At 65.2% G+C, this 55,121-nt stretch carries 61 protein-coding genes (2 of these 61 only partly in view); 1 reads left to right on the top strand and 60 read right to left on the bottom strand.

Annotated features, from left to right (window positions below; translation table 11 throughout):
* The 45 genes from DFI_RS19050 to DFI_RS18835 all read right to left on the bottom strand — a co-directional run.
* Positions 1-450 carry the beginning of a lytic transglycosylase domain-containing protein gene (locus DFI_RS19050; protein WP_051307703.1) on the bottom strand. The gene continues 549 nt to the left of window position 1, outside the view, so the window shows 450 of its 999 coding nt (coding positions 1-450); the start codon lies at positions 448-450; the stop codon falls past the left edge of the window.
* A complete protein-coding gene (locus DFI_RS19045) occupies positions 447-671 on the bottom strand; it encodes a hypothetical protein (RefSeq protein ID WP_027462742.1) in 225 nt (74 codons plus the stop codon). Before DFI_RS19045 ends, DFI_RS19050 begins: the two co-directional genes overlap by 4 nt.
* 99 nt (positions 672-770) lie before the next feature.
* Entirely contained in the window at positions 771-1,028 is a 258-nt protein-coding gene (locus DFI_RS19040) for a hypothetical protein (protein WP_027462741.1), read from the bottom strand.
* A 187-nt stretch (positions 1,029-1,215) separates the two neighbouring features.
* Positions 1,216-1,572 (bottom strand): hypothetical protein, encoded by a 357-nt coding sequence (locus DFI_RS19035; RefSeq protein ID WP_027462740.1) that lies wholly within the window; start codon positions 1,570-1,572, stop codon positions 1,216-1,218.
* 100 nt (positions 1,573-1,672) lie between these two features.
* A complete protein-coding gene (locus tag DFI_RS19030; protein WP_027462739.1) occupies positions 1,673-2,002 on the bottom strand; it encodes a hypothetical protein in 330 nt (109 codons plus the stop codon).
* 46 nt (positions 2,003-2,048) lie between these two features.
* Positions 2,049-2,378 carry a hypothetical protein gene (locus tag DFI_RS19025; protein ID WP_027462738.1) on the bottom strand — a complete coding sequence of 110 codons (330 nt, stop codon included), beginning with the start codon at positions 2,376-2,378 and terminating at the stop codon, positions 2,049-2,051.
* Between the two features lie 102 nt (positions 2,379-2,480).
* Positions 2,481-4,892, bottom strand: a complete 2,412-nt coding sequence (locus tag DFI_RS19020; protein WP_027462737.1) for a hypothetical protein — start codon at positions 4,890-4,892, stop codon at positions 2,481-2,483.
* A gap of 145 nt (positions 4,893-5,037) precedes the next feature.
* Positions 5,038-5,631, bottom strand: a complete 594-nt coding sequence (locus tag DFI_RS19015; RefSeq protein ID WP_027462736.1) for a hypothetical protein — start codon at positions 5,629-5,631, stop codon at positions 5,038-5,040.
* The gene (locus DFI_RS19010) at positions 5,628-7,043 is read right to left on the bottom strand and encodes a hypothetical protein (protein WP_027462735.1); all 1,416 of its coding nucleotides are present in this window, start codon (positions 7,041-7,043) and stop codon (positions 5,628-5,630) included. Before DFI_RS19010 ends, DFI_RS19015 begins: the two co-directional genes overlap by 4 nt.
* A gap of 95 nt (positions 7,044-7,138) precedes the next feature.
* Positions 7,139-7,483 carry a hypothetical protein gene (locus DFI_RS19005; protein WP_027462734.1) on the bottom strand — a complete coding sequence of 115 codons (345 nt, stop codon included), beginning with the start codon at positions 7,481-7,483 and terminating at the stop codon, positions 7,139-7,141.
* A 73-nt stretch (positions 7,484-7,556) separates the two neighbouring features.
* Entirely contained in the window at positions 7,557-8,447 is an 891-nt protein-coding gene (locus DFI_RS19000) for a fimbrial biogenesis chaperone (RefSeq protein ID WP_027462733.1), read from the bottom strand.
* 43 nt (positions 8,448-8,490) lie between these two features.
* Entirely contained in the window at positions 8,491-9,057 is a 567-nt protein-coding gene (locus DFI_RS18995) for a hypothetical protein (protein ID WP_027462732.1), read from the bottom strand.
* Between the two features lie 23 nt (positions 9,058-9,080).
* Positions 9,081-11,921 (bottom strand): type IV secretory system conjugative DNA transfer family protein, encoded by a 2,841-nt coding sequence (locus tag DFI_RS18990; RefSeq protein ID WP_081425813.1) that lies wholly within the window; start codon positions 11,919-11,921, stop codon positions 9,081-9,083.
* A gap of 77 nt (positions 11,922-11,998) precedes the next feature.
* Complete coding sequence (locus DFI_RS18985; protein WP_027462730.1) at positions 11,999-16,552, bottom strand: hypothetical protein; 4,554 nt, start codon at positions 16,550-16,552, stop codon at positions 11,999-12,001.
* A gap of 28 nt (positions 16,553-16,580) precedes the next feature.
* Complete coding sequence (locus DFI_RS18980; protein WP_027462729.1) at positions 16,581-17,570, bottom strand: hypothetical protein; 990 nt, start codon at positions 17,568-17,570, stop codon at positions 16,581-16,583.
* A gap of 11 nt (positions 17,571-17,581) precedes the next feature.
* On the bottom strand, positions 17,582-20,116 hold the full coding sequence (locus DFI_RS18975; protein ID WP_027462728.1) for a VirB4 family type IV secretion system protein: 2,535 nt from the start codon (positions 20,114-20,116) through the stop codon (positions 17,582-17,584).
* 394 nt (positions 20,117-20,510) lie between these two features.
* A complete protein-coding gene (locus DFI_RS18970; protein ID WP_027462727.1) occupies positions 20,511-21,956 on the bottom strand; it encodes a hypothetical protein in 1,446 nt (481 codons plus the stop codon).
* 83 nt (positions 21,957-22,039) lie between these two features.
* The gene (locus tag DFI_RS18965; RefSeq protein WP_027462726.1) at positions 22,040-23,251 is read right to left on the bottom strand and encodes a hypothetical protein; all 1,212 of its coding nucleotides are present in this window, start codon (positions 23,249-23,251) and stop codon (positions 22,040-22,042) included.
* 87 nt (positions 23,252-23,338) lie between these two features.
* Positions 23,339-23,842, bottom strand: coding sequence for a hypothetical protein (locus DFI_RS18960; protein ID WP_027462725.1), 504 nt, complete (start codon positions 23,840-23,842; stop codon positions 23,339-23,341).
* Between the two features lie 80 nt (positions 23,843-23,922).
* Positions 23,923-24,291 (bottom strand): hypothetical protein, encoded by a 369-nt coding sequence (locus DFI_RS18955; protein ID WP_027462724.1) that lies wholly within the window; start codon positions 24,289-24,291, stop codon positions 23,923-23,925.
* Between the two features lie 73 nt (positions 24,292-24,364).
* A complete protein-coding gene (locus DFI_RS18950; RefSeq protein ID WP_027462723.1) occupies positions 24,365-24,745 on the bottom strand; it encodes a hypothetical protein in 381 nt (126 codons plus the stop codon).
* A gap of 83 nt (positions 24,746-24,828) precedes the next feature.
* Positions 24,829-25,293, bottom strand: coding sequence for a hypothetical protein (locus tag DFI_RS18945; RefSeq protein WP_155864531.1), 465 nt, complete (start codon positions 25,291-25,293; stop codon positions 24,829-24,831).
* 274 nt (positions 25,294-25,567) lie between these two features.
* Positions 25,568-26,185, bottom strand: a complete 618-nt coding sequence (locus DFI_RS18940; protein ID WP_027462721.1) for a hypothetical protein — start codon at positions 26,183-26,185, stop codon at positions 25,568-25,570.
* Between the two features lie 69 nt (positions 26,186-26,254).
* Positions 26,255-26,788, bottom strand: coding sequence for a hypothetical protein (locus DFI_RS18935; RefSeq protein ID WP_027462720.1), 534 nt, complete (start codon positions 26,786-26,788; stop codon positions 26,255-26,257).
* Positions 26,789-26,869: 81 nt separating this feature from the next.
* On the bottom strand, positions 26,870-27,418 hold the full coding sequence (locus tag DFI_RS18930) for a hypothetical protein (protein WP_027462719.1): 549 nt from the start codon (positions 27,416-27,418) through the stop codon (positions 26,870-26,872).
* Between the two features lie 83 nt (positions 27,419-27,501).
* Positions 27,502-28,161, bottom strand: a complete 660-nt coding sequence (locus tag DFI_RS18925) for a hypothetical protein (RefSeq protein WP_027462718.1) — start codon at positions 28,159-28,161, stop codon at positions 27,502-27,504.
* A 75-nt stretch (positions 28,162-28,236) separates the two neighbouring features.
* Positions 28,237-28,500, bottom strand: coding sequence for a hypothetical protein (locus DFI_RS18920; RefSeq protein ID WP_027462717.1), 264 nt, complete (start codon positions 28,498-28,500; stop codon positions 28,237-28,239).
* Between the two features lie 62 nt (positions 28,501-28,562).
* Positions 28,563-29,786 (bottom strand): NADAR family protein, encoded by a 1,224-nt coding sequence (locus DFI_RS18915; RefSeq protein WP_051307701.1) that lies wholly within the window; start codon positions 29,784-29,786, stop codon positions 28,563-28,565.
* Positions 29,787-30,486: 700 nt separating this feature from the next.
* Positions 30,487-30,708: a hypothetical protein gene (locus tag DFI_RS18910; protein ID WP_027462715.1), complete on the bottom strand. Its 222-nt coding sequence runs from the start codon at positions 30,706-30,708 to the stop codon at positions 30,487-30,489.
* Between the two features lie 139 nt (positions 30,709-30,847).
* Positions 30,848-31,066, bottom strand: coding sequence for a hypothetical protein (locus tag DFI_RS20435; protein ID WP_155864530.1), 219 nt, complete (start codon positions 31,064-31,066; stop codon positions 30,848-30,850).
* Between the two features lie 148 nt (positions 31,067-31,214).
* Positions 31,215-31,400 (bottom strand): hypothetical protein, encoded by a 186-nt coding sequence (locus DFI_RS18905; RefSeq protein WP_027462714.1) that lies wholly within the window; start codon positions 31,398-31,400, stop codon positions 31,215-31,217.
* Between the two features lie 101 nt (positions 31,401-31,501).
* Positions 31,502-31,693 (bottom strand): hypothetical protein, encoded by a 192-nt coding sequence (locus DFI_RS18900; protein ID WP_027462713.1) that lies wholly within the window; start codon positions 31,691-31,693, stop codon positions 31,502-31,504.
* Between the two features lie 113 nt (positions 31,694-31,806).
* A complete protein-coding gene (locus DFI_RS18895; protein ID WP_027462712.1) occupies positions 31,807-32,226 on the bottom strand; it encodes a hypothetical protein in 420 nt (139 codons plus the stop codon).
* 614 nt (positions 32,227-32,840) lie between these two features.
* Complete coding sequence (locus DFI_RS18890) at positions 32,841-33,320, bottom strand: hypothetical protein (RefSeq protein ID WP_027462711.1); 480 nt, start codon at positions 33,318-33,320, stop codon at positions 32,841-32,843.
* Between the two features lie 113 nt (positions 33,321-33,433).
* Positions 33,434-34,045, bottom strand: a complete 612-nt coding sequence (locus DFI_RS18885; protein ID WP_027462710.1) for a hypothetical protein — start codon at positions 34,043-34,045, stop codon at positions 33,434-33,436.
* Between the two features lie 155 nt (positions 34,046-34,200).
* Complete coding sequence (locus DFI_RS18880; RefSeq protein WP_155864529.1) at positions 34,201-34,398, bottom strand: hypothetical protein; 198 nt, start codon at positions 34,396-34,398, stop codon at positions 34,201-34,203.
* Entirely contained in the window at positions 34,395-34,781 is a 387-nt protein-coding gene (locus DFI_RS18875) for a hypothetical protein (RefSeq protein WP_043777858.1), read from the bottom strand. Before DFI_RS18875 ends, DFI_RS18880 begins: the two co-directional genes overlap by 4 nt.
* Position 34,782: 1 nt before the next feature.
* Positions 34,783-35,016, bottom strand: coding sequence for a hypothetical protein (locus DFI_RS18870; protein WP_027462707.1), 234 nt, complete (start codon positions 35,014-35,016; stop codon positions 34,783-34,785).
* 51 nt (positions 35,017-35,067) lie between these two features.
* A complete protein-coding gene (locus DFI_RS18865) occupies positions 35,068-36,225 on the bottom strand; it encodes a hypothetical protein (RefSeq protein WP_027462706.1) in 1,158 nt (385 codons plus the stop codon).
* Positions 36,226-36,312: 87 nt separating this feature from the next.
* Positions 36,313-36,762: a hypothetical protein gene (locus tag DFI_RS18860; RefSeq protein ID WP_027462705.1), complete on the bottom strand. Its 450-nt coding sequence runs from the start codon at positions 36,760-36,762 to the stop codon at positions 36,313-36,315.
* Between the two features lie 255 nt (positions 36,763-37,017).
* Positions 37,018-37,890, bottom strand: coding sequence for a hypothetical protein (locus DFI_RS18855; protein ID WP_027462704.1), 873 nt, complete (start codon positions 37,888-37,890; stop codon positions 37,018-37,020).
* A 634-nt stretch (positions 37,891-38,524) separates the two neighbouring features.
* Positions 38,525-39,952, bottom strand: a complete 1,428-nt coding sequence (locus tag DFI_RS18850; protein ID WP_027462703.1) for a replication initiator protein A — start codon at positions 39,950-39,952, stop codon at positions 38,525-38,527.
* A gap of 80 nt (positions 39,953-40,032) precedes the next feature.
* Complete coding sequence (locus DFI_RS18845; protein WP_027462702.1) at positions 40,033-41,184, bottom strand: bifunctional DNA primase/polymerase; 1,152 nt, start codon at positions 41,182-41,184, stop codon at positions 40,033-40,035.
* Positions 41,181-41,996 carry a GspE/PulE/PilB domain-containing protein gene (locus DFI_RS18840; RefSeq protein WP_027462701.1) on the bottom strand — a complete coding sequence of 272 codons (816 nt, stop codon included), beginning with the start codon at positions 41,994-41,996 and terminating at the stop codon, positions 41,181-41,183. The genes DFI_RS18845 and DFI_RS18840 overlap by 4 nt, the downstream gene beginning before the upstream one ends.
* Positions 41,993-43,042 carry a hypothetical protein gene (locus DFI_RS18835; RefSeq protein ID WP_118376049.1) on the bottom strand — a complete coding sequence of 350 codons (1,050 nt, stop codon included), beginning with the start codon at positions 43,040-43,042 and terminating at the stop codon, positions 41,993-41,995. The genes DFI_RS18840 and DFI_RS18835 overlap by 4 nt, the downstream gene beginning before the upstream one ends.
* 223 nt (positions 43,043-43,265) lie before the next feature.
* Between DFI_RS18835 and DFI_RS18830 the strand changes: the two genes are divergently transcribed.
* Positions 43,266-43,781, top strand: coding sequence for a hypothetical protein (locus tag DFI_RS18830; protein ID WP_155864528.1), 516 nt, complete (start codon positions 43,266-43,268; stop codon positions 43,779-43,781).
* A 464-nt stretch (positions 43,782-44,245) separates the two neighbouring features.
* Here DFI_RS18830 and DFI_RS18825 read toward each other — a convergent pair whose 3' ends face one another.
* From DFI_RS18825 to topA, 15 genes are all read right to left on the bottom strand, one after another.
* Positions 44,246-45,859, bottom strand: a complete 1,614-nt coding sequence (locus tag DFI_RS18825) for a hypothetical protein (RefSeq protein ID WP_027462698.1) — start codon at positions 45,857-45,859, stop codon at positions 44,246-44,248.
* Between the two features lie 149 nt (positions 45,860-46,008).
* Positions 46,009-46,350 carry a hypothetical protein gene (locus tag DFI_RS18820; RefSeq protein WP_027462697.1) on the bottom strand — a complete coding sequence of 114 codons (342 nt, stop codon included), beginning with the start codon at positions 46,348-46,350 and terminating at the stop codon, positions 46,009-46,011.
* A gap of 1 nt (position 46,351) precedes the next feature.
* Positions 46,352-46,819, bottom strand: a complete 468-nt coding sequence (locus tag DFI_RS18815) for a hypothetical protein (RefSeq protein ID WP_027462696.1) — start codon at positions 46,817-46,819, stop codon at positions 46,352-46,354.
* A complete protein-coding gene (locus DFI_RS18810) occupies positions 46,816-47,262 on the bottom strand; it encodes a hypothetical protein (protein ID WP_155864527.1) in 447 nt (148 codons plus the stop codon). Before DFI_RS18810 ends, DFI_RS18815 begins: the two co-directional genes overlap by 4 nt.
* A 101-nt stretch (positions 47,263-47,363) precedes the next feature.
* On the bottom strand, positions 47,364-47,909 hold the full coding sequence (locus DFI_RS18805) for a hypothetical protein (protein WP_027462694.1): 546 nt from the start codon (positions 47,907-47,909) through the stop codon (positions 47,364-47,366).
* A gap of 759 nt (positions 47,910-48,668) precedes the next feature.
* Positions 48,669-49,502, bottom strand: coding sequence for a DUF2268 domain-containing putative Zn-dependent protease (locus DFI_RS20430; protein WP_155864526.1), 834 nt, complete (start codon positions 49,500-49,502; stop codon positions 48,669-48,671).
* A 286-nt stretch (positions 49,503-49,788) separates the two neighbouring features.
* Positions 49,789-49,944 carry a hypothetical protein gene (locus DFI_RS20425; RefSeq protein WP_155864525.1) on the bottom strand — a complete coding sequence of 52 codons (156 nt, stop codon included), beginning with the start codon at positions 49,942-49,944 and terminating at the stop codon, positions 49,789-49,791.
* Positions 49,945-50,057: 113 nt separating this feature from the next.
* Complete coding sequence (locus DFI_RS18790) at positions 50,058-50,450, bottom strand: hypothetical protein (RefSeq protein WP_027462691.1); 393 nt, start codon at positions 50,448-50,450, stop codon at positions 50,058-50,060.
* A gap of 157 nt (positions 50,451-50,607) precedes the next feature.
* Positions 50,608-51,177: a hypothetical protein gene (locus DFI_RS18785; RefSeq protein WP_027462690.1), complete on the bottom strand. Its 570-nt coding sequence runs from the start codon at positions 51,175-51,177 to the stop codon at positions 50,608-50,610.
* Positions 51,120-51,647 carry a hypothetical protein gene (locus DFI_RS18780; RefSeq protein WP_027462689.1) on the bottom strand — a complete coding sequence of 176 codons (528 nt, stop codon included), beginning with the start codon at positions 51,645-51,647 and terminating at the stop codon, positions 51,120-51,122. The genes DFI_RS18785 and DFI_RS18780 overlap by 58 nt, the downstream gene beginning before the upstream one ends.
* Before the next feature lie 75 nt (positions 51,648-51,722).
* Entirely contained in the window at positions 51,723-52,889 is a 1,167-nt protein-coding gene (locus DFI_RS18775; protein ID WP_027462688.1) for an S-layer homology domain-containing protein, read from the bottom strand.
* Positions 52,886-53,572 (bottom strand): DsbA family protein, encoded by a 687-nt coding sequence (locus DFI_RS18770; RefSeq protein ID WP_051307698.1) that lies wholly within the window; start codon positions 53,570-53,572, stop codon positions 52,886-52,888. The genes DFI_RS18775 and DFI_RS18770 overlap by 4 nt, the downstream gene beginning before the upstream one ends.
* Positions 53,569-54,120, bottom strand: coding sequence for a hypothetical protein (locus DFI_RS20420; protein WP_027462687.1), 552 nt, complete (start codon positions 54,118-54,120; stop codon positions 53,569-53,571). The genes DFI_RS18770 and DFI_RS20420 overlap by 4 nt, the downstream gene beginning before the upstream one ends.
* A 2-nt stretch (positions 54,121-54,122) precedes the next feature.
* Positions 54,123-54,779, bottom strand: a complete 657-nt coding sequence (locus DFI_RS18765) for a hypothetical protein (RefSeq protein WP_027462686.1) — start codon at positions 54,777-54,779, stop codon at positions 54,123-54,125.
* 64 nt (positions 54,780-54,843) lie between these two features.
* A protein-coding gene (topA, locus tag DFI_RS18760) for a type I DNA topoisomerase (protein ID WP_051307696.1) crosses the window boundary here: on the bottom strand, positions 54,844-55,121 show its 3' portion. It continues 1,777 nt past the right edge of the window; 278 of the gene's 2,055 nt are visible here — the last part of the coding sequence; its start codon lies beyond the right edge, outside the window — the gene reads right to left on this strand; it ends in the stop codon at positions 54,844-54,846.

Genomic DNA, 55,121 nt, shown 5'->3' with positions numbered 1-55,121 from the left:
AAGGGCCGACGCCCGGGTGAGCACCTTATCGACGTGGGCGACCGTCTCGGCGAACGGTGGAATGCCTCCGTACTTCCTGACATTGCCGGCACCTGCGTTGTAGGCGGCGAGGGCCAGGTCCCAACGGCCGAACGTCTTGAACTGCGCCCGGAGGTACGTGGCGGAGGCGTTGAGGTTCTGCGCGATGTTGAGGGGGTTGGTGACGCGCAGGTCACGCGCGGTATCCGGCATCAGCTGACCGAGCCCCACGGCGCCCTTCGGACTGACCGTCGCTGGGCAGAAGTGGGATTCGGTGCCGATCATGGCCACGAAGATCGACGGAGGCACGCCCTGGTTGACGGCGACGTCAAAGGCCTGACGTTCCAGGCCGTACTGCGGCGCAGGGCACACGGCCGCAGCGCTGCCTGAGGTGAGCAGCGCCGCGGTCAGGAAGCGGCTGCGGGAGCTCATGCCGCCTCGGCCTGCTCACGGCGGCCAGCCTTGGCGAGCTTGAGCATCTCCTGCTGGTTGAGCACGATCCGCAGCGCCATTTCGCTGATGTAGATGAGCCGGTTGAGGATGGCCATCAGCGCGACGACAGTGACGGCCGCGCCCCACTGTCCGAGGATGAAGATGAGCACTGCGCCAATCAGCAGCAGGGCGTACAGGGCTGTCCACGAGGTGTTTTTCATCGGTCTCTCCTGGCGTTCACGGTAGGGGGCGCATGGGTGGATTTCCTGGACGTGCCGGTGCTCCAGCGCCTCAGAACCCCGGCGTCTGCGGTGGGGGACTCAGCGCTTTCCGGCCGGGTCCAAAATCAGCGCCTCGAACGTCCTGGTCTGCAGGAAGTCCGGGTGGTCCTGGGCGGCCACGAGCGCTTCTTCCAGCTGCAGCACATGACTGTGCAGGCGGTCAGCGACCCGCACCAGGCACTGGAGGATGGCGACGAGCGCGATGACGCACAGCGTGACGCCGCTCTGGCCGACGATCAGCATGACCGCGGCAAACAGCAGCAGGAACAGTGAGATGGCATGCCAGGGCGTGTGCATACCTTGCACCGTAGGCCACAGGTGGGTGGATGGCCGCAGCCAGCCTCAGGACGGCCAGCGGAGTGCAGGCTGGCCCGGATGCCACGGCGACCGGGCGGCCGGCACTCAACGCCAGACAGGGCCGCGTGGGGCCCAATGAAATCCCCCGGGCGCAGTGACCTGCAACCCGGGGGAGTGCGGAGCGGTATCAGTGGCCCCGCGCTTTGTCCTTCGCTTTCGCGCGGCGTTCCTGCTCACGCTGAATTTCCTCGTGCGTCATGATCGTGAGCGGCAGCGGATCGCCGTCGTTGGTCAGGTACATGTGGTTACCGACGATGATCCACTCCGCCATGTGCTGGAAGTAGTTGCGGGGGATCACCTCGGTCAGCCACTCAGCGAGGCGCAGGAAAACGTACCAGTAGAGGAGACCGGCGACGACCAGAAAGGGAACACCGCCGAGGAAGGTCTGCAACAGAAAGAGGACGGGCATTTCCAGGCCGGCGGCGAGCATGATCGAGGCAGGGGTAATGCCCATGATCGTCGTGCCGGTCTTGAACTTCTCCATGGGGACGCTGCGTACTGGCATGTGGGGGGTTCCTTGTGGGGGAAGGAGTGAGGGGCCGGGGCGTTCGCCCACGACCCCCTCAGGACCTCTGACGTGGTGCTTAGACCGTGCAGCCGGTGTTGGGCACCAGACCGAAGCTCTTGGCGATCTTCATGCTCTGCATGATGATGAAGTAGCCCAGGAAGCCCGTCAGGGACAGCGCCATACCGCCGCGCATCTTCAGCCACATCATCCCGATGCCGGCGATGAACATCACCATGGCGATCATGCGGACGAACATGGATTCCTGCAGGCCTTTGATGGTGTCGCACACAGCGGTGGTGGCCTTGCTCAGACCGGCGTCCACGTCGCTGATCGCGCCGGCGCTGCCGAAGGTGGCCATGACGGTCACGATGACCAGGACGGGCAGAACTTTCTTGATGTGGTTCATTGGAGTCTCCGAAGTAGAGGGGAGCGGCGGTGGCTGGTGCCGGTGCTCAGACCGTGCAGCCGGTGTCGGGGACCAGACCGAAGCTCTTGGCGATCTTCATGCTCTGCATGATGATGAAGTAGCCCAGGAAGCCCGTCAGGGACAGCGCCATACCGCCGCGCATCTTCAGCCACATCATCCCGATGCCGGCGATGAACATCACCATGGCGATCATGCGGACGAACATGGATTCCTGCAGGCCTTTGATGGTGTCGCACACGGCGGTGGTGGCCTTGCTCAGACCGGCGTCCACATCGCCGATCGCGCCGGCGTTGCCGAAAGCGGCCATGATGGAAACGACGACCAGGACGGGCAGAACTTTCTTGATGTGGTTCATTTGATCCTCCTAAATGCAGTATGCGGGGCTGTTCAGTAAATCGATTTTTCCGACGGGTCTTCATCGTTATTGAGTCACCGGGACTCACTCTTGTTCACCTTTTCATTTGTTTTCCTCCAGGGTCATTGGGCCGTAGACGATGACGAAAGGAGTTCCCGGCGTCAGTTCAGCGACGGTGACGAACGTGTTCTGGGTTGGGGGGAGCTGGAAGATGCTCGCGGCGCTGCCGCCGACGCTCTCCCAGATCGTGGGTGCCTGACGTTCCACGGTGTTGGACCCGTTGGCGTTGGTGGTGGTGCGGGTGGCCTGAATCTTGGCTTCGACGTAGTTGCGGATGCCTGTCACCGACGAACGAATCAGGTCGTTGGCGAGGGTCGGCGCGACGTCGCGGTAACGCGCCTTGACGCCGGGGCTCCCGTCCGTGTTGTACGCCAGGCCGCTGACGGCGATCTCCGTGCCGTCGCGCAGGCGGGCTTTGGTAAATGCGATGTTGATGCGCTTCGTCGCGCTGATGGTGACGGTGCCGAGCCAGATGGTCCCGTCCTGGGTCCGGGCGTACACCGGGGCCGGCTTGTCGCCCTGGGTGGTCAGGATGCCCGTTTCGATGGTGGCGTTCATGCGCTGACCCATGTGGTACGGGCTGGGTTTCGCACTGGCGAGGCTGCCGGCGGCGCTCGGGCTCCCCGCGCAGAAGTTGATGGGTTCGCCGTTGTCGTAGATGCTGCCGGGCGCGACGTAATCCACCGAGGTGGACAGGTTGCTCGCCTCGTCGATGCATGGCTTGCCGTTGGCGTCGAGCTTCACGCCTCTGGGCACGGGGCGGACCTGCGCCTGCGGGACGGTGGTGGTGTCGGAAGCGCCGTACGGCAGGGCGTTGGCACCTCCGGCCGCCTGAGCCGCCTGAGCCTGCGCAGCGGGAGCGGTGCGACTGAGCGTGGTGGGCGTGGCCGTGCGGCGGTACACCACGGCCGCCACCTGCGTTCCCGCTCCGCTGTTGGCGCTGCTCCCCCCAGCACTGCCGCCCGGGCCGCCTGCACCGATCGTCGCGGTGGGCGCGGCGGCCGGACGACGGTAGGCGTAGTTGGTGGGCTGCGACTGCGTGGCGGCGGCACCCTGGCGGCTCTGCGGGACCTGGACGTTGATGGCCCCGTTCGGCGTGCCGGGCGTCTGCGCGGTGGGGGCGGGACGGCTGCTGTTGCTGACCGGCACGACATACGCGCTGGTCGGCGCCGCTGCACCGTCACCGGTCTGGGCGGTGCGAACCGTGGAAGCTGCCGGCGCGGTGTAGGTGGGAGGCGTGGACGGACCGCGGGTCGAGGCCGGACTGATCTGCACACTCCCAGCCGAGCCTGAAGGCACGGAACTCGCGGAAACGGGCGTGCTGTAGGGTTCCGAACTCCCGGCCGAGGTGGAGGAGTCCGAGTAGCTGCCGGTCGAGGCGGCCGGCGCCGAATAGCTGCCGGACGGTTCGCTGCTCGTGGCGGGATCGGCATAGCTCACCGTTTCCCCGCCACTGACCGGCGTGGTGGCGGCGACGCTGGAGCTGGTGCTGGGCGATTCAGAGTAGGCGACCCCGGCAGGGTCCTGAACCCCCGCTTCGTCGGGGTTGGGCTGAATGGTGGGACTGTCCTCGGTGGGGGTCTGGGTCAGGGGCGTGGCTTCCTGGACCAGGTCGTCCGTCTGGACTTCGTCGTCCGCTCCTGCTGCGCTGTCGACGTCACTTGGTGGCAGGCTGGAGATCACGGCGCCGTTGGCGTCCCGCACGATCACGGTGCCGTCCGCAGTGGTTTCAGTTGTGCGGCCGGACGGATCCTGCACGATCTTGCGCCCGTCTTCAGTCGTGGTCGTGATGATCCCGTCGCGGGTCTTGACGATTCGGTCGCCGTTGGGTTTCACAGTGACCTGCGTTCCGTCCGGCGAGGTGGTGGTGGTGCTGCCGTCCGCGTTCCTGGTGGTGGTGCTGCCGTCGGTGTTCTTGATGGTCTCGCCAGCCTCGGCAGGCTGCGTCGTCGTGGCCGCTTCGCCTCCGCTCTGCGTCACCGCGAAGAACGAGCCGACCAGCACGGCGCCGATGATGCCGGTGATCAGGGTCTTGTTGGGGACCCGCTCACCGTGCTGGTTCGTGGTCATGAAGTACTGGTCAGCCTTGTCGCGGACCAGGTTGGCGCGTTCGGCGTTCTTCTCCGCCTCGCGCATCAACTTGTCGTCTTCGGCAATCTTCGCGTCGAAAACCATGCTGCGGACCCGGACAGCGAGTTGCTTGTCCAGCGTCTTGAGCTTCTGGACCAGCTCCTCGAACTCCGGGCTGCCGGGATCCTCGGGCAGGACCAGGTCCAGCGCGGCCAGCTGCGGCTCGATGATCTGGCGCTGGGTGGGGTCGTACTCCAGGTGCTGCTCAGCGTCGAGGGAGTCGGCGAACGGGTTGTGGTCGCCTGCCGGTCCACGCGCCGTGGCGTCCGCCTTGTTGCGCCCCAGACGGCTCCGGAGACTATCGAAGGGGTTGGTTGGCTTCATGGTTTCAGTGTCCTTTGCGGGTGGGTGAACGGAAGGGTGGCGGCGGCTCTGACTCGCAACTCCAGTGTCTCGACGGGTGGGTGGTTGCGGGAAAAGGAACAGGCCGACCCATTGCCGGGACGGCCTGGGGAAGGCGGGAAGCCGGCTAACGCCCGCCGGTGAGCTTGCTGCGCATCAACGCGATGTGATCGTGAAGCGCGCTGGTCGGCTGGGGCAGTTTGTAGACCTTGACCCCGCGGCGGTCGTAGGTGATGTAGTGCTGGCTCGTGGCGATCAGGGTGATCTGCTGCTGGTCGCCGGGGTTCCCGCGCACTGCCGCCTGGTTGACGCGGGGAATGTCGTAGGAGACGTTGATGCTCAGCATGTTGACCGGGACGTGCAGGGCGGCGCGGCCCAGGGCCGTAATCAGTTCACGGGGCAGGCCGAAGGCCAGGACACTGACCTTCTTCGGCTCGTTCATCACGACATTGACCGCCTCGATCATGCTGGTGGAGTAGGGCTTGGCCGCAGCGGCCTGCTCCTGCATGATCGCGGCCATCTGCGCACGCTGAGCGGGGGTCATGTTGGGGCTGTAGTACAGCCCGTCGGGGCCCTTGACAAACTTGCTCGTGTCGGGGCTGCCATCTGCGCGGCGGGGCACGCCCGGGGGGATGCCCTGCAGCTGGCTGGCGGGGAGATTCTGGGCCTGAACGGCAGCGCTCAGGGCCAGGGCGGTCAGGATCGCGTGGGTGGTTTTCATTCGCTGTCAACCCTCAGGGTCGGATTGCCGGTGACGTTCGGCACCGTCCGGCTCTCAGACACGGTGGTGGCGCCGTAGTGGTACCGCCAGGTGGTGTAGGTGGTCAGGCCCCCGTACCCGGGCACGCTGTTCACCCCGAGGCGGGGCGTGGTGCACTTCGTGGCAGTGACGTTGCTGGGCACCATCGTCAGCGGGAAGGTGGCGTAGAGGCTGGTGGTCTTGCCCGGCGGGAGGATGCTGATGTACGTGAAGTACGACTTGACGTAGTAGGGCACCGGGCGCGGGTCGATGAAGGTGTCGAACTTCTGCCAGGTCTGGAAGAACGTCGCGGCGCCCTGGATTTCCTGCTCCTGGAGGAAGCCGGCCGGCAGTTCACGCTTCAGGTCGTCCAGTTTGGCGAGCACGTCCGGCGTGCCGCTCGGGAGGCCGCTGTAGACGTACCCGGGGAACAGGGCGTTCTTCTTTCCGATCTCCAGGACCTGCTGGGCGTTGCCGGTCGACGTGCTGTAGAACGGCGCCATCGTCGTGCCTGAGCGGTCGCCCTTGAGCGCGGCCACACCGTCCCAGTGGATCGCGGTGGGCATGTTCTTGCCGAGACTCAGCAGCACTTCCTTCTGGTAGTTCTTGTACGCGTTGTTGTTGATGTTGTTGCAGGCGTTGTCCATCCGCTCGGCCAGCTTGGACCAGTCCGTCCACGCGGGCAGTGGGTTGAACGCGAAGCTGTTGTTGGACACGCACCCGATCGCCGAGCACCACGTGTGTCCCGGTTCGTAGGTCTGGAAGGGTTCCGGCACGACGGTCGGGAGGCCGAGGATCGCCTGGATGCCCTCGTCGGGGTACAGGTCCGGGAACATGCCCACGCAGTAGTTGTTGGACTTCACGCGCGGAACCATGTGATTTTCGGCGTTGATGCGGTCGTGGTTGCTGGGCATGCCGTAGGGATCGAGCAGCGGCGCGAGGTTCACCTGCTTCTTCTCCTCGTCTACGCTCAGCCACCCGGTGCCGAGCAGGCCGTGGGCGATGCTCGCGGACGCCTCGCCGATGAACGGCAGCGTGCAGGAGGGGAAGTACAGGTCGGTTGGGCTTCCGGTGGCCGACAGGTCGTTGTTGAGGTTCACCGTCTGCGCCCAGTGGATGCTGTCCTGGTACTTCTTCCAGTTGAACATCACGTCCGCGGCATAGTTCGTCACCATCTTGTCCGGCAGGTAAGGCACGGAGTACTCCCGCTCACGGGTGCGGGTGAACTTGCCGTCCTTCATCACGCCGTCGGCCAGCTCGACGAAGCTGATGACGCGATTGACCGAGTCGGTCTGGAGGGAGCTGCTCTCGATCAGGTTGAGCAGCGCGTCTGCCGACGCCGCACTGTGCAGCGAGAGTGCGGCCATGACCAGGGACAGTTTCAGATGCTTCATGTGGGACCTCGCGTGTGGGATTTCCCGTCCAGGTGCGGTCTCGCAGGGCAGTGAAGGGCCGTGTCTCAGAGCGCCGTGCCGGGTTCCGGGGGAGTCTATGGCCGTGGAGGGTTTTTCCATTTTTCTGCGTAGTAGGTCACCGAGTAGTTCCAGTGCGCCCGCCAGCGGTTGATCGTGGTGACGTACTCCCCGCCGACAAAGCGTTTAATCCACAGCGCCGCGGCAGGCATGAAGATGATCAGCAGCAGTCCCGCGAGCATCGCGGCCATCAGGCCGAGGAAGTAGTAGGTGGTCAGGAACAGCGCCGTCGACAGTCCGATGCCGGTCACGATGACGGCGGGCGGCAGTTCCTCCATCAGGCGCGCGTCGTCCGCGGCAGCGGGGGCTTTCGCGCTGGGCCGGTGGGCTTCGGCGAGTTTCTGGGGCAGGGTCTGGTCCATGGGTGCCTCCGACCTGAATGTCAGGTGGGACAGTGAGAGGCGTTCTCCCCACTGTCCCACCCGGGGCGCGTGCTTACTTGGCGCTGGTGGTCAGCGAGTAGTAGGTGTTTGCGGCCGCGTCGAAGGCCAGCCAGTTGAGGGTGACGGTCGCGCCGGGATCGAGGGTGCTGGGCGCGGGAATGTTGACGGTCTGCGTGGTGCCCGGCGCGACCGTCACGGCCTGGTCGAAGGTGGTGGCGAGCGCTCGTCCGCCTTCGCTGAGGTACAGGTCCTTGCTGGACAGGGTGACGGGGCGCGGGCCCTGGTTCGTGACGTTCACGCTCACCCAGTTGTTCGCGTCGCCGCGGTTCAGCGCACCGCTGAACTGAATCCAGGTGGGCTGCGGGCGGTTGATGGAGGCCGTGGTCGGCACGGTCAGGCTGCTGCGGTCGAGGCTGGGGGGCGTGAAGACAGGCATCTGCGCAGCGGGGGCCTGGTACACGGGCATGGTGACCGGCGCGGCAGGAGCGGCGGTGATGGGCTGGGCGAAGTCCGTGCGGGGGAGGTCCTGGATCTTGATGCGCTTCATGCCGTTGCCGCCGGAGGTGAAGTTCAGGACGAAGCTGGCGTACTTGCCGTTGTCGAGCTGCACCATCACCTGCGCGCTGCCGCTGGCCACCTTGGCGGTCATGACCGCGACGTTGCCCAGAGGCTCGGGAATGTCGAGCATGGGCGACTGGGGCGTGATGATCGCGCCGATGTCGCTGGGGAAGTCGAAGATCACCATGTCGCCTTTCCCCACTGTGATCAGCCCGGGCCGGGTCATCAGGTCTTCGAGGTTGTAGACGCGGGTGATGTTGCCGCCCAGGTACGGGGAGGTGCTGGCAGCCGCCTGTGCACCGGCCTGGGCAGCGTGGGTGGTGGCGAGCAGGGCGGTGGCGCCGACGGCGATGCGGAACAGGCGGGACAGGTGGGTTCTGTTCATGTTTTCAGTCTCCTTACGGGTGAGTGGTTTTTGTGGGGACCGGTCAGTTGAGGCGAATCTTGAGGTTCAGCCAGGTCCACTCCCGCACCATCCACACGGGATCGACTTTCTTGTGCGCGTCGATAAAGGCCTGCGCCCACGTGATGAACGTCGCGGCGCTGCCCGACGGTTCACGGTTGACACGCCCGAAATCGACCAGACCGAATCCGGTGTACGCGACGCCGTCGAGGATGATGAACGGGTTTCCCGGGCGCTCCTCGAGGTAGGTGTGGGTGCGCATCAGGGCCAGGCGCATGGTGAGGCTCTCCCGTTCCATCAGGGACGCTTTGGACGTGATCAGGATCACGTCGGCTCCCTTGTTGATCTGGGCCTGCCGCACCGCTTCCGCCACGTCCGCGCGCTTGAGTGAATTCACGCGCAGCACGATCTGTCGGCTCTGACGAATCAGGTCCGGGAGCATGGCCTGGTAGCTCTTGGAGGGCGTGGGCGTGACGGGACTGGCCTGCCGCAGGGTGGGGGCGGGCGGCGACGCCGGCGGACGGACCGGGGCGGGTTGCGCGGCCGCAGCGGTGACGAGCAGGGCCAGGAGCAGGGACGTGGCTTGGTGCATGGGGCGTTCTCCTTCGAGGCGGGTCAGCCGCTGACCGCGGACAGGAAGTCGTCGTTGGGGTCGCTGGGTGCTTCAGGCGCGGCAGGTTCCTCGGTGGCCACCTCGGTGGTTGTCGGGGCCGCCTCGGGCATCTCGGCACTCACGGCGGCGGCCGCCGCTGCGCTGGCCGGCTGGGTGGCGGGTGGCGGGGCCGCAGGGGCGGGAGCGTCAGGCACAGCCGGTTGGTTCAGCAGGCGGGTGAGGTTGTCCTCCACGCTCACGGCGTCACCGGCAGGGCGCGCCGGTGTGGCCGGGTCATCATGCGGCGCCTCGTCCTGGGAGTCCTTGCTGCGCTTGCCTTTGCCGGTCACCCGGCTCAGGGCGTCATTGATGGCCTTGGGGTCGCTGAGGGGAATTTCGACGTAGGGCTTTCCGTCGATCTCGCGCCGGGGCAGGTCCGGGACGACGCCGTACAGCTCCTCGGCGACGCTGGTCGGGATGGTCAGGGTCTCATGCGTGTAGATGGCTTCACCGTGGTCGGTCGGTCCGCCCGGGTAGCCGCGCACCTGGTCCTTGTGCGTGCGCGCCCAGTACAGGGCCGGCCCGCGAATCACGAAGTCCTGCAGGCTGCTTCTGAGGTGACGACCGGCGGTGTCCAGGCCCGCCTGGGTGATGGTCAGCTCCTTCTCGTTGGCGGACGGATTCAGCCACCCGCAGCCGATGAAGTAGTCCAGGTCGCGTTGCTGCTGCAGCTGCTCTGGCAGGCTGTGCCGCTGGATCATGATCTTGACCTTGTTGTCGTTCTCCTGAATGCGGGCGAGCGCGCCTTCTTCGAGCATCATGCCCAGCCAGTCCTGCCAGTACTCCGGCGCGGCCTTGATGGGTTCCGGGCCCATGCCCGGCGCGTACTGCACGCCCATGGAGTCGATCAGCGCCGCGCCTTCCCGTTCGATGTCCGCGGCGGTCATCTTGCCCATCGTGTCCCGCCACAGGTGGTACAGCTGGTTCCGGACGCGGAACTCCTTGCCGTCAGGCGTGGCCAGAACGAGGTCCGGGCTGTCAATGGCGGGAGTGACGACCAGCATCGGGTTCTGGCCTTTCGGGAACACCACGGCGATGTTGCGGGGGTAGCGTTTGATCTCCTCGGGACTGAGCAGCGGGAGCTTATCGACTTTCTGGCTGGTGCCCTTGCGGGCTTCGGTGCTCCAGGGCGAGCCGAACATGGCGTGCTGGGAGCGGCTGACCGTTTCGACGTCGACGGTGTACTCGCCGATCTCGTCACTGAGTTTCTTGGCGTCGTCCTGCGTGGTGCCGCGAATGAAGAACAGGCGGGTGCCGATGTTCCCGGTGGTCATCGACAGCCAGTACTGCTCGCCGTAGACCATGGCGCCCTGCTCGGTGTTCTGCACGCCGAGCATCATCGAGACGTTCTTGCTGCGCCACTGCGCGAGCTGCTTGTCCAGGTTCGGCAGCCGTCCCAGGCCGGGCAGCTCGTCGAGGTAGTACGTGGCAGGAACGGGCAGCGCGCCGCCCGGGCTCGCGTCGGCCACGTCCATCAGCGCCTTGTCGATGCGGCGCTTGATCAGCTGGAGCAGAATTTCGCCTTCACCGCTCTGCAGGTACTTCGATTCGATACCGATGATCAGCAGCCCGCCTTCGCGGAAGATCTTCTCCAGGTCGATGATCTCGTCCGGGTTGTTGCCGCCGGTCGTGGCGCGGCTGACGTTGTCGTTGTAGAAGATCTGAAGTTTGTTCATGACCCCGGCCAGGGTGTCGGAGATCTGATCGACGCGCTTGTCAAACATGGCCTTCAGGGCCTGCTTGATCTCGATGTTCTGCTGGCGTTTGTACCAGGACTCGATTTCCGAGGCGTTCATCTGTCCGAGGCGCTGCAGCTCCTTCATGGTCGGGGTGGGGCTCTGGGCGATGGCGAGGATCATTGCAGCCAGCGCGCGCCGCTCGTTGTCCTTGTAGTGGGCCCCGGTTTCGTCCTTGTACTCCGGCGGCGCGATCACGGCGCGGGCGAGTTTGAGCGCCTCGTCGAGCGTGTCGATCCCGGAGAGCAGGGGCAGGCGCATGGAGGTCTCGTTGAAGGGAGCGAAGACGTACACGGGCCGGCCGCGTTTCTTCCAGTACAGCGCCAGGTCCGCGAATCCGGAATCCATTTGCGGCCACTTCAGGTCGTACACGATGCTGGTGTTGCCGTTCACGGCGTCAAGCACGATGTTCTGCCGGAAGATGCCGCGCGTTTTGCCGGATCCGGACGCGCCGACGATCATCACGTGCTCGTTGCGGTCCCGTTTGCGGAGCATGCCCAGGTGCGTCTGTTTCCAGTGGAAGCCGTCGGTGGTCCACGGCACGAAATGGCCGATGTAGAGGCTGCGGGGGTTGGTGCGGTCCTGACGGGCTTCGAGCTTCTTGAGTTTGCCGGTCACCTTCGCCACCACCGCCTCGTGGATGCGGTGGTCGTCGAGCCCGGCCCACTTGCCCTGTCCGGGGTCCTTGCGCACGAGCGAGGACGGCACCTTGCGCCACGCGAAGGCGGACATCAGGAACAGGAACATCAGGACGTAGTTCTTGTTGTCCGGGTCAACACGGAGCTTCAGGGTTTCGTTGAACCATGGGGAGCACTTCTGGTCAAATCCGCACTTCACGGAGGTGCTCAGAGGGGTGGAGGTGCCCAGGACTTTCGCCCAGGTGGACGTCTGGCCTTTGTGGATGCGGGGGGCTTTCTGGAGGTCCTTGCCGATGGCGATCAAGGCCTTGTTCATTTCGTAGCCGTAGTACCCGACGTAGCCGAACGCTCCGACGGTAACGGCTCCCGCGATCAGCATGTGCTGAAGTCGCGTCAGGTTGGACGGTTGTGGCGCGCGTAGGTTGGCCATGGTTTCAGTGTCTTCACGCTCGGGTGGTCCAGAAGAAGGCCGCCCCGGAGGGCGGCCTGTGAGCGGTGAGGGGTGGTTTAGCGGGTCCGGTCGTTCCGGTCCGCTTTGCGGGGACGGTCGGTGTCGACCTCTGCGGCTGAGGGGCTGGGGGTGTCCTCGGTGTAGTTGAGGCCAGCCTGGAGGTTCGAGACGTCGAGGTGGTGCGGTTGCGCCTCAACTTCCTGGTGCATGACCTGTGGGGTGGGCGAGGCGGCGGAGCGGCTCGGGACGGCAACGGGGACCGGGTCCGCTTCGGGGGTGAAGCTGGGCACCGGAGTGCGCTCTTCGCGTTCCTCGGGTGCGGCCACGGCTTCCGCAGTCGGGACCGACTGGGCGACGTCCGGGGTGGCCTCGTGGCGCTGGTCGCCCGCAGCGGCGCTGGCCCGGTTTGCCTGGTACTCCTGGTGCGCCAGGGCCTTTTCCTCTTCCAGGATGCGGTGAACGCTGTCCCGGTCCAGGTTGGGCTGGGGCAGGTCGGGGTTGTTCGCCGCGGCCTGCGCGTGCTGTTGGGCGAGTTCCGCGGTCCGCTGCTCGATCCGCGCCTCGTTCATGCTCTGGTGGCTGGGGAGCGTGCCGGTAAAGGCCATGTGGTCACGCACCTGCGCCGGAGTGACTGGCTGGGGAGCGTACACCTCGCCCTTTTCGGCAGCCCGGATGGCCCGGCGGTTCTCAGAGGTGTTGTGGGCGTGGGTGACGGCCAGCACGGCCTCCTGATCCGCCTGAAGCTGGCTGGGGAGGCCGCCGCCTCGCCGGAGCTGCTGGTAGTCCGCGCCGAACCGTGCCGCTTCAGCCTGGTCGCGGTTGGGACGGGTTGCGGCGCCCTGGGACGCGGCGTTGCGGCGCTGCTGGGTGTCGCGCACGGCCATGCCGATGATCCGGGTGGCTGTGAGGGGCTTGCCGGCGTCGCGCTGCTGCTGCGCCTTGGCTCGGGACGCCTGCAGGGCGGCGGTGTACCTGCCGACGTGGGGCTTCGGAGCGGGGGGCCGCTCCCCGCGCACCGCGGCTTCACCGGCCTTGTTGAGGCGCAGCGGACCGGCCTGCTTGGCGCTCGGAGAAGGAGCGCGTCCGCCTTTGTTCGAGCGGGCACGTTCAGCGCGCGGCGAACGGGCGCTCTGCGCTGGGGGCGTGGCCGGCCGGGTGGCGGTGACCCGCTCGGCACGCTGGCCCTGAGCCGAGTCGGCCACAACCCGCTGACCGCTCTGGGCGGTGACCGGCACGGCCTGGCTGGAGGGCACGGGCATGACGGGGACGCGCTTGTCCTGGTCAGCGCTCTCGCTGCTGATGGACGCGGCGGGGGCCTGCGCAGGGACGGAGCGGTCCGGGTGGCCGACCTGAGCGTCCGCAGGGTGGGGGGTCTGGTCGGACCCGAGCGGTGCGCCGCGGTCATCCGGCCCGTTCTGGGGGTCTTGATCGGCAGTGACCGGGCCGGTTGCGCCCGGGGTGGATGTGGCTTGCTTGGCGTCGTCCGGCGCTACGGCACCGTCGTCACTCTGGGCGCGTTCCTCAGCGGCAGGGTCCGCCTGTTCGCTCCGCTGCTCACTGGCGTGGTCCTGATCAGCTGCTTCCGATGGTGCGGAGGACGTCTGGGGCGTGTGGAGGTGCACCAGGTGGTCGTCCTCGTCGGCGGGCTGAGCGCCTGCACCGGCACGGTATTCCTGCGCGGAGAGCTGGCCCTGTCCAGCGAGGTGCGCGTGCGCCTCCTCACGGGTCATGGAGGTGCGCTCGCCGACGTCCAGCTGAGCCTGCGCCGCTTTGTGATCGGCCATGACCTGATCGATTCGGGCCTTGTCAGCGCTGATCTGACTGGGCAGTTGTCCGGTGCTGGCAAGGTGGTGGCGGGCTTGTTCGGGCGTGATGAGGTTGGGGGTGTGGCTGGGGTCCTTGGCGGCCTGGGCCAGCTCCGCGCGGTTGTGGGCAATCGCGGCGGCCCGGACGCTGGCAGCGTCGGCCTGCCGCTGACTCGGCAGCGCACCTTCCCGGCGCATGGCGGCTTTCTCTGCCGCCAGGGCTGCTGGTGTGATGGCTGCGCCGCGCGCGGCGAGGCGCTGACCGGCCGCTGCCGTGTCCCGCACGCCCTGAGTGCCGTGCTTCAGGCCCTGGGTGACGATTCCACCGGCGAGGCTCTGACTGGCGGTGAGGCCGAGTTTCTCGCGCGTGGCCAGTCCGATGATGCCGGTCGCGGTGGTGCTCATGCGTGCAGCGGCGGCCCGGTCCTGCTGGGCGCGCTGGTCTTTGAGGGCCTGGGTGTACTTCCCGGCCGCGACGCTGCCGGGGTCGCCGGCGGCCTTGAGTCCAGCCGCGTTGAGTGCGGCCGCGCCGGCAACGCCGGTCGCCGTGGCCGCCGCAGCTGCCGGAGTGGCGAGGTCGGCATTGGGCTGCTGGTCGCTGGCGCTGGCGTCCGCGGCGTCGAGCGTGACGGTCTCGCCGGTCACCTCGGTGACGCTGGCCGTGTTCTCCTGGGCGGCGGTCACCTGGCTGCCGTCACTGACGGCTTCACTCAGGGGCGCAGCGTCGCTCTCGGCGGCCTGGGCCGGGTCAGTCCCGCCTTGCTCTGCCGGAGGCGCGAGAACGTCACCGGTCACGTCGCCGGCGGCAGAGGTGGCGACGTCCTGTGCGGCGCCCGGATCGTCCACGGCGCTGGGTTCGGTGGTGTCCGGCGTGGGCGTGGTGAGGCCGATGTCCTGACCGCCGCTGCTGGCCGTGTCGAGTGCCGCCCCGGTCTGCTCGGCGGCGGCCGTGGCCGGTCCGGTCAGCCCGTCGGGGTCCGCCGCGCCGTTCTGGTGGGTGACGGTGATGGCGCTGGAGTTCTCACCGCCTGCCGCAGTGACGGTCCCGTCAGCGGCGTCCTGCCCTGCACCCTGCCCCGCGGCGCCGGCCAGCCCGACACCGGCTGCGCCGGGCAGGGCATCGCTGGTGCTGGACTGGGTGGTGGTGCCTGCGGCCTGGTTGGTGGCCTGCTCGGAGGGCGCGGGCGTCGCGTTGTTGCTGGCCGTGCTGTTGACGGCCGCTGCGCCGCCGGCACCGCCGGGCAACATCGGGGTTGGGGCAGGGGATGGCAGGGCAAACGCCCCCCCATCCCCTAACTTAGGGTTTTTGGAACCACCGTCCAGTGCGTCCGCGCCCTTGGCAGCGGCGCCAGCGCCGGCCTGGTTGAGCCCGTTGGCGAGGCTGCGCCCGCCCTGCACAGCCATTCCCGCGCCTGCCATGGTGTACCCGACCGCGCGCTGGCCGCCGGAGATCGCGCCGGCCACACCGGCCGTGGCGATGGCGCCGACGTTGTTGTGGTCGGCGCTGACCGTGCCGCCCTGGAAGATCTGGCTGAGCAGGCTGGGCACGTGACGCATCAGCGCCACGCCGATGCCGATGCACATCATCATGGTCATGATCATCACGATCATCGCCACGGTGATCCGGAAGACGGAGGCACCGAATTCCTTGGCGATGGGAGTGATCTGATCGAGGGTCTCGCACTTCAGGTTCGTCATGGCGTTGACGACCGTCTGACTGCCGACCGGTGCGGCCTTGCCGGCCGCCTGCGCCTGAGCGGCGCACGTGGCGCTCTTGGCGATGTAGTCCTTGACGACCGTACCCGCCTGCGTGTTCGCGGTGGCCATCTGGGTCTTGATGGTCTCGGTCGGCTGGGCGATGGCGAGGTTCGCAGCAACGGCCATGACGACTGGCACGATGGCGACCGTCGCGAGTGACACCAGGACTGTATTGAAGATCGTGGTCAGCGGCCTGGAGTTCCCCACTGCCCAGAACGCGACGGCCAGGGGGAAGGCGAACATGCAGATGATGATGGTCAGGCCCGAGAAGTAGATGATCCCGGCGAAGGCCATGAAAAAGCCCATCAGGAACAGGTACCCGATCTGGAAGATGAAGCTCATCTTCTTGACCTGCTCGGTCAGTTCCTTGTTGACGTCCTTGATGTCACCCATCGCCTTGTTCGCGGCCGCGTCGGTCAGGCCGGCCAGCTCGCCTTCCTTCGCGGCGGCAGCGCCCTGCTGGAAGGCCTGTTTGCCGTCGAGGTTGTACGTGATCATCGAGTTCGTGGCGAGCATGGAGTGCAGGACGAACGCGCCGGTGACGGTGGCGAGTTCCTGCGTGTTCTTGACCACGTTCGTTTTGACGCTGTCCTGGACCATGCCCGAACTGGCTTTGTAGATGGTGCGCCAGAGGTTGACCGGAATGGTGTAGATGCGGTTGGTGATGCTGCCGTTCTGCTTGGCGTCGTTGAGCAGCACCACGGCAATGGCGCTCAGGAACAGCACGCGCAGCGTTCCCGTCCAGTTGCGGCTGGTCCAGCCGTCGAAGAAGGCCTTGAAGGTGAACATGACGATGACGAGCGTGCCGAACTTCGCCATGATGTTGAACAGACCGAAGGTACTGATGGCGTAGTACGTGTTGTTCATCCAGCAGGACGCGTTCGGGATGAACGATTCGAGGTTGATGTTCAGCCAGTCCGCGGTGTTGCTGGGGGCTGGTGCGGTCGAGTTGCACTTGATCGGCGCGAGTGTCACGGCGTCCGCGGCGCCGCTGAAGACCACGAGGATCAGCAGCAGGTGCAGCAGCGTGCGGAAGTTGAGTTTCATGCGGGGCCTCCGGAAGGCTGAGCGGACGTCATTCGAACATCACGCCGGTGGGCGTCTCGTCGTCGACGTTGAAGGCCTGCTCCATGCCGCGCGAGGCGGCGAGCAGCACGGACGTCACCTGACTTTCAGCGGATTTCGCTTCGGCCTGCTTGGACTTGATGCCCTGAATGACCGCGTAGGCTTCGCCCACCCGCTCGTCGATGTTGTCTTTGACCAGCTGGTTCATCAGCTTGTTCGTGACCTGCTGCTGCATGGCGTTCTGACTCAGGGCGGTCGTGATGGCCGTGGCGTTGTACGCGCTGCTCATCAGGCTTTCGGCCTGGGCGCGCACGAGCATCTGGATGCCCTCGCGGGTGGACTGGATCCCCATGGCCTCCTGCGTCAGCTCGATGGCGTTTGCCGAGGTTTCCGTGGCGCGTTCACTGGTTTCTTCGACGGTCTTCTTGATGTCCTCGATGGCCTTGGTCGCGTCCGCCTGCGCCTGGACCTGCTCGCCCTTGTCCACTTCCTGCGTGATCGCCAGGCTGTTGAAGGCCTGCAGGCGCTGGACGGCCAGGTCAGGGGCGAGACCGAGGGTGCCCTGCATGTTCATCCGCTTCTCCGCCGCCATGTCACGCGTTTCCGACAGGAACCCGGCAAGCATGTCGTTCCCGGCATTGGCGAGCTTCTTACGGAGGTCGGCAATCTGGCTCTGGAAGTTCGCGTACTCCCCGAGCAGGCCCTTGATGTCGGTGTAGAGGTTGTACGCTTCACCGACAGGCAGGCCCGCGTCCGCCATCGCCTTGGCGAGGCTGCCGCCGAGGTCCTGAAAGTTGACCTGCCCGAACAGGTCGTTTTTCATCTTGACCATGGCCTTGAGCGAGTCGACCCAACTCTGAACCTGCGTGACGAAGTCCCACAAGCCGCCCAGGCTGCCGACGGCGCCGGGTGAGATGCTGGCGCTGGCAGGAGGGGACACGGTGGTGACCGTGGCCGTCATGGCGCAGGTGAGCAGGATGATTTTGCGCTTGTTCTTCATGCGGGTCTCCTTTAGTAGCCCTGGTTTCGTCCGGCGAGGGACTTCACAGCGGCGAGAACGTTGCCGCCGTGAAGTTCGACGGTCTTCTGACGGCGGTCCACTTCGGCAGGGTGAGAGGTGAACATCCAGTACTCGATCGGGTTGGGGAAGTACTGCACGACGTCGCCGGTCATGCCGGACTCTTTGATGGTCATCGCGAGGTACTCGCGGTACACGCCCTTCTGCCCGCCCAGGGACCGGATCAGGTCCAGGCTGGCGCTGTTCAGCCCAAGGACCTCCGCGACCGTTTCGGCCTCCTCGGCGCTCACGCGCCCGATCAGGAACTGGCTGGTGTTGTTGATCAGCCCTTTGCCCTTCTGGAAGTCCCCGATTTCCTGGGTGACGCCCACCGGCCACAGGTTGTAGGTCCGGCCGAGTTTGTAGAGGCTGGCGACGAACGCCAGCGCTTCCGGAATGCTGAACAGCACCCCGATCTCTTCGATGATCGCCACCTTGGGCTTGTCCCGGTTCTTCTTGGCCCGCTCCCAGATCTGCTTGATGATCAGCAGCAGCGCCACGCGGGTGAGGCTGGGGTCGTCCTTGATCTTCGCGATGTCGAAGTAGACGTAGGGGTTTTTGATCTCGACAGTGCTTTCCCCGTCGAGGAAGCTGCCCATGGCCGTGTCGCCGACGTAGGTCTGGAGGGACAGGGTGAGGCGGTTGATGATGCTCTGGGCTTCGGTGTTGCCCTTGAGGCTGACCGTGCCCACGGCGTTCAGCTCCCTGATGGCCGTGACCAGCGTGGACAGCGTCACCACGCTGTGCTTGACGTCGCCAGCGGCGTTGATGGTGTAGGACGTGGCGTAGGCCTGCTCGATGGCTGCGGTGATGATGGCCTTGTCCTGCGGGGGCAGCTCACCGCTGCCGAGCAGGGCCGTGATGAAGCCCATCAGGAAGATCTTGTGCTGCTCGTCGGGCACGTACTCGCCCGGGGGCAGCTCGAAGGCGTTGAGGCGCACGACCTTGCCGTCGACTTTCTCGCCGGGCGCGAACGGAATGAACTGCCCTTCGAGGCTGGAGATAAAGGACTCGTAGTCGCGCTTCTGGTCCACGATCACCAGGTCAGCGCCGACAGCGGCCATCTGCGCGGCCCAGCTCTGCGTGACGAAGGTCTTGCCGGACCCGGCAGAGCCGACGATCAGCATGCCCTGGTTCAGGGTGCCGTCACTGGGGTTGATGCCCGTCACGCTGCCCCAGCGGCTGCGGAACAGGGCGATCGGCTTGTTGCTGCCCGCCCAGGGGCCGACCAGCGGAATGAAGTGGATGACGTTGCTGCTGAACGCCTTGAACATGAACTCGTTCGTCTGCGCGTTCAGGGGTGCGAGGCGGTCAAAGTACTGCGGGATGTTCTGGAAGGTCCCGTAGGCGGCTTTCGCACCGCCCATCATGCTCATCTCGGTGCGGGCGATCTCTTTCATGTGCTCAAGCTCGCTCTTGTCCCGGGCGATCAGCACCATGCTGATGCCGAACCGGAAGACGCGTTCCTCCCCGGCGGTCATGCGCTGGAGGATGTTCGACAGACCGCCGACCACCGCGACGTTGCCCAGGTCAGGCGTGCCCATGCTGGCGTCCTGCGTGGCGAGGATCGCCCCGCGCGCAGCGTCGTTGAGCTTCTTGCGCTCGTCGCTCTGCTTCAGGTGCTCAAGGTCGAGGATGTAGTAGACGTGGTGGCCGGACAGGCGCATCAGCATGCGCTCGCTCATGCCGGGGTAGGTGGTCTCGCCGACGCCAAGCATGTTGATGGTCTGCACCAGGCGGTCCCCGACGACCAGCGCGTCAATGCGGGTGGAGTCCACCTCGCTGTTGGTGACCTGCTCCCGCATCGAATCGGAGTAGAGGGTGAGGTCCTTTCGGATCTCGTCACGGGAGGCGTTCAGGCCTTTGAAGATCGACTTGAACAGCGGTTCACGGCTGGCGGCCAGGCCGGGGTTGAACCACCGGTAGATCAGCCCGAATGCCTCCTGCCCGGTCAGCGAGCGGGCTTCGAACCCAGCCGCGTCCATCATGTTGACCATCTGCGTGCGGATCGAGATGGCCCGTTTGACCAGGGGGTCAAGTTCAGTGGACATGAACGGCACGGGGCGGCCGATCTTCTTCTGGCGGTTGTCCAGCCGGACCGTGAAGAAGTAGCGCCAGGAGGACAGCATGCCTTCGACACGCCGCTTTTCCATGATGCGGTTGTTTTCGTCTTTCAGGAACTTCAGCAGTTCGTTGTCGACGTTCTGGCCTTCGCTGGCTTTGACCAGCTGGTTCTCGTTCAGGGGGGCCGATTCGATGATCAGCCGGCCACGGCACTGTTCGGGAACGCACTGCACCATGATCTGATGCAGGAGGGTGGCGAGCTGCTCCCGGACGGGGTCGGTGACCTCCGCAGCGGACGGGAGACGGAACTCGATTCCGAACTCAATTCCTTTCTGGCGCGTGATGACAACGCCGTCGCGGATGCCCCAGTACTGCAGGCGATCAGTCAGGCTCTGTCTGCGGTTGCGGCGGTAATTGGATGACATGAGTTCAGTGTTCTCCGCGTATGGGTGGCGCTGCGTTCCACGGGCATGGCGAGGGGCCGGTTCAGGTCAGAGATTCATTCTCTGGCACGAATCGGCAAATCCATTTTTCTGTCGTGGCCGGTGCAGGGGCCCTCCGCGGGATCTGGCCTGCAGTGTCGGGGACGAGTGGGTGGAGTTGCCCGGGCTCGTGCCCGTGCCGTGACCCCACATGGAAAAACCCCGATACATCAACCCAGATGGGATGACGTGCCGGGGCGAAACCTGGGGAATGACTCCACGCAGGTTTCTCAGCCAGAGGCTGTCCGTTTCCGTATGGAAGGCCGGAGCTCAGTGGAAACGCGCTGAGCAGGGCACCCAATTCCTGGCGAGATAGGCCAGGTGACGTGAGGGGAAATCAATCGGCCGCTTCAGCGGGAACGTCATCGGTGAACGTCGAGACTTCCTGGAGGAAGGCTGCGAGTTCGCCGTAGGGGTGACGTGTGCTGGGCAGTCCGGACACCTCGGGAACCGGGGCGTCTTCGTCGTCTTTCTTCTGGTCGAAGGCGTACAGGCCGAACTGGTTGAGCTTGATGCTCTTCGAGTCGGCTTCGGTACGGCCTTCCTTGACCGTGTAGCACACGAACTTCGCGCGGCTGGAGGTGTAGCGCTCGATGGCACCTTGAATCACCATCTTCGCGGCGAAGGGCGTGTCAGCGTCGTTGGCGATCTGTTCCCACGCCGCGAGTTCCTGATCGACCTTCAATCCGCCGGGTTCGTTGAACACCAGGTGGGGAAGCAGGTCAGGCGCTGCGGGCAGGGTGAGTCGAGCGGCCTTGCGGTTGTGCTCCTCTCGGCGGTCGTTCTCGTCGCGGTAGACCTTCTCGACGCGGGCGTAGAACGACGCCTTGAGCGCTTCGAACTTCTCGATCCGGGCGGTGACGCTCGGGTCGGTGTCGTTGCGGGTCTCGTCCGCCAGGAAGGTGGTCATCTCACCCCGCTTCTGGAACTCGCGGTCGATCAGAACGCGGGCGGCAGAGGGGGTGTCGCTGCTGGTCATCACGGCCTGCCATTCACGCACGGTGCGGGCGGTGGGCAGTGGCAGCAGCGGCAGTGGGGTGGCGGCGGCGACTTTGGTCTGGTACCGCTCGGTGCGTTGCCGGTTCAGAGCGTCGCGCCGGGCATTTTCCTCGCCAAAGGCGCTGCGGATGGCGCGGAGGTCGTACTCGGCGACGATGGTGCGCTCCGAGTTGTAGACCTGGGTCCGGTCGGCATCTTCGCGGGACTCGTGGAACTCGACTGTACCTCGCATGTCGGAGAGGTACGTGATCGGTCCGTGCCAGCGGGTCTTGCCGTCCGCTCCTTTGACAGGAACTCCGATCACAGCCTGGATGGGCTGTTTCGTGATGCCGGCCAGGGTGGTGCGGCGGATGGCGCGGGGTTGCTTGCTGACAAGCCGTTTCTCGGAGAGTTCGTCCATGCCGATGAACCCGAGCAGCTTGAACAGGACTTCGACTTCACGAACGTCCACCAGCGCGTAGCCCAGGATCTGGGATTCGCCGTCGATGACGTCCATGCGCGGGAAGGCCTTGCTGAGCAGCTGGGCCGTGGCGTAAGCCCCGGTCAGCTCCCTGGCCATCACCTTCTTCGCGGCGTAGTCGTGCTCGGCTGCGCTCATCGCCGTGGTGACCTTCTCAAACCAGGGCGTAAAGCGAGCGTCGTTCTTGAGCAGTCCATACAGGGCCCGCTCGATCTGCCACTTGCGTTCGCTGCTGAGTTTCCGCGCGAGTCCCAGGGGACGCTTGGAGTGCAGGGCGGCGCAGAGGGCGAGGTAGATCTGGGCGAACAGGTTGGCGTGGGTCATGGGGTTCTCCTTCGAGAATGGGAGGCGGACAGCCCTGGCGTGATGCGCAGGGCTTTCCTTGGTGGGTGGACGTGGCGGGACGGTCAGGCCTGAGCCATCTTGCCCTGGTAGAACGGCAGCACTTCCTGGGTGAGCACCCGGGCAATGCCGAGGTCCATGTCCAGTTCCGCGGCCAGTTCATCAGCCATGTCGGTCATGTAGGCGTCTGCGCCGATGGTGGCGAGAATGATCTCAGCCCACTTCGGTTCAGTCGTGAGTTTCTGGGCGCGCTGGGCAGCCTCTTCCAGGAAGATCGAAACCTTGTCCTTCAGAGCGCTGAGCTGGTCCAGCGTGACACCAGCGGCAAGGAGTCGGTCGAGGAGAGGGGCAACCTCTTGCTCCTCTTCGACCTGGGTCTGGAGACCGTGGGGGTCGTGGTCCACCACAACGCGGTCGCCGTAGCGGCGCTCGTTGCCTTCTTCGTCGTTTTCGAGGAAGTCGAGCGAGTACGGGGAGCCGCGGCGAGTGGTGGCGCCCATGATCTCGATCAGCGCCTGAATCTTCTCGGCGCTGTTCAGCGGCTGAGGCAGGGGCTTGCGCTCCAGTTCAGGCTTGTCCTTTTCGGCCTGCAGCATCGCGTAGAGGATGTCGCGGGCGTCCATGTTCATGTCCAGGTCCAGGTCTTCCATCACGGCCTGGAGCTGCTTGACCTGTTCACGGACTTTGCGCCCGCCTTCACAGACGTCGTCGGCGAGGGCGGTGGTGCGCAGGTCCATGGAGGCCTTGCAGAAATCCCCGAACGAGGCCGTGTTCGCCTTTCTCGGGTCGAACCGAAGGCCGACTTTCAAAGATTCGCGCCAGAACGCGCTCATGGCCAGGTACACGTCAGCCTCGAAGCGGTCAGCGTTCACCACGGCCAGGGCGGTGGTGAGTGGGAGCAGGGCCCGGGAGAACCACTCGGCTTTCACGTCGGCCGGGAGGTCGCTCAGGGCGACTTTGCGCATGACGTTTTCACCTTCGGCACCGAAGGCGAAGCCTTCGACCCAGGCGGCCTGTTCAACTGCCTGTTTGGCGTCGGTGGGTGCCGTGGCGATCTTTTCGAGAATCGCGGGCGTCCACTGGCGGGTTTCGACGTGCTCGTTGAGCAGCACGACCGGGTCGAATTCGCGCGGCTGCGCGTTGAGGCGACGGGCCCGCTCCAGACGGTCGGCCCGGGTGAAGTCGTTCAGGACTTCGCGGGCCAGGGCCAGAAAGATCTGGACCTTGCGAACGGCGGGGGCGGTGGTCGCGGGGCGGGCAGCAGCGGCGGTGGTCATGTGGGATCCCTCCTTCAGGGACAAAGAAGGGATCAGCGACCCCTTCCGGAAAGTGGATGAGGTCGTGGGTGTACCGGGGCGCGGCATTTAGGACCGGCTCGGGACGTGATTGGTGCGCTGGCCGGCCGCGTCCTGCCTGATGCCGGGACGGCAGGTGCATGGAGCGCCTGGCGTGGCCTGACAGACAGGGCAGGAGGGAACGGACATGCTCAGCGGGAAGGTGTCGGCCGGGGGCACCCGTTTCGAGGTGGCCTCGTCCACGTGGCCGAACCCGTCGCACAGGTCGCACTTGCCGGGGAAGGGGACGCCGTTGATGAACTCGACGGTGTCACCCTCTCCCTTGCAGTACGGGCACGGGTGGCAGCGGCTGGCGAGCTCCTCGTCGGAGTCGTCCGGACACCGTTCGTCGGCAGGCCAGTCGGGCGTGATGCGCCGGCGGCGTTGCACGGCCCGGAGCACGCTGGGCGCGGTCATGGTGACCGTCAGGCCACCCAGGACCGCGAGGTCTCCGCCCAGGTTCTTGAGAACCATGGCGAGGCAGATGCTCAGGGCGACGGTGTAGGCGGTCTTCGACAGCGGGTCGTGGTGCATGGAGTCCCTCCTCAGGGATGCTGGGGAGGGGGCCTGGCGACCACTCCTCCCCGGTGTAGGGCGGGTGGACGCGGTGACGTTCAGGCTTGCGCCGTGAACGTGTCGTACCGCAGCTGGGTGGTCACGGTGTGACCTTCACAGCATGGGCAGGGCAGGATGGTGGGCACGAGGTCCACCAGTACGCCTTTGCTCACGAACCGCACGTTGGCCCTGACCTGACCAGTTCCCTGGCAGATCGGGCAGGCGATGGTGGGGGAAGTGTGTTCAGCGACGTGCGCTTCTGACGCTTCCTCCTTGTCGTTCTGAATGCAGACGAGCACGATGCCCGTTGCCATCAGGACCGCGGCGAGCACGCTGCCGCTGGTCCACATCTCCAGGAAGAAGATGAAGCCCAGGAGCGTGAGCATGACTTTGCCGAAGACAGCAGCGTACGTGATGGGGTGCTTCATAAACCCTCCTCAGGGTTGGGGAGGGGGTCACCCTCCGGAAAAGGGCGGGTGACCAGGGGGCAGATAAGGGAGGTCAGGAAAGCAGCGTTTTGACTCGCACAACCGTGGCTGTCCAGTCGGCCTGCGCCTGGCGTTCCAGGTCGGCGTCGTACTGATCGATCAGCCATTCGGTATGCGCTTCGTTGGCCAGGTCGTTCTGAAACTGCACGAGTTTCGACCGGACCTCGTCCATCTGGACGTACAGCGGCACGGACCCAGTTGGCAGACACTGAAGGTGACTGAGGTCAAGGACGTCGAAGTCCTCGGGGCAGTGCACTTCCGGGTGCGCCTCGACGATCTCCCGGGCCACATGGTTGGTGTGGGCCAGGGAGCGCAGGGGGTGGGTGAGCTGCTGGTTGAGCTTGCGGCCCAACTGGACGTCGTTCAGGATGCTGCTGGTGTGGCTGGTGTTCATGGGTTCCCTCCTCAGGGAGTGAGGAAAGGAACGTGAAGGCGCGGGCCCCACGTTCCTTTCGGTGTGGGGCCGGACGACTCAGGTCAGAAGAATCGGAAGTGCTTGTGTGGGTTCACGGGAACATGCGACAGGGCGAAAATTCCGCCGGCGAGCAGCGCGAGCGTCACGACCGGGGGGCTGAAGAGGATCTGCAGCGCCGCCCAGAGGATCAGCAGGGGAGCCACGCGCACGACGAGGACCCAGAACGCCTGTTTCACGGGTCGGTGGGCCATGAGCTTCATGGTGCCCACGAGGTAGTGGAGGCCGTAAGCGCCGACCATGATCATCAGCACGGGCCACAGCACAGGGGAGATGATCTTGTAGAGCCCGAACATCACCGGGATGCTCACCAGGACCAGGGCGGCTTTCACGCCGTTGCCGCCGTACCGTCCGAAGACGATCAGCAGCGCGAGGGCGGCAGCGATGGCCACGGACCACCATCCGAAGACGGGGGTGAGGAACATCCAGACGATCATGACGAACAGGGCGGTGCCAAGCATTTGTGCCATGTGAACCTCGCAGGTGAGTCTTCCGGGCTGTCCCGAAAGAATCACTCTCTTTCGGGAAGCCGGTTTGCACCGGAGGTGAGGCGGATTCAGAGCGTCTGCCCTGAGTGGAGAAGGTGGGGCTGAAGCCACGTCTCCGGAGGTTTTACGCTGGGGAAGTCGCCCGCGTAACGTCCTGTATCAATTCCCGACCAGAGGAACGCCGTGAGTATACCAAGGCGTGTCTGGCGCGGCAGTCGAGTGTGCCCACCTGCGTTCGTGACGCTGGTGGAGCGGCTCAGGCGTATGCGGGATCGGCAGCGACCAGCTTGCGGATCGCCTCGGCGTACTGCAGGCCTTCTTCGGCCTGGAGTTTGAGGGCGTTCTCGCGGAGCCTGGTGTCGTGCTTGGCCATCGCTTTGAGCTGGGCGTTGGACGGGATGCCGACCTGCTTGCGCTGTTCGGCGACTTCCTTCTTGTTGCGCTCAGCCAGGCTGGCCGAGGCGCGTTCGATGGGGTTGTACAGCTCGCCCAGAAGGCGCTGGACGTCTTCCGACGCGAACGCCTTGATCTGGTTGATCGCGTCATAGGTCGACTGGTTGTTCAGGTGAACCCAGTGCAGCGCTGCCAGGAGGATGGCGCGGTCGGCAATCGCCGGGTCCGGGCTTCGAAGGTCCTCGGCTTTCGCCACGGGGTACCTGAACGTGTCTGCGTGGATGTCACCCGCAGTGATCTCGAAAAGTGCCTTGAGGTCGTTCAGCCAGATGCCCGGGCGCGTTCCCTCCTGCACCAGCGACGGGATCATGCCGAAGAACAGGGCGTGATCGGCGGTGGTCAGGAAATCCTCGTCCGCCGGAGCGGGGAGGGTCAGGGCGGCTTCGGCGAGTTTCACGGCTTTGGTTTTCCAGGTCAGCATGGGTGATTCCTCCTCAGGAAGTCAGTGGTTCTGTCAGGACGCCGTGGTGTGGCAGTCCGAGGGTAACGGTTACAGCAGGTCGTCCACTTCCCGAACTGGGAAGCTGGTCGTGAAGTCAAGCTGCTCGAACAGGCCGTTGAAGCTGCTGAAGGCGTGCTCGATGGCCTGCTCTGGCGTCTGCCCGAATCCGTAGTGCGGCGCCTCACTGGTCTGTCCTTCGCTGTCCGTGGACGCGAGGTACAGCCCGAACGTACCGTCCTGGTGGACGTGCAGGTAGCCGGTCAGGGACTCGTCGAAGCCCTTGGCGTAGATGGCCGTGTTGTTCTCGCCGGCGCCGCGGTAGTGGAATCCGTCACGGGACGTGTCGGGTTCGCACAGCCGGTTGAAGGCGTCGTCGAGGGCCTGCTGGGGCGTGGCGGCTGTGGCCTGAACGGTGTGCATGTGGTACGTGTCGAGGGTGGTGGCCGTCAGCGCGTACGTGCCGCTGTGCTGCACCACGAGGGTGAGTGCGAGCGCGTCGTCCCGGCTCTCGCCGGAGTACATGGCTTCGCCTTGGGCGGTCGTGCCGATCAGTGCAAACGGGAAGCGGGTGATGTCGAGCATGTGGGTCCCTCCTCAGGGAGTGAAGAGGGGCGCCGTGGCCACCCCTCTTCGGAACGTAAGGGGCGGTTGGGTGGCTGGAGGTCAGTGGTAGGCGACCTGGGACAGGTCAAGGCTCTCGCCCAGCGTGGCGTACACCTCGGCGCCTTCCAGCCAGGCAGCAGCGTCGAGCGCGGCCTTGGCGGTCGGGTAGAGGCTGACGTCACCCAGGGGGTCGAGGTCACCGTACGCGGCCCACTGGTGGTACCAGGTGCCGGCCTTGAGCACCGCGCGGACTTCGATGGCTTCGTCGGGGGCGTCGCCCGTCGGAAGCGTGGCCCGGAAGGTCTTCTGGCCGGTGGCGTGAACGGCCGGGTTGCGGAAGCCGCGGCGGCCGGTCTTGCAGGTGGTGGTGTAGATGAAGTGCGCGACCGCGCTGTCCACCAGGCGGTGGGGCGGGAGGTGCGCGGGCAGGTGCTGACCTGACGAGGCGTTGGTCCAGTGCTGGGCGTTGGCGTCCCAGCGCAGGTCAAATTGCATCTCCAGCCCGCTGTCGAAGGTGACGTTCACGGTGATGAGGTCGTGAAGGACGTTCGCAGGGGTGGTCTTCGGGTCGAAGTCGAGGATGCGGGCGGTCAGGTTGGTGGTGGTCATGGTCTTCCTCCTCAGGAAGTGAGGGAGCGGTCACGTGACCAGCTCTCTCGGAATGGGGGCTGGTCGACGGAACGCCGGAAGATTCAGAAGTGGTGCTGGATGTGGGTGACGTCGAGTTTGACCTCGGCGCTGACCCAGGCGTCGTCGGCGAGCTGCTCGGCAGCCAGCGCGACCGCCTGGTGCGGGGTGAGGCCTTCACCCAGCGGTGTGGGTTGAGGGCCGTGGACGTGCGTCCAGCGGTTGCCGGTGCACACGACTTTCAGGTCGATGGGGGTGTGGTTCCAGTACACCGTGGCCGTGTAGGCGCGGGTGGTCTGAACGGTCATGCCCTGAAGCACGAGGCCGTCGTTGAGCCAGCGGATCCGCGCGTCGTCCACCGTGAAGCGGACGGCGAGGTTCGCGCCGATGCCTTCGAGCAGTGCCGTCCAGTGGCCGCCGGTGGTGATGAACCACTGGCCGCTGTTGTACTCGCATTGCACGGTTCGCACCGTTCCATCCGTGAAGTGCAGATGCACGTCAGCGGCGTGGAAGAGGTCCTCGCAGACGTTGCGCAGCGCACGGATGCGCCGCACTTCCCAGTTCCGGAACGTGCGCAGGTATTCCCGGACGTTCTCGCGGGCGTCTTCGAGCAGCCGGGGGTTGAGGCCCTGGAGCAGCTGGAAGTCCTCGCGGAAGCTGCGGGCGTTGCGGGCAGCGTTCTGGCGGTCGGCGGCGAGGATGGCGGTCATTTCGGTGTACAGCATGGGAATCCCTCCTCAGGGAACATGGGGAGGGAGCGTGCGGCCCCCTCCTGGTGATGGGGGTGGGCCGGGTGGTGGTCAGAGGGGCAGTGGGCCGCTGACGCTGAGAATGCCGGGCGCCCAGGACTCCGCCATGTAGGCTTCGTGGTGGACTTCCAGCGCCTGATCGCGGTACCGCGCTTCGAGCGTGTCACCCCGGACGGGATGCAGCCGCGCGAGGCCGGTGCTCGGGTCGGTGCCCCAAACGCCGTGCCACTGACCTTCATGGAAGGTGATGGCGCTGCGCAGGTGGCTGCCGTCGGAGAGGTGGATGCTGATCAGGTGAGTCACAGGTGCGGTCATGGGTCCCTCCTCAGGGATGAGTGAGAGGCGCGGCGCGCCCCTGTCGGTGAGAGGTGGCGTGCCTACTGCGCTTGTTGCTCGTTGGCGATCTCGTGGCGGAGTGCCATGAGGATCTGTCCCAGGTGGTTCTGGCCTTTGCCGCGGCTGACTCCCCAGAAGGTGTCGCCCCAGGTGTTCTCCTCGGTGATCTGGAGCGTTCCAGTGCTGAGAAGGCGGGTCCGCAGGGCGGGATCCCTGAACTTGTGCCGGGTCAGCTGCGTCATGACGTCGAGTTTGATGCTGTCCCAGTCGGGCCGCATCTTCACTGTTCGTCCGTACCGCTTGGCGTCGCCGGGATCCAGGGTAGCCAGGTGCCGGCGGTCGTCGAGGTCGAGTGTCTTGGCTGCCTGATAGGCCGCTTCCACGGTCCAGAACTCGATGCCGCTCAGTTTGACGGGCCGGGAGAGCCGCCAGAAGTTGGACAGCCACCGGTACTCGCCCTGGAAGCCCCGGATGCCGGCAGGCTCAGGGCTGAAGAGGGGGACGGGCGCTGCAGGGGGCGTCTTGGCCCGCGCAGTGGTGGTGGGGCACAGCTCGGCCAGGAAGTCGGCGTAGACCGAAGTCATGGGGAGTTTGGCAGCGCGGCAGTCACGCACGCAGTTGCCGGTGCCTCCGCTGGATCCGTCATGCAGGGCGACGACGAACAGGTCAGGCAGCACGTCCATGTGGCGGTGCAGGTGCACCGTCATGAACTTGTTGCGCCGGTCCATCGCGTCTTTCATGCCCTGCGGGTCCAGGTCGCGGGTGCTTCGTGCGCCGGGGGTGAGGATGTCGTGGACGTCGGTGACGCACACGACGCGATCCGCCCGGCGCAGCTGGGCGAGCCAGACCTCGCGCACGTGGCGGGGCCACATGCTGTCTTGCGTCTGAAATGGAATGGCGATCAGCAGGGGCAGGCCCAGCATGAGCGCCGCTTCGGCGAGGATCTGGTCCCAGCCGATGGCGCCGCCGGCGATGACGGCATCGACCTTGCGGCCGGCCAGCCAACCCGCGGCGAACACCACGGCAGCGGCCCAGCCCCGGGGGTCGTACAGGCCCATCGGGTCGTACTTCTGCCACTGGGGGTTGTCCCGCAGGAACCGCGTGGTGAGCTCCGGCAGGCGGGTGGCGCTGCGCTTGGGAAACTTGTTGGGGCGGTGCCCCGTGCCCGCGATCAGGCGGGGGTGGAGGTTCAGCCAGGAGCGAACCTCGGCAGCGTCAGGTGCGTAGACGGTGACGCCGGGGATACTGACGGGAAATCGTTTCATGTCACTCCTGCCGGAGACACTGAACCCGAGCGGGCCAGCATCGTCCGAAAACGTGGCTGGCCCCGGGAAGGGGCAGGGTGGGGGGAAAGGCGGGCTGAATCGCGTCCCCGAGAGCTTCTGATCAACGAGTGGCGGTTGATCAACGTCCTGCGTGTGAGCCTTGCTGTACTGCGCTTGGCGGTCCCCGACCAGAGGAACATCCGCAGTATACCGCGCGTGGGTGGGGGAAACAGAAAAGCACCCTCACATGGAGTGAGGGTGCGTCAGCCTGCGTCCCTGGTCGGGGAGTACACCACTGCTAGGCAGAGGGTAGAACACAGGTAAGTGAAGTATAGCAGCTTCATGCTCTGCAAGGGAAGCCCCTTCCGGAATCTCGACCAGGCAAAGAACTTTCATTCAACCCCCCGAAATGGAAAAACCCGATATACAAATCATAACCCCAGAGGATTAAGCTTGTAGATCGGGCGGCGCAATAGGAATGTCTCCTTAAAATGCACCTCAGCCGTGGCTGTTTCCCACTTCTGCAGGTATGGCCTAAACAACGCGAAGTGGCGAAGTTGTCAGGCACCCAATTCCCGGTAAGGAAGCCTGGTGAGGCGACCGGGTAACGGCAAGGGAATCCAGCCCCAGAGTCGGAAGACTCAGGAATGCGGGAAATCCAGACGGTCAGAATGACAAGAATCCGCGGCGGGATCCGGGGTTACGCCTGGAGGGCGTGCAGGTGAGCGCGGAATCGGCTCTGGAGATCAGGGAACTGCTCCAGACGCTCGAGCATCACCGGGTCGTTGAAGGCCAGAGCGCCTTCCTCGCGAAGTTCGTGCTTCATGGCCGTGACGTTCTTGCCGACAGCGAAGCTGAGGGTGGCGTCAGCGGTGGTGTATTCGAGCACGAACAGCGCTTCAGTGTTGGGGATCAGGGTCATGGCATTCCTCCTCAGGAATGGCGGATGCTGGGTGCTTGAGCCACCACAACATCCAGTGAATGGATGGGGGTGACTTCAGTCCAGGATGCTCAAGCCCTGAATCGAAGGAATGTCAGTCAAGAACGGACGTCCAGAAAAATCAGGAGATCCAGATGGGCCGCGTGCCTGCAGTGGAGCTGGCGGGCGGCAGGGTCTTCGAAATCCACAGGCCTCGCATTCCTTCGGTGGAAGGAGCGCTGTCCTGGATCTCGGTGTGTTGAACAGGTCGTGCGGCCAGGGGGTCGGGAAGCTGGGCCTTGACGTAACCAAGGACCAGAGCGACGACAACCAACAGACCAGCAGCAATCTTGTTCTTCATGGGCTTCCTCCTCAGGAAGTCGCAGCGTGTCCAGGTTGCCGTAGCCAACCCGACACTGACGTGTGGGAAGACCGGGCTCTGAAGTGGACTGCGGCGTTCAGAGGGGAGCGGATTGATCAGCTTGCGCTGACCCTCGGAATCTGACGAATCAGACGCGCGAGCAAGGGGAAAGCAGCTGCTTGAGGAACAGGCAGCCGGAGGCGGTCACGCAGGTCAGTGCCAGCAGCGTGAGCCAGGCCGGGAGGGCGGCGACGTTGGAAACGACGACGACCAGGCCGATCAGGGCAGCGACGATGGCGATGACGAGCTTGATCAGTTCGTTGATGTGCAGCATGGAATCTCCTCCTCAGGAGTGAAGGTGTGACTGAGTGGCGTTGGCCATCCCAGACACGAGGTGTGGGATGGGGGTTGCCAGTCAGGACACGTCCTGGGAGTTCACTTGCTGCTGGAGCGGAAGGCGCTGATCACGTAGTCGATCAGCCGCTTGTCATTGACCGTGACGCCGAACAGGACGAGCGTGACGGCCATGCAGCTGAGAACAGCCGTCGCGTTGGTGGCAAAGACGCCAGCAACGATGACGAACGCGGCGAGGACAACGGCGAGCAGCAGTTTGGTGGTAAAGGACATGACTTCCTCCTCAGGAAGGCGGCAAGGGGTGCTGAAGCACACGCCCTCGCCAGATGGCAGGGTGGGTGTGTCTTCGGCGGCCTTGGCTTCACAAGGACGAGGAAGTGATGCGGTCAATTCTCAGCGGGAAACTTCAGCCGGATCATCAGTTCGATCGCGGCCAAGGTGCCAACGGAGCGGGGAAGTCCACTCGCCAGAAAGTAGCCGACAGCGAGCTGACGGCACTGCCGTGGCGTGTCGCTGCCCCAGGTCTGCGCGTGGAAGTGGAAGTCGATCAGGGTAATGATCGACGTATGCCGCGTCAGGCTGCTCCACGTGTCATCGGTATCCCAGGGGGTCACCGCGACAGGTCCGAGCCTCCCTTGATGGGCGGCGTCGAGGGTGACCTGAGCGACGGCGTCCTGGCGCTCGGGAACATGAGCCTGGCCGATGTATGCCTGGGCTCCTGCAAGGGTCGTGCGGAACGACACAAGGTCGTTCTCGGCCAGCAGGCTGCACAGTTGTGCCGCCAGCGGGTTGAGGTGGGTGAGCATCTCGGCTCCTCGTGGTGGTGAGGAGGACTTCCGGGATGCGCTGCACCCAGGGAGTCCTGGGTGAAGGGCGTAGGCACAGCGTGACGCGGTCGCGCACTTCGTGTGCCGGCGGTCTGATGCAGACCGTACGGAAAAGAAGCCTGGGTGACCGGAAGATCAGTCAGGCATGCAGGTCAGGGACCTGGGGGCGGCGCGGAAGGACTCAGAGTCACTCCGGGCCAGGGCGCTGCAGTTCAGGGCAGCTTCAAAGCGTTCAACATCTGGAGCACAGCGCCGCACCGGACGTCTGACGTGCTCGTACCCAGAATCTCCGGGTGGGGGTGAAAGTGGACAGGGCGCGGCTGAAGGGCGCGTGTCCAGAAGTTCTGCCGGGGAAAAGGGGCCTCGGCAACGTCCTGCATCATTCCCGACCAGAGGAACGACTCGAGTATAAACGGAAAAACCCGGGAACAACAAACACCTGTGAGGGTGGCGTGTTTCCGGGCTGCGCCGCAGAATGACTCTGACGGGCACCACAACTGACGTTGCGTTCCTGACCGCTACTCAGGGCCGCACGACACAACCGGTCAGGCTGCAGTGTCGCGGGCACACAGTTCCTGGCAAGAACGGCCAGGTTACGAAAGGGCAGCGCGCGCCTTGCGCCTTCGCTCGGCCAGATTGGCCTTGCGGTAGGCAAGTAGCACGCGGAACAGGTGCATGCCGATGGCGGTGGCAATACCGAGGACGAGAATCTCGGCGCTGTCAGTGGTGATGGCCCGGTAGCAAGCAGTGGCGAGCCCAGTCAGGATGGCGCCCCACAGAAGGGTGATGCGCGATGCCGCTGTCTTCACCAGAACGACTGCGGCCTGGGACGGTTTGCTGCGGAGGCGTGCCGGGAGCTTCTGCATGTTGACCACGGCCGGAGCGATGACTTCGGACAGGGACAGGCAGAAGGCGACGACGAGCGCGGCGAACACCTGCTTGGAGGTGGTGTCGAGCTGGGCGTTCAGCACCAGCAGCGCGGTCATGATGCACAGAACGTGATACCAGAACATGACCTTCAGGGGGTATTTGGCGCTGTGCTTCTTCAGGAAATACATGTTGGGGGTCTTCATGCGAATCCTCCTCAGGATAAGTAGACGTTCAGGGTGCCGAGGCCACCCGTGAACAATTCAGGGTGGTCATTCCGGCTTCTGGGCGTCTCGGACCCGGAAGAGGACGTGGAAGGTTAAATCAGCCGGCGGCGTGGTCCCCGTCTGGAGCGGGGGCGCCGGACGGGAGCTTCAACCGGTGGTGGAGTGTCGCCGAGAATTTCCAGAGGAAACGGCGGCGAGTACTCCAGTGGTGTGCTCTGGGCCGCGGTCCTGGCCTTAAGGGCCCGGTACTCGTGCTGGAGCATGTAGCGGGCGTACGCGATGCGCAGCACCTGGAAACTGACCGTGGCCAGAATCAGGGTGGTGAGCTTCGCGCTTTCGGTGTCCCAGACCTGGTCGTTGACGGTGAGAACCATGGTTCCCAGGACGCTGACGAGTTCAGTCTTGGACGCGACCGCCTCCGCCACCAGGTGGTGAAGGACGTTCCCGATCCGGTAGTTGCCGTCCGCTTTGAGGCGGTCCATCACTGGCCGGGCAAGAAACGTGCTGCTGAGCCCGACGATCACCGCGAGGACCGCTGCGATCTTTTCTTCCTTGCTGCTCAGGTCCGTCACGAGCAGGGGAAGCAGGGCGATGACGATGCACAGCAGGTAGTACGCGCTGTACAGCTTGGTGGTGGTGAAATTGCCGTCAGTGACGGTGCTGAAGTACTTGTTCTCGTACTTCTTCTTCTCTTTGTGTTCCATGATTGAAGTCCTCCTCAGGACGGTTAAGGGTTGAGGTTCAGGGTGCCGGAGCCAACCTGAACCGGGGTTACAGGTTGAAAATCCAGCCGCCTGGGGAACTCGGTCCCGGGAGGATGGGGTCTGGTGGGAACAGGGGGGGCCTGTTCCCGTTTGGGTTAAATCAGTTCGTTGGCGTACACGCCGTTCAGAAATCTCTGCACGGCGTCGCGGATCTCCTGAGTGGCACACTGAACGGCTTCCGCAAGGTACGGCGCGCTGCTGCGCACCTCAAGCTGCTCTCCGTTGGCGAAGTGCAGCATGAACCCGCAAGGAATCTTGTCAATGTCGATCAGGGTCATAAGGGTCACCTTCATGGTAGGGACACGAGGGTGAAATTCGGCCAGGGCTTCCAGCGTTCTGCGAAGCGGTCGTGTCGCCAGGCGATGATCACCGCACCGTGCCGTGCCGCTTCGTTCAGCTTCTCGCTGACCTTGCGTTCGGCAGTGGCGCGGGGGTGCCCGGCCAGAATCAGGGTGATGAGGTGGACTGCTTCGTTGCCGACGGCATAGAAGAGCCACCGCACGTCCTGACCGTCCGGGGTGCCGGCGCACAGTGCGGCGGCAGTTGCCTCGGCGCTCTGGCGGACGGGCGCTGGCGCGTCGAGTTCCTTCCAGGCCAGCCGCAACTGCTGCGCGGTTGGGCCTTGGGGATTGCGTGCCAGGGCCGCGTACTGGGTGAAGCTCCGTGGACGGGCCATCTCAGTACCTCACCTCGACGACGTCGGGGAGTTGAGACGCCGCGAGCAGCAGGGCCAGCGCGCCAGTCGGTGCCTGCACAGGCGCCCACTGGGCTTCGTGCACCTTGACTTCCCAGCCCGCGTCGGTACGCCGGGCGCGCAGGGTCACCACCGTGTCGGGGGTGCGAACGCGGGCGTACTGACTGCAGGGGCCGTAACCAGTGATGGGGAAGTCGGGCTTCAGTTCGATGTTCATCGGGTCCTCCTCAGGACGCGTGAGGGCGGAAAAAGGGGGCGGGTTCGCAGGTCAGTCGGCGGCCTGCGCCTGCTGGAAGTGCTGCTCGATCTCCCAGGAGGGCAGGTAGGCGCCGAACGTCCGGTAGAACGGGCGCTGGTCGTGGACGGTGCCGGTGAAGGTGCCCTCGGCACGCACGGTCTGAACCCTGCCTGCACGCACTTCGGCGCTCAGGGTGAGTCCGCCGTGCGTGGCGCTCAGGTCGCCGTGCTCGTAGCGCAGCTGTCCTGAGGCGGGGTCGAGGACGTACCAGCGGCCGGTGTGGTCGCGGGTGTCCGGGTGACCAAGCAATCCGCTGACGGTCAGGGTTGTCGGGCATGTCCACTCGGCGGCGCCGCGGGCTGCGTCGTACTGGGTGGTCCAGCCGGCGCCGCTGGAGCTGAAGCTCAGGCGGCGGTAGTGGCGTGGGTCCGTCAGTACGAGGTGACCGGGACTCAGGGAGTCGATCACCCAACGGCGACCCGCCAGGCAGTGCTGAGCAGCGTAGTCGCCAGGGAACGTGCGGGCCTGTTCCTCGAAGAGGGCCTGCCGCGACAGGTAGATGCGCGTGCCGGTCACGAAGGTCTCGTGGCCGATCAGGGCGACGTCCTCACTGGCAAACGGCACGCTTCTGATGTCGCCAGGACCAAGAAAGGTCACGGGCGTGTGATCGGGCAGGCCGGTGTCGGCCGCGTAGGTGTCCACGGCGCGGTACAGGGCGGCTCTGGCTTCGTTCGAAGTCAGGCTCAGCGCTTTGCGAACCCGGGTGACGGTGCTTTCGCACAGACCGAATTCAGTCAATGCCGATGCCGTGAGGTCGACCGTGCCGGAAAGATAGATCCCGGCTCGGTGCTCGGGAATGTCGAAGCTCTCGATGCAGCGGCGTCCCTCGTCAACCAGCAGCCCATGGCTGATCTGAATGACCTGGATGCCTTTGTATCTGGGGTTCTCCCACACGCTGAGGTACGTCTGGTACCCCTGCGACGGGCGTTCCACCCAGCCGTGAGGGACCGTGAGACGGTCCGTGGCTCCGAGAAACACGTCAATGTCCTCGCCTGGTCGGGCCCAGCTGCTGTCGATGGCGTGTCTCGCTGCGCCGCCGCCGACAAACGTGGTCGTGGGGTCCGCATTGAACGCTTCGGCGATGGCTTTGATCAGGCTCCGGTGGGCGGACAGTTGCAGGTAACGCATGTGATCCCTCCTCAGGGAAAGCCGAGAAGGGAGAGCGCACTGCGCCCCCTTCTCGGAAGAATGGGGGCGGTGGCCGGTGTGGATGGGTTAGGGCAGGGGGTGGCCGGTGAGGGCCTCGTGGACCAGGGGCAGGACGTCTGGACCGTGCCCGGGTGCGCTGATGCGCTTGCCGAGCTTCCCAGTCAGGCGTCTTCGCCAGGCTTTCGACCAGCGGTCGGGATTCGCGGGGTCGCGCGCCATCAGCTGATGGTGCACGTACCAGGCGGCCCATTGGCTGGTGATGCCGTCCCCGAAGCCGTACAGGCTGTTGAGGACGGCGAGGAATGCGAGTGAGTCGCAGGTGGTGCACCATCCCGATGGGAGCGTGATCTCCGGGTCCGGGTGGCGTTCCAGCCAGTCCTGCACCTGGTGGTACAGGGGGCGGGTGGTGTTCAGGCTCCTGCGCTCACGGGGAGTGCAGTTGGCGGCTGCAGTTCGCTCCAGCTGCGCGGTGGCAGCAGTGACGAACGTGCGAACGTCGGTCGTATCGACGTGCATGGGGTTTCCTCCTCAGAACAAGGTGCAGGAGCCGGTCGGCCACCCTGCACACGGTGCGAAAGTGGATTTCCGGGCTCAGCCTGCGGCTGAGGGGAAGAAAGAACAGCAAGGGGCAAGGTGCGGCTGACACGTGCCCGAGGGTTTTGCCAGGGAAGGGGGGCCCCGGCAACGTCCTGCATCATTCCCGACCAGAGGAACAGTGTCAGCATAGCAAATCCCCCTCTGAAGCTTCAGAGGGGGAGAGGGGAGAGGCGCTCAGACCGGCGCGGCGGCGTCCTCAGGGGTCAATGCGGCGAAGCTGACCTTGATGTCGTCGCCACTGATGTCCGGAAGCTCCGCGTCCGTCAAGGGCGCCACCGCCTGCACCTGCGGCTCCGCCGGCTGTTCGAGCGTGACGCGGTCAGGGGCGGGAGCAGTCCGCTCCCTGCGCTCGCGCTTCTGCTGGGGGCTGGCAGGCGCCGTCGGGGCCTGGCCGGGCGTCCGGGGGCCCTGCTGGTCACGCTTGCCCTTGCGGGGGCGTTCCGTGCGGCGCTTGAAGTCCGCTGCCAGCTCAACATCCTGCCGGTCGAGCTCGAAGGTGTAGTGGGTGGTTTCACGGCCCCGCGGGTCGATGGTGCTCTCGGCGATCAGGCGGCCCCCGGCCACGAGGCGGTCCCCGGCCTTGCGCTTCCCGAGCGCCACGGCACTCTCCCCGTAGGCGACGGCCTGGATCAGGGCGCCGGCGGGGTTGATGGCCAGTTGCAGCTTCGTGGCGACGCCTGCCTTGCCGAAGTCCTGAACCACCGGGTCCTGCGCGAGCGTGCCAGCCACGAGAACGCGCTGAAGGCCCAGGGGACGGACGTGGCCCTTGTCCTGGTGGGTGCCGCCCTGGTTCCCGAGGTTCTGCACGGCGGAGGGAATCAGCAGCAGCTGGCCGGGCGCGTCACTGATCGGCTGGAGGCGGGCCTCGATCAGGAGGGTGTCGCCTGGTTTCGCCCCGCCGAGCAGCTCAGGTTTGAGCACCCGGAATTCGAACGGGACCTGCTGCAGGCGGCCGTACTGGTTGGTTTCTTCTACCCCGGCGACCGTGAAGGACTTCTCGCGGGGCAGGTGCTGCAAGCAGCCCAGGATCTGAATCTTTGCGCTCATAGGTCCAGTGTCCCGGTCGGTGGGTGGTTTCCACCGGAGCGAGGTCGCGTCTCCGGCCGGGTGCGCCCGGAGTCCTGCCGGTCATGCCAGGTGCTGCGGAGCCCCCTTGACCTTTTTGATGATGGTATGTTTTTAAGATCTTCTAAAAGAAATGATGTCATCATCATAGGCCCCCCTGAGATACGTCTGGCACAGCATCAAACCCCCGTTTTACCTCCAGTTCTCCGTGTCATTCCCTCCAGTCTTCCGTGCCTGATCCCTCCAGTCTTCCGAAAGTTCACCTCCAGTTCTCCGACAGTGTCGTGTGTTTCACCTCCAGTTCTCCGATACCAATCCCTCCAGTTCTCCGAGCCCAACGAGGCTCTTTTCACCTCCAGTCTTCCGATAGTGCCCTCTGTTCACCTCCAGTCTTCCGATACGGACAGTCGAAAACTCCTCCAATCTTCCGATACCTTGATAGCCTCGCCTGGAAGTGCGTCCCACACGGCATTTCCGGCTTTTCACCTCCGGTATTCCGATACGACAAATTCCAATTCCCTCCAGTTCTCCGGTAGGCGGTCAGGAGTGATTCGGCGGGGCAAAAGAAGGGCCCCGCCGGTCAGACGAGGCACTTGGGCTGCTGGTGGCAGTTGGTTTAGGGGAGGTTCTGGAGAGCCGTTTGCACCGCCTCACCTTGAAGCAGGACCGCGTTCTTAAAGGCACGCAGGTCCTTGACGGTGATCTGCCGGGCAACAAAGCGCGCACGAAGCATGTCGGCGTCTTCAATGGCCATGCCCCTGGCCTGGAGCATTTTGAGCATGAAGCCAGGCAGCAAGATGTCGTACGCCGCTTCAGGGTCGAGCGCTGCAAGCCGCTCGTCCTCATCCACCTCAGGCTCCGGAACTGCGGCACTCGCAGGCACAGGGGCTGGCCGAGCGGTGGCGGCCTTATTGGCCTTCTTTGCCACCACAGCGGTGGTCTCAGCCTCGCGCGCAATGGAGGCTGCCTCGTCAAGCAGGCGGGCCATATAGGCCCCCTTGTTGTTGATGGGCGAACCTTTTTGCTCGTTCAGCTTCAACTGCCGGTCGAACTTCTCAACCACAGGAAGCACCTGGTCGCCCAGGAGAAGAACGAACGACGAAGCGCGCCCAGCGTGAACTCCACGGGCCGTCAGCAGAGCGACAAGCTCCGGGTCTGCGCTGGCTGCTGAAGGCAGTGCAGCCGGCATGCCATGACTGAACGTGTAGTGCACCCGGGTCTTCAGGCCGCGGCCCACGAAGTCCACTTTCGCCAGATAGTTGTGTTTCAGGAGTGGAGCGTGCATGCGCTCCAGTGCCCGGCGCATGTTGTCTGGCCTGGAGGCCAGGACGCCGCTGTCCTGGGCAGCTTTCACCATCTCCATGCTTTTGACGTACGGCATGGACTCGCCGTTCAGCTTCGCTTCCGCCAGGTACCCGTCAAGCATTCGGTACATCTGGCGCGCCCCCACACTCGGAAGCACCTGGTACAACCCCAGGTCCAGCGACTTGATGTACCCGGCCCTGATCGAGCTGGTCAGCACGTCATTGAGGCGAATCTTGAGGACCGAGCGGCTGTCGAGATTCATGCCGCTGCCCCTCGGCTTCCTGTGCGTGCGGGTCAGGTTGTCGATGATCCTGAACGATTCCGTCGTGTACCGCTTCTCGACCGGGTCGTACCAGGCCTCGGAGATGTTGAAGGTGGTGTTGAATACCCGCTCAAGGCCCTGGGCAAGGGCGTCGTAGTAGTACCCGGAGGTATCCAGCCCGACCAGTTTGAGCAGCGCGTAGGCCGTGGTGCTGACGACCCCGTCGCTCGGGCAGCCGAGATCGATGTACATGTTGATCAGGGCGACAAGGATATCGTTGTCGCTGCCTCGTGCCAGACCGATGCCTGGAACGCCGATGCAGACCAGCTTTCCTTCGACGCCATCTCTGATGAGGATTGGCCGTTCCAGCCTGAGCAGGCCCTCTGGAAGTCGCTCCTGGGCAGGGATCAGGTTCAGGGTGGCGGCATTCCATTCGTCATGGCCTCTCATCGTGTCCTGATCTCCAGGCGAATCCATTTGTTCAGTGTACGGACTGTGTTGCCGGGCGGCATGATCATTGGGTACCTCTGGATGCAGAACCTGCAGGGTGCAGGCGTTTAGTGCTTCTTCCGGTCGAGCAGCAGCAGCAGGTGCGTGAGGCTGAGTTTCTGCACAGCAGCCTGCTGCAGGAGCGTGGGGGCGATGGATTCGAAGAGCTTCCTGGCGCTCCGTCCCGTCTCGCCTTCACACCCGTGCAGGCACCGCATGGCGTAGTAGCGGTCATCGTCGGACAGCACCGGCCAGGCGCTGACCAGGCGGGTGAGCGGAGGCAGGGCGTGTGGTTTGGGCTCCGGAAGCTTCGGACCGCGCTCCCGCTTCTTCCACGGGGCGCGGGCGGGTTTCAGGTAGGCCTGACGCAGGGAGGTCAGGGCCTCGCTGAGCGGGTAGTCCTCGCGTTCACCCTTGGCGTTGTGTGCCGGGACCAGGGACGCGTAGTTGTGCATGTATGCCTGCGCTTCGCCTTGCGAGAAGTCGTTGTCGCGCAGCTGCGTGGCGAGCCAGAACCCCGCAGCGTTGCGCCCTTCACCTTCATGCGCTTTGGTCAGCGCACGCTGGAGCAGGGTTTCCGCCAGGGATTCGGATTTTTGCGGCACGTACCCGCGGGCGCGGAAGGGGACCGGCTCGTCACTGGGCGGCGCGGCCAGGCCGAGCAGGTCCTGGACGTGCGGAGGCAGCAGCGACGGACAATCGAGCTCGTGGTGGTCCCTGAGCGGCACGTACCGCATGGATCCGAACGCTGTGGGCGCCGTCACGGCGTACCCGCCGTCCGCGCGGATGTCGACGCCCTGAATGGCGGCGAGCTTCGCGTTGGTCTGGCTCTGAAGGGTCCGGACCCGCCAGCCGGGGTGACGCACGTACCAGTGCAGGCCCCCAGACCGGGTGCGGACGTGCGCGCGCTCCGTCAGGCCCCAGTCGTTGAAGAGCCGGATGCCTTTCTCCCCGTCGGCGTCAATGATGACCAGGCGGCTGATCCCCCCGCAGACCAACCCCAGACCCGTCTGCGGCTGCTCCAGCCAGACGCGCAGCATGTCCGCGGTGGGCCGGTGCTCCATCAGGGGCTTCCAGGACGCGTTCTGGCCCACCATGTGCCCGGTCTTGAGCAGGGCCGCCATGTGGGGCATTTTCGAGGCGTTGATCGGCAACAGGCTGCGGCCCAGAGCGAGGTGCTCCAGGCCTGTCTCCAGCAGCGCCTGTTGGGCGGCGTTCAAGTGCTGACCTCGACAGGACGGGCCGCCGATTCCTTCTTGAGCAGCTCGTCGATGATCGCCCGGGTAACGATGGCCGGAATGATGCGCAGCCGCGTCTGTTTGTAGAGCCGGTCGATGGCTTCCTGGTCCTCCGGATCGGACATCAGGACCACGAGGTTGCCGCCTTCGAGGTGATGTGGGTAGGCGCTGGACATCGCTTTGGTGCTGAGATTGATCAGGCCGATCACTTCCGGGTCCACGGGGTCGGTCCGCACGTCAATGAACCGGTATCCGCGTGTCAGGGCGATCACTTCCGCGCGCTGCTCCGGAGTCATGCGGATGCTCGCGCCGGTCTGCGTGAAGGTGACGAGCGCCACGGCTTCCGGTTCGGTCATGGACGCCTTGATCAGCACCTGCGGGTACGCGAGGTCGAATAAGGTGCGCCAGGCCGATGGAGGGATCAAGGCGTGCTTCAGGACCCGTCCGGGAAACGCGGGGTGAGGGCCGTCAACCATGCCGGGGTCGTAGGTAACAACCTGGAGTTCAGGCCCACGTTCGCGGTGAGGCAACAGGCCTGTGCGCAGCACCAGGTCGTAGGTCATCAGGTCCGAGAACATGACCCGCAGGCTGCGGTGGTCCGGATGAAATTCGCGTTCGCTCTCCAACGCGAACTGCCTCCAGATTTCCGTGTCGTTGGCGAACAGTGACAGGGCGTTGATCACGTTGCTGCCCTTTTTCACCTCCTCCTGGCAGCGGTGGAACTGCTCGTGATCCAGGTGGTTCAAGGTCAGCAGGTGGCCCAGGGTGAACTCGCTTTCCAGCACGCTGGTCACGGGGATCTCCGGACGTCCGCGCCTGCATACAGGCCACCGACAATTTCGCGAACGACGCGCGCGAGCTGGTGATGCGGTTTCTCGATATCCGTTTTGAACCGCAGGTCCTTGGCCTTCATCTGGCGCCCAACGCCGCGCATGGCCTCCCGCATCTCAGCGTTTTCCTGCAGGGACTTTGGGTTCGCCCACAACTGCCCGATCACGGGGTTGGCGTTGCTGATCAACACGGTGCTGGTGCGCGGCATGAGCTTGAACGCCCATTCCGTGGCGGCCGCTTCAGCGAGGGCCAGGCTCGGCGCCGGGAGCGTCTGCACGAAGCGGTGTGCGTAGGACTTGCCCCACAGGAGTGCCGCGACGTAGGCCCTGCGTTCGTCGGTGACCGAGGCCGTATACAAGTGGTACTCGACCAGCTGAGGGCCCAGGATTCCATTCGCGGCCAGTCGCGCGAGCGTGCCGCCCAGGTCGTGTGGCAGCGGGTACGCTTTTTTCACCCGGCAGCCGTACTGCCGCAGGAACCGCTGTGTTTCCTCGGTGTAGTTCGCCTCGCTCCACAACTGCTTGTACGGCGTGGTCAGGATCAGGTCCGACAGCGCGGGGGCGTTTTTCAGCGCGGTTTCCAGGACGTGAGGGAGCACGGTATCGAGCGTCTCGCGGGTCGGGTAGCGCATGAAGCGCAGGTTGTGCTGGTCCCGGATGCAGATGCCGACGCTGTTGGTCTGCCGCTCGCCCTTGTCCGTAACGCCCAGGATCGTGATGGTGCCCGTCTGCCTCGGCCCGCTGCTCTCTCCCCGGCGCGCGTCCAGGCTGATGTCCACGGGATCCTGGTTCATCACGATGTGCGCGTTGGGGTTCTCGCCGGTCGCGTCGCGGAACCGGTTGTCCCGCGGCAGTGATCTCCGGTGCGGGTTGCGGCCCTTCGTCCGCTGCGGCTGCGCTGGGGACGTCTCCGGCGCTGCAGGTGTGGCCGGCGTCGCCTGGACGCTCGTGGGCGCCAGTGTCGCGGGCGTGAGGGCCGGCAGCGGTGACGTCTGGGCCGGCGAGGTCATTGTCGAGGTGGAGGGGCTCGGCGAGTCCGTCGCGGTCAAGCTCTGTTTCCTGAATTTGGGCGATTGTGTCATTGCTGGATGCCTCGGCGGTGGGGGTGGCGCTGGGGATGCTGGCCAGTTCGGTGACGGCCAACGGCTTGGGAGCGTGGACGTAGGCCGTCTGCTCCAGGGCTCCGTAGAGGGTCATGCATCCCACGGTGCTGCTGCGTACCCTGCCCTGCCGGTGCAGTTCCTGCAGTGTGTCGATCACCTGGTCGCGCTCGAGGCGCGTGGCGCGGGTGACTTCGCTGACGCTGCACGTCTGGGCGCCGTGCTTCCGGCGCGTTTCGAGGTACGCCATGATCTTGCTGGCGTGCTCGTTATCGAGGTCCTGAACGGTCACTTCCGTCAGTTCGTACATTTTCGTCCGGCCCTGCGCCCCGTTGCGGGTGGAGGTGACCAGGCCGTCTTCCGTGAGTTCGGTCAGCAGCTGACTGAGCAGGTCGGTGCCGAGCAGCTGGCCGAGGACCGGTTTGCTGCGCAGTTCGCTGGGCGCCTTGCACCCGCGGCGGATCAGCAGCAGCAGGTGTTGTTTGAGGTCCTGCTTGAGTTGGGCCGCGTCTTCCTTGCGGACGTAGACGGGCTTGGATTTCGACCAGCGGATCACGCGGCCGTCGTCCACCATCGCCTGAAGCCGCGGGCGGGCGTGAATGTAGGCGTTGGTTTTGTTTTCCCCCGTCTGCTCAGCGTAGGTGGCTGAGAGCTCGCGGGCAGTGGCAAAACGCTTGGTTTGAAGAATGTCCAACGTGCGGTGTTCCGGGGTAAGAATCACGGGGTCTCTCCAAGGAGAAGCAGCAGCACATGCTGCGTGGACCTGCGGGCTGCCGGGGGGGAGGCAGCCCGGCAGGGTGGGCCGGGGGGAGGTTCGCTGTTTTCCTGTTGGGGGCAGGTGTGTTTGAAGGGGGGGATTCAAACACTAAAGAGGGGAGGACTGCAGGCAGGCGGGTAGGCTGCTGGCGGATGGGGAGGAGTCCGCCAAGTTTTCCGGTGAGAAAACTAATATGATTGTAAACGATCAGTGATTCCATTGATGCCAAGCGTGTCAGGCGAAAAAAACCCGAATCGAGCCCAGTGCGTAAATCAATTTTGGAGCGGACGCGCCTGGTCATGACCGGCGAAACAGCGGACGCCCATCATCGAGGGGCGCCCCGCTCCCGCTCCGGCTTACGCCACGTCGGCACTGAGACGATCAAACACAGCCTGCGCCTGTTCCTCAAGCATCGGATCCGGCCAGGGCCAATCAGTGAACGGCGCCAGACACATGGCGAGCTGGTGGCGTTCTCGGTCGGTGAGGTCACGGTCCAACCGGGCATCGACGGCCTCGAAGAACTCCTGGTACAGCTGACACCGGTACGCGTGCAGGGCGCTGTTGGGCGACTCGTGAGGCAGGATGCCTTCTTGCAGCAACTCAGCGGCATTGTCGAGGTCCCCGCTGCGGATGAGGTCCTGCAGGGCGTCGGTATCGAGCAGGACGTGATGCTCCCCAAGGGTGTAGCTGCGGTGCTCGGAGACGACCAGGTCCTGCCGGGTTTTCTGACGCAGGCTGTAGATCAGCTTCGCGACCTGCATCTTGGCGCTGCGCCGGTCATCCGCGCTGAGGTACTCCGGATTCATATCCATCAGGCTCTGAATCAGGTCGTCGGAGCACTGGTAGCTGTCCTCCCGCCGCTTGTTGATCAGCAGCAGCGCCAGCAGCCGGGCCGCGTTCCGGGTGAGACTGCCGAGGTTCAGCGGCCCTTCCGGCGTGAGGATCTGCGGGTGTTCCCCGAGCAGCTGAACGTAGTAGCTGTGCGTCGCGTGTTCCGGCACTTTCAAAGGCCCGACGGCTTCGTTCAGCGCGTCAAGCGCGCAGGCGTCGAGGTGGCCGGTCAGCCGCAGGTGGTCGCGTGTCCAGGTCAGGTCGTTGGGCTGCGCGAGCGCGGCGCTGCACAGCTCGTCGGTATCGCCGTTCTGCCAGGCGGCGTACAGGCGCCGGCGGGCCTCGAGCCGCGCACTGGCGCAGGGGATCTCCAGGGCCACGTCACGTTCGCCGAGAAGCGCGGCGGCAATCGCGCGGTGGGTGTGAACGGTCGGCAGGTCCTGGAGTTTGCGGCTGAGCTCCGCCACTGACGCGGCCTGGCGGTCATGGGCGTACACCTCCAGTTGCGGCCCGCCGAACAACAGCAGATTGAACAGGTCGCGGCCGCGGGCACTGCGCCGGATGTTGCGCTGGTGCTGCTGCGCCGTCTCGATGTCGAGATCGACCGTCAGGCTGCTCTCGCACAGTTGCTGCGTGCGCAACAGCAGGTGGTGTTCCGGGTGGACCTGTTCGCTGAGTTTCAGGTACCGCCTCGCTTCAGTGAGGTCAAACTGCTCCAGCGCGTTCTGCACGCTGAGCCACAGCAGGATGCAGCGCTGCTCTGCGGCGAACGTCGGCAGCACCCAGCATTCCTGCAGCCAGAGGGAGGCCTTCTGATACTCGCCCGCGTGATGCCAGCGAATGGCCTCCGCGAGGAGCTGGAGTGTCGCGTGTTCCTGACCTGGAGCGCTGTCGCCGGCGCTGGGCGGCACCTGAATCAGGGCCTCGATTACCCGCTGCCATCCGGGATGGTGCTGCATTGCCGCGCAGGCCTGCTCCGCTTCGCCGAGCTGGAGCAGAGAAAGGGCGTACAGCGTCTTGGCCTCCTCATGCCCGGCCTTGGCCAGCACCTTGAGCGCCGTGTGCGCCTGACCGAGGTGGCCGCTCTCGAAGAGGCTCTTGACCTGCTTCCAGTCTGCTGTTGTCACCACCGCGCTCATCCCCTTCAGTATAAAGACGCTCAACTTCTCACCGGTAAGCAACGTGCGGTGCGTGACGCCGCGAACTTCGTTTAAAACGCTGCGCAGGCTGCTTGTTGAACCCCCCACGGGTCAAGCGGCCTGCACAGATTGATGCGGTGGACCCGAACTTACCCCAGCTCGTGCACCGGAGTCATTCTTTCAGACAGATCGGTAATTCCATTTTTCTGCAGTCCACTGCCGCTGTTCTTGCGATTGCAAAAGGCGTAGCGCAGTTCATTCACGTGCTGAATGCCCCGCACCTTCCAGGTGTGACAGCACCGTTCGCAGTAGCCCTCCACGCTGGAGTCGATCATGCGCTTACGTAACTGCTGACGTTCGAGGGTGTTGTCGCTGGTCTGCCGGTACCGCAGGGTGATGCGCACCGCCTGCTCGGTCAGCAGGATCTCAGACGACCGGCATTTCGGGCATTTCACAGGCCGGTCAAGGTTGCGCTGAAGGTCGCCGAACATACTAGAAGTTCATCCCGGTGTACCGGTCGGTCGGGGCAGGGAGCCCGAGCTGCGCGTGAGCCCGCTGCTGGGCTTCATAAGCCCGGCGGTTGACCAGGGCCATCACGAGACTGCCCAGCAGCACGCCGCCTGCGATCCCTGTGTCGCCCAGGTCCTGGATGTACCCGAAGAAGATGCCGGCGCAGACGGTGGTGGCGAGTCCCGCGGCGTAACTGCTCAGCTCAAACCCGCCGAGCGTCGCGCGTGGCGTCAGGGCCAGCTGGTGAACGTGCCGGTCGCGCAGGGGCAGCTTGCCGATGTGCTCGCTTTTCAGGTCGTACCAGTCGCGCATCACGCCAGGCGCAATGGGAGGTTCGTGCTCGTCCCGCAGGTGCAGCCGTTTGAGCAGCTGGTACAGGTCGTGGGTGTACCCGGGCTCTCCAGGCTGGTGCGTCAGTTCCGGAGCACTCCGGAGGCTGTTGTCTTTCATTCCGTCTGGACCTCCCCCCCTGAGCGGTCACCCGCAGCCATGGCTTCCAGCAGATTCACCGCACGCGAGCGCTGCGCCTTGTACATGGTGTGGAACAGCGCGCCCAGCACCAGACCCAGGAGGAGTCCGGCCAGCAGGGCGAAGCCGAAATGGTGTAGGACCACGAAGCCCACGAGGACTCCGGAAACAAAGCCGCCCATCCCCATGCTCAGGCCGCTGAGGTTGATGCCGAGCACGTCCTGCTGCGGCGTCAGCGCCAGGAGATGCAGGTGCATGTCCGAGGCCGGGACACTGGCAATGTGCGCTTTGCGGGCCGCGTTCCACTGCTGGACTTCTTCAATGCTGCTGGGGTTCTGAAAGTTCATGCGCGGCATGGCGCGCAGCAGTTCCACGGCGTGTGCGGCCGTGCCGGCTGGAGCCTCGCGGAAAAGGGAAGACGTCACGGTCATACCCCAGGATGTGCCGCGTATGGGTGGCGTCCGGCGATGGCACGCCAAAACGAAACCTCCCGCGTACTGCGGGAGGTGATGGGTGAAGGGCTTGGTCAGCGGCCAGCGCGTAGCGCCCTGGCGCGGATCTGATTGATGCGCTCTCCAGTCGGAAGCAGGGCCCCCCCCCGGGCATTGGCGTTCTCGAAGGTCATCACGGCGAGGTTGACCGTGACGTCCTGGTCGGCGCACTTGACGCTGTAGGCACGGACATTCTTCATGGGTTCGAGCGGCTGGTATCCGCACCCGAGGAAGCGCAGGGCCTGCACGGGAAGCAGCACCGTCTCACTCAGTCGTATCGGCGTGGCGTTGAGCTTGGCGGGCTCTCCGTTCAGGGTGGCCGAGCGGCCGCCTGCCGTAAAGCGCAGGACCGACCCTGGGGTGCGCAGCGTGTACGTGTTGCCGCTCGCGCTGACCTGCACGAGCGCTTTGAGGTCGCGCACCAGCACGTACCCTGCACCGGGCGTGATTCCCGCCTGGTTGACCTTGCGCAGGTCGATCTGAATCGGGTACATCCCGGGTTCCGCCGCTGCCTCCTGCGCGGTGGCGGCGGAGAAGAGGGCGCAGCAGGCGGCGAGCATGAAAAGCCGGGGCATGTTCATGCTTTCAGTGTCAGCGACACGTGAGTGGTTGCCCGAGAGGAGACGTGACGGGACGCGAGGCAGCTCGGGCCGTCCGCAGGGGGTTTTAGAACTAATCATGGTTAGTGTGAAAAGGAAGCCAGTAGTGATGGCCCCCCGGACGCGGGCGGATCATTTTGAGCTGACAAAGGCCTGACAGTCTCTGGGCATGATCTGCTGAACAGGTGCGCCCATTCACGCACTGACCATGAAGAAGAGAGGTGAAAAGTTATTTTAATTCCATTATCCCTAATTGGCTCTGAGCTCGATCTGCTGTTCCCAAGCCGCGCATTTGACGTGGGAGTCCTTCGTGGCGGTACGGGCTTCTTCAAGTTGCTCGTCGACATCCTTCTGGAAGAGTCCCCGAAGGTCCGCCAGTACGTCTTAGGTACCTGGCTAACCCCAGCCCCCTGCCGTTTCACCTAACAGCAGCAGGTCCAGGTCTTATTCTCCAATCCCCCCATTCTTGACGGAAGTGCTCATTCTGCGAGCACTTCCGTCAAACCGTCTTCCACAGCACAAGGTTCTCACGGCTGACTGGACTCCGGAGGGCGGATAACGAGGTCGTCGTTCACCCACGAAACGCGCCCCTGGCGCTCAAGTTCATCAAGGGCCTGATGAAACAGGGGCGCGGGCAGACCCGCGCGGTCACGCAGTTCTCGAACAGTCATGGGCTGCCCGGCGTGGCCAAGGAGAATCCTGACCGCCTCATTTAGATCAGGGGCAGGTGAGGACACGCGGTCACCTCCGGGCCCACGGCGACCATGGATCGTCGGTCTGGCCGCTGCTGGGCAGGTTGGGAACGTGAGGGATGATCCGTTCGAGGTAGTCAGCTGGACTGACACGCGCCGCCTCGTGAAGGGTCAACCCGGAACGGCGAAGCAGTTCAGATCCAGGGGCGTACAGGTCATTGCCGTCGAGAAGGTTGAACGCGTCTCCCGCGCACTTACCGTCGAGGAGGGCGCCGGCCCGCTCCAATCTGAGGACCTCCACGAGGCTGTCCAGGACGGGTTGCGGGCTGGGAGCCGTATGGTGCAGCGCTCCGGTTCCATGGACGGCGTGGACGAGGTTTTCTGCGAGGCCCTCATGCAGCAGGCGCCTTGTGACGCGGTAGGTGTCGGCCTCAACGTACTCCCGGTCGAGGTTAGCGGGTCGGAGGTGGTGCCCGAGTTCATGGGTCACGACGGGAATAAGTGGACGAAGGTCCGTGGATGCCCAGAACACCCGGAGACAGTCAGGATGGCTATCGAAGTACCCTTTCCACTCGGCGCCGATGCCGTGTTCGGCGAGCCCCTGGCGGATGACAGCGGCTGAGGGCCGACAGGGCGCGAGGTAGATCACGAGGTCTTTCGTGTCGGGCAGGCTGTAAGAGTCCAGCACAGCCTGTGCGTGTTGGCGCAGGAGTTCGGCATCTCGTTCGAGTGCGTTGACCGATGGGTGATGGAGTTGGAGGGCGTCCTTGGTTGTCAGGAAGGTGCGGATCGCCGTGGCTTGGTTTTCCGATGCCAGGACCAGCAGGTCAACGCCGGGGTAGACCACCTGGATCTGGACCTGTGCGCGTCGCAGGGGCATCACCTGGTCAGAGTACGGTACGGGTCCAAAATGCCGATCACGTTTCTATGCCCTAACACTCATTAGGAAAGAGAAGCGATCTTGTGCCGCATGAGCCCGCCTGACCAATCCGCGCCAGGGTCCTGTACCCCTCGAAACGAATTGGAGGCCCCTTCCTGGACCTCCTGTGAGCTCAGTTTTCTGAGTGACTGTCCTTGCATGAGGCCGGGATCGATGGCGTGCGGCGCTTCTCTGCCGCTCCCTTGACCGCTACGCCTGAGGCGGGCCGCGTGACGGAACCGGCGGGCAGTCAGGCCCGGTCGAACGCACGGAGCTTCAGAAAGCCGGACACAAAGATGGCGAGTCCCGTCACGACGAGCAGCCACATGTCCTCACTCAGGCCGAAACTCAGAATGCCCCCACCGGCACCAATCACCGCGCCCCACTTGCCCCGCTTCCAGTTCATGCCTCCAGTCTGCCGCATCCCGGTCTGCCACCCTCCCAGACCTGCGGAGCTCGGCTGGCTGCGTCATCCGCCGGCGTCGTGTCGAAAGCAAGGCTGGCCCCCGGTTCGGTCGGTTAGCGCAGGATGCAGGCGAACATGCCGTGAAACCGCCGTGTTCCGTTCGTGGAAACGGCCAGTTGCATGAAGCCGTTGTTCCATTTTGTGTAGATCACGGCGCCGCCGTCGTCCGTGCGCTGGACCCGTGTGGGGGTCGTGCCGTGCCGGGTGTAGGCGTTCAGGAGTGTATCCGTGGCCAGCAGCATGCCTTTCTTGAGCTTCTCAGCGGGAACGGAGGCGGGGACTTCCACCAGCTTGACGCCGTACATGGTGCACGTCCGTCCGGTGAAGGCCAGGGCGTTCTGGTTGATGGCCTTCTGCTGTTCGGGCGTGGCGGGGTTCATGTTCGGGATGGTTTGTGCGGCGGCTGCAGAGGTCAGGAGCACGCTGGTCAGGAGAGCGCGGAGCATGTGTCCACCGTAGCGGCAGGTGACTGGTGGCGCGGCGCCACTTGAGGCGGCGTCCTATATATAAGGTGCGACCGCGCATCCCTTTCTGGGGATGGGTGAACAGCGCCGGCAGCACTGTGGCCCGGGCGGACCCGGGCCATGTCTGATGGTTCGGCCGCTATCGCAGGCTCAGGGCGAGCGCAGCGGCAGCGAGGGTGACGATCAGGCGGGGGTCGTGCAGCGCCGGATGGGTCCAGCGCCGCAGGGCGACGGTCAGCAGCAGGTAGGGCAGCAGCAGCGCGGCGTCGACGGCCAGGCCGGTGGTGGCGAGCATCAGGGCGCCGCAGGTCTGGATCACGCTGAGCATCAGGCCGTACGAGTGAGGCGCGCGCATGCCCTGCTGGGCGAGGACCAGCGCGGTGAGGCCGAGGTGGAGTCCGACCGGGTTGTTCGTCGCGGTGGCCGCGAGCACACCCGTGATCAGCGCGGGGATCAGGACGGTGAGGCGGTGGGAGTGGAAGACCGCGAATGCTGCGGCGGTGACCAGGGTGAGGCCCAGAAGGATCTGTTTGAACCAGGTCTGCGCGGCTGGGTCGCTGGCGTTGAACGCGAGGACGTTCAGGCTGAAGGCGAGCATCAGGATGATGGCGGTGAGCAGGTACGCGAGGGCGCCCTGGATGAGGTTCCGGGTCAGGGACTGCTGTAGAGGCGGAGTGTCCCGCTGCAGGTGTCGGTGCTGCACTTCCATAGCTTTCCTCCGCGGGAGTGGTGGATGGTCATCATGTCGCCGCAGCGCGGGCAGGCGGGGCTGTTGGCGGTCCGCCACGCGAGCCGGGCGCTGTCCTCGCTCAGGCGGATGATTTCGTCGAGGTCCGGGTCCGTTTCGGGCAGCAGGTGCACATACTCAGGGTTGAGGCCGTGCTGGGCTGTCAACACCTGGATTTCGGTGACCAGCGCGTGAATGGCGGGGCTGCGGGCGACGCTGCTCTTGTTGAGCAGGTCCACGCTCAGGGCGTGGTTGGTCATGACAATGGTGTACGGGTCGCCCTGCGTCAGGCCCTGCAGGGCGTCTCGCACGCCGATCAGGGTGGCGCTGAGGGCGTTGCCGCTCGTGAGGGTCTGCTGCCGTTCCCGCAGGATCAGGTGCCCCTGCTTGACGCGGAAGGCGTACCCCGCGGGGCTGGGGTTGCCGGTGGCTTGGCCGGAAACGTAGATCATTGACATGGTGTGTCCAGTGGGACGCGGCGGGAAGTGGCTGGTCTCGCCCCTTGCCGCCGCGCGTCAGGTGGAGGTTTAGAACATCAGTCGCGCGCCGACGTTGACCCGCAGCCCCAGGGCGTTCTTGTCCTGCTGGCCGGTGGCGGTGCCGTTCCCGCTGAGGTAGTAGCGTCCGTTGAGTTCGGCGTACAGCTGCATGGTGTCAGTGAAGTCGTAGCTGACGCCGCCGAGCGCGCCGAAGTACAGGTCGGTGGCGGCGATGGCGGCGTCGACCCACGAGGGGCTGACGGTGAAGCCGCCGCCGAAACCGACGTAGGGGTTGAACCCAGTGTTGGTGTAGAAGGATTTCACGGCGTGCAGGTCCGCGCCGTACGCGCGGGCCGTGGGGTTGAAGCTGGCGTTCAGGCGCAGACCGGTTCCGAAGAGGAGGTCAGCGCGTTCGATCTGCAACTGGTAGTCGATGCCGCCAAGGTTCAGGTCCTTGCCGATCCCGCCACCGACGCTGGTTTTGGGGCGGTCGCCGACGGTGAAGGTCGCCTGCGGCTGGCTGCCGGGCGTGACGACCTCACCCTTGGCGACGATCGCGGCCGCAGCTGCCGCGTCGGCATCGGCTTTGGCTTTGGCGGCCGCGGCGAGGGCTGCGTCGCGTTCCGCTTCCAGGGCCTTGATGCGGGCGTCGAGCGCGGCCGTGGTGGCGACGTCCGCCTTGGTGGCCAGGGCCGCCTGGGTCTCGGCCCGGACCTTGTCCGCGCTGGCCTGCACTTCGGTGTGGGTGGCCGCGACCGTCACGACCTGCTGCAGGGTCTGCTCGGTGGTGGCGAGGCGGGCCTTGACGTTGTCCAGGTCGGCGATGACGTCTTTGAGTCGGTTGTCGATGGTGACGATCTGCGCGGCGAGGTCACTGATCGCTTTGGTGATCAGGTCCAGGTCGGCCTGGGTGAGTGTCTGCTGGACGGTGGGGCTTTGCAGGACGCCCGTCTGGAGCAGGCGGGCGAAGATCTGCGCGGCTTCGTAGCGGGTGAGCGTGCCCTGACCGCGGAACGTGCCGTCCGGGTACCCGAGGATCACGCCTTTTTGCACGAGCAGGATGATCGCCTCACGCGCCCAGTGGCCGGCGGGAACGTCGGTGATGATCGGTGTGGCGGTGACCGGGGCCGCAGGCGTGGCAGGAGCCGGCGCGGTGGTCTGGGCGGAGGCGAGGCCGAGGGTCAGGGCGAGGGTCAGGGCAGTGAATCGGGTCATGGGGTGCTCCTTGTGGCGGTGGTGGCGTGTTTGTTGAGGGCGTCGAGGATGTCCTGGCCGCCGGCGGGCGTGCGGTAACCGTTGACGAACACGGTCGGCGTGCCGAGCATGCGGACGTTCTTGTGTTCCTGAAGGTCGGCTTGTACGGCAGCGGTGCTTTCTCCTTTCGCGAGGCAGGTGTCGTAGCGGTTGAGGTTCACGCCGGCGGTCCCGGCGAGGCGGCGCAGAAGCTCTGGCGTGGCCCAGTCCTGCTTTTCGTCGCCTTGTGCGGTGAAGAGGGCCTGGTGGTAGGCCCAGAACCGGTTGGGGGATTCACGGTGCACGCACTCCGCCGCCTGCGCCGCCCGGGTGCTGGTTTCACTGATGAACGGGGAGTGCAGCACGATCAGGTGCATCTTTCCGGTGTCGATCAGTTCGCGTTTGATGGCGGGCATCTGCTTCTCGAACTCCGCGCAGGCGGGGCAGGCGTAGTCGAGGAACACGACGACCGGCTGGCCTTTGCTGCGGTCACCCAGGACCGGGCGTCCCTCGGTGGCGATGGCCTGGCGCTCCTTGAGGGCCTGGTCCTCGCGGGTGGGTGCGAACAGCAGGAACGCGGTGCCGATGACGCCGGCGGCCATGGTCGTGTAGATGACGGTGTTGCGGTTCTTGTTCGCGCGGGTTGAGGGTGGGTCTGGGGTCATCGGCTCCTCTGCTTTGCGGGAACGGTCCGCAGGTGAACGGTGGGTTTGATGTGGGGGCGGATCCGGCTGAGGTCGATCGTGCAGGCGAGGTGGTACTGACGCAGCCAGCCTGGGGCGGTGCCGTGGCGCTGGATGACGGAGTGGGTGAGGAAGGGACTGACGTGCTCGATGCTGTTCCACTGGAAGAGGCGCTGCTTGTTCCATTGGGTGATGTTCAGGCCTTCAGGCAGCATCCGGACCTGCTGGGTGAAACTGCGCCTGAGCAGACGCTTGACGGCGACGGTGGCGAGACTCAGCGCGGCCAGCGGCACCAGGGGCGTGTGCGCGAACAGGTGGTCGACGAATACGAAGGCCTGCCAGGCGAGCAGGGCGTCCACAGTGATGTTGACCAGCGACAGGACCGCGATGTCCGCCCAGGACCGGCGGCTGACGAGTTGGCCGTGACCGGTGGGCTGCCGTTCTGGGCGCGTGCTGTCAAAGCCCACCCACACGGTGGTCAGAAGCCCGAGAAACAGCAGGCTGGGGAGATCGCTGGGCAACAGGGACATCGTCAGAAGGGCATGTCGTGAAGGTCGGGCTCGTCGGGTTGGAGGCCGCCGGCAGCGGGATCGGCGGCGGCCGTGAGGTCCTGACCGGCGCTGGGCGGCTGGATGCCGGTCTGGTCCGCCGCGTGGGCGTGAACGTTGAGCTCCGCGTGTACGGGCGTCACGTCATCCCGGCTTGCGTCCGCGGGCGCCGGAGCGTCGGTGGCGTCGTCGGCTGCGCGTCTGCGGCGGCGCTTTTCCGGGGCGGCGGGGGCGGCTTCGGCCTCGACCGGCAGGTGGGGCTCGGCGAGGATGTCCTGCGCGTCGAGGAGGCGCGTGCCCATCACCAGGCTGAGTTCGCCGGGGCTGGCTTTCAGGTCACTCTCGGTGAGGCTGAGCAGCAGCAGTGACCGGTGTTTGCCGTCGAGCACCTCACCGGAGATATGCACGGCGCCGCGGGCATGAACGACGATCAGCCGGTTGGTGGTGACGTTCACGGCGGTGACGTTCGCGCGGTTGGTGTAGCTCGTGGTCCGGCCCTTGGCGGGTTTGAGGGTGAAGCCGCGCAGGGTCTGCGTGCGGAAGGTGAGGGTCTGGCTGAGGGTGAGCACGTCAACGCGCTGGAGGTGGTCCAGAAGCACGGTTTCGCGCTTGAGGACTTGGAGGCGCTCGGTGGGATCCATGCCTCTCAACGTAGGCGGCAGTTGGGTGGTTTCAGCGCGTGACGCCTCTCGCACCTGGCGTGGTTCAGCGGCTGCGGGACGAACTTTTCTTCGTGCCGCTCCGGGGTTTCCGGGGGCGGGCGCTGGCGGCTTTCTCGTTGTGGGCCGCGCGGGATTTGCGCTCTCCCCCACCGCTGCGGGCAGCGCGTTTGGGGGCGTAGGTTCCGCGGATCACCTTGTCGACGTCGCCGGGTTTCAGGTCGGCCGGGGCCACCGTCAGGGGGATGGTGCCCGTCCCGGCGGCGGACCGGATCTGCACCCCGTCCCGAGTGGCGTGCAGGGTGACGCCCTCCAGGTGCGGGA

It is taken from the genome of Deinococcus ficus (assembly GCF_003444775.1).
GTDB classification, from domain to species: domain Bacteria; phylum Deinococcota; class Deinococci; order Deinococcales; family Deinococcaceae; genus Deinococcus; species Deinococcus ficus.
The sequence above is the reverse complement of the archived record's forward strand: the minus strand, read 5'-3'. Positions and strand labels throughout refer to the sequence as shown.

Bases quoted from the DNA above. Each gene is read 5' to 3' on its own strand.
- DFI_RS18775 (WP_027462688.1), bottom strand. From the start codon at position 52,889: ATGACCCGATTCACTGCCCTGACCCTCGCCCTGACCCTCGGCCTCGCC.
- DFI_RS20420 (WP_027462687.1), bottom strand. From the start codon at position 54,120: ATGTCCCTGTTGCCCAGCGATCTCCCCAGCCTGCTGTTTCTCGGGCTT.
- DFI_RS18835 (WP_118376049.1), bottom strand. From the start codon at position 43,042: ATGACCTCGCCGGCCCAGACGTCACCGCTGCCGGCCCTCACGCCCGCG.
- DFI_RS18960 (WP_027462725.1), bottom strand. From the start codon at position 23,842: ATGCACCACGACCCGCTGTCGAAGACCGCCTACACCGTCGCCCTGAGC.
- DFI_RS18895 (WP_027462712.1), bottom strand. From the start codon at position 32,226: ATGCTCACCCACCTCAACCCGCTGGCGGCACAACTGTGCAGCCTGCTG.
- DFI_RS18805 (WP_027462694.1), bottom strand. From the start codon at position 47,909: ATGAACATGCCCCGGCTTTTCATGCTCGCCGCCTGCTGCGCCCTCTTC.
- DFI_RS19000 (WP_027462733.1), bottom strand. From the start codon at position 8,447: ATGAACAGAACCCACCTGTCCCGCCTGTTCCGCATCGCCGTCGGCGCC.
- DFI_RS18780 (WP_027462689.1), bottom strand. From the start codon at position 51,647: ATGATCTACGTTTCCGGCCAAGCCACCGGCAACCCCAGCCCCGCGGGG.
- DFI_RS18920 (WP_027462717.1), bottom strand. From the start codon at position 28,500: ATGACCGCACCTGTGACTCACCTGATCAGCATCCACCTCTCCGACGGC.
- DFI_RS18975 (WP_027462728.1), bottom strand. From the start codon at position 20,116: ATGTCATCCAATTACCGCCGCAACCGCAGACAGAGCCTGACTGATCGC.
- DFI_RS20425 (WP_155864525.1), bottom strand. From the start codon at position 49,944: ATGAACTGGAAGCGGGGCAAGTGGGGCGCGGTGATTGGTGCCGGTGGG.
- DFI_RS18970 (WP_027462727.1), bottom strand. From the start codon at position 21,956: ATGACCCACGCCAACCTGTTCGCCCAGATCTACCTCGCCCTCTGCGCC.
- DFI_RS18905 (WP_027462714.1), bottom strand. From the start codon at position 31,400: ATGCTGCACATCAACGAACTGATCAAGCTCGTCATCGCCATCGTCGCT.
- DFI_RS18915 (WP_051307701.1), bottom strand. From the start codon at position 29,786: ATGAAACGATTTCCCGTCAGTATCCCCGGCGTCACCGTCTACGCACCT.
- DFI_RS18790 (WP_027462691.1), bottom strand. From the start codon at position 50,450: ATGCTCCGCGCTCTCCTGACCAGCGTGCTCCTGACCTCTGCAGCCGCC.
- DFI_RS18885 (WP_027462710.1), bottom strand. From the start codon at position 34,045: ATGGAACACAAAGAGAAGAAGAAGTACGAGAACAAGTACTTCAGCACC.
- DFI_RS19045 (WP_027462742.1), bottom strand. From the start codon at position 671: ATGAAAAACACCTCGTGGACAGCCCTGTACGCCCTGCTGCTGATTGGC.
- DFI_RS18850 (WP_027462703.1), bottom strand. From the start codon at position 39,952: ATGGATTCGCCTGGAGATCAGGACACGATGAGAGGCCATGACGAATGG.
- DFI_RS18890 (WP_027462711.1), bottom strand. From the start codon at position 33,320: ATGAAGACCCCCAACATGTATTTCCTGAAGAAGCACAGCGCCAAATAC.
- DFI_RS19010 (WP_027462735.1), bottom strand. From the start codon at position 7,043: ATGAAGCATCTGAAACTGTCCCTGGTCATGGCCGCACTCTCGCTGCAC.
- DFI_RS18940 (WP_027462721.1), bottom strand. From the start codon at position 26,185: ATGCTGACCTGGAAAACCAAAGCCGTGAAACTCGCCGAAGCCGCCCTG.
- DFI_RS18765 (WP_027462686.1), bottom strand. From the start codon at position 54,779: ATGGATCCCACCGAGCGCCTCCAAGTCCTCAAGCGCGAAACCGTGCTT.
- DFI_RS18770 (WP_051307698.1), bottom strand. From the start codon at position 53,572: ATGACCCCAGACCCACCCTCAACCCGCGCGAACAAGAACCGCAACACC.
- DFI_RS20435 (WP_155864530.1), bottom strand. From the start codon at position 31,066: ATGAAGAACAAGATTGCTGCTGGTCTGTTGGTTGTCGTCGCTCTGGTC.
- DFI_RS18925 (WP_027462718.1), bottom strand. From the start codon at position 28,161: ATGCTGTACACCGAAATGACCGCCATCCTCGCCGCCGACCGCCAGAAC.
- DFI_RS19025 (WP_027462738.1), bottom strand. From the start codon at position 2,378: ATGAACCACATCAAGAAAGTTCTGCCCGTCCTGGTCGTCGTTTCCATC.
- DFI_RS18935 (WP_027462720.1), bottom strand. From the start codon at position 26,788: ATGCTCGACATCACCCGCTTCCCGTTTGCACTGATCGGCACGACCGCC.
- DFI_RS18990 (WP_081425813.1), bottom strand. From the start codon at position 11,921: ATGGCCAACCTACGCGCGCCACAACCGTCCAACCTGACGCGACTTCAG.
- DFI_RS19040 (WP_027462741.1), bottom strand. From the start codon at position 1,028: ATGCACACGCCCTGGCATGCCATCTCACTGTTCCTGCTGCTGTTTGCC.
- DFI_RS19005 (WP_027462734.1), bottom strand. From the start codon at position 7,483: ATGGACCAGACCCTGCCCCAGAAACTCGCCGAAGCCCACCGGCCCAGC.
- DFI_RS18955 (WP_027462724.1), bottom strand. From the start codon at position 24,291: ATGAAGCACCCCATCACGTACGCTGCTGTCTTCGGCAAAGTCATGCTC.
- DFI_RS18950 (WP_027462723.1), bottom strand. From the start codon at position 24,745: ATGAACACCAGCCACACCAGCAGCATCCTGAACGACGTCCAGTTGGGC.
- DFI_RS18980 (WP_027462729.1), bottom strand. From the start codon at position 17,570: ATGAAGAACAAGCGCAAAATCATCCTGCTCACCTGCGCCATGACGGCC.
- DFI_RS19015 (WP_027462736.1), bottom strand. From the start codon at position 5,631: ATGAAAACCACCCACGCGATCCTGACCGCCCTGGCCCTGAGCGCTGCC.
- DFI_RS18965 (WP_027462726.1), bottom strand. From the start codon at position 23,251: ATGACCACCGCCGCTGCTGCCCGCCCCGCGACCACCGCCCCCGCCGTT.
- DFI_RS18875 (WP_043777858.1), bottom strand. From the start codon at position 34,781: ATGGCCCGTCCACGGAGCTTCACCCAGTACGCGGCCCTGGCACGCAAT.
- DFI_RS18985 (WP_027462730.1), bottom strand. From the start codon at position 16,552: ATGAAACTCAACTTCCGCACGCTGCTGCACCTGCTGCTGATCCTCGTG.
- DFI_RS18860 (WP_027462705.1), bottom strand. From the start codon at position 36,762: ATGCACGTCGATACGACCGACGTTCGCACGTTCGTCACTGCTGCCACC.
- DFI_RS18995 (WP_027462732.1), bottom strand. From the start codon at position 9,057: ATGCACCAAGCCACGTCCCTGCTCCTGGCCCTGCTCGTCACCGCTGCG.
- DFI_RS18855 (WP_027462704.1), bottom strand. From the start codon at position 37,890: ATGAGCGCAAAGATTCAGATCCTGGGCTGCTTGCAGCACCTGCCCCGC.
- DFI_RS18865 (WP_027462706.1), bottom strand. From the start codon at position 36,225: ATGCGTTACCTGCAACTGTCCGCCCACCGGAGCCTGATCAAAGCCATC.
- DFI_RS19020 (WP_027462737.1), bottom strand. From the start codon at position 4,892: ATGAAGCCAACCAACCCCTTCGATAGTCTCCGGAGCCGTCTGGGGCGC.
- DFI_RS18880 (WP_155864529.1), bottom strand. From the start codon at position 34,398: ATGAAGGTGACCCTTATGACCCTGATCGACATTGACAAGATTCCTTGC.
- DFI_RS19030 (WP_027462739.1), bottom strand. From the start codon at position 2,002: ATGAACCACATCAAGAAAGTTCTGCCCGTCCTGGTCATCGTGACCGTC.
- DFI_RS18815 (WP_027462696.1), bottom strand. From the start codon at position 46,819: ATGAAAGACAACAGCCTCCGGAGTGCTCCGGAACTGACGCACCAGCCT.
- DFI_RS19035 (WP_027462740.1), bottom strand. From the start codon at position 1,572: ATGGAGAAGTTCAAGACCGGCACGACGATCATGGGCATTACCCCTGCC.
- DFI_RS18825 (WP_027462698.1), bottom strand. From the start codon at position 45,859: ATGAGCGCGGTGGTGACAACAGCAGACTGGAAGCAGGTCAAGAGCCTC.
- DFI_RS18930 (WP_027462719.1), bottom strand. From the start codon at position 27,418: ATGACCACCACCAACCTGACCGCCCGCATCCTCGACTTCGACCCGAAG.
- DFI_RS18945 (WP_155864531.1), bottom strand. From the start codon at position 25,293: ATGGCACAAATGCTTGGCACCGCCCTGTTCGTCATGATCGTCTGGATG.
- DFI_RS18870 (WP_027462707.1), bottom strand. From the start codon at position 35,016: ATGAACATCGAACTGAAGCCCGACTTCCCCATCACTGGTTACGGCCCC.
- DFI_RS18820 (WP_027462697.1), bottom strand. From the start codon at position 46,350: ATGTTCGGCGACCTTCAGCGCAACCTTGACCGGCCTGTGAAATGCCCG.
- DFI_RS18785 (WP_027462690.1), bottom strand. From the start codon at position 51,177: ATGGAAGTGCAGCACCGACACCTGCAGCGGGACACTCCGCCTCTACAG.
- DFI_RS18900 (WP_027462713.1), bottom strand. From the start codon at position 31,693: ATGTCCTTTACCACCAAACTGCTGCTCGCCGTTGTCCTCGCCGCGTTC.
- DFI_RS18910 (WP_027462715.1), bottom strand. From the start codon at position 30,708: ATGACCCTGATCCCCAACACTGAAGCGCTGTTCGTGCTCGAATACACC.